The organism is Pseudomonas sp. IPO3774 (assembly GCF_013386835.1).
Lineage (GTDB): Bacteria > Pseudomonadota > Gammaproteobacteria > Pseudomonadales > Pseudomonadaceae > Aquipseudomonas.
Window position 1 is genome coordinate 1 of sequence record NZ_JACAQY010000038.1, and the last position, 57671, is coordinate 57671.

The 57671-nt window shown below is 61.5% G+C and carries 53 protein-coding genes (1 of these 53 running past the window's edge); 23 read left to right on the top strand and 30 right to left on the bottom strand.

The window, feature by feature from the left end; all coding sequences use genetic code 11:
• The first annotated feature begins 267 nt into the window (after positions 1-267).
• From HYE77_RS20930 to HYE77_RS20960, 7 genes are all read left to right on the top strand, one after another.
• Positions 268-849: an alpha/beta hydrolase gene (locus tag HYE77_RS20930; RefSeq protein WP_003211820.1), complete on the top strand. Its 582-nt coding sequence runs from the start codon at positions 268-270 to the stop codon at positions 847-849.
• Between the two features lie 48 nt (positions 850-897).
• Positions 898-1818, top strand: a complete 921-nt coding sequence (locus tag HYE77_RS20935; protein WP_003211821.1) for a sigma 54-interacting transcriptional regulator — start codon at positions 898-900, stop codon at positions 1816-1818.
• A 232-nt stretch (positions 1819-2050) separates the two neighbouring features.
• Entirely contained in the window at positions 2051-2833 is a 783-nt protein-coding gene (locus HYE77_RS20940; protein ID WP_003211822.1) for a MetQ/NlpA family ABC transporter substrate-binding protein, read from the top strand.
• A 559-nt stretch (positions 2834-3392) separates the two neighbouring features.
• The gene (locus HYE77_RS20945; protein WP_003211825.1) at positions 3393-4058 is read left to right on the top strand and encodes an amino acid ABC transporter permease; all 666 of its coding nucleotides are present in this window, start codon (positions 3393-3395) and stop codon (positions 4056-4058) included.
• Entirely contained in the window at positions 4039-4698 is a 660-nt protein-coding gene (locus HYE77_RS20950; protein WP_008435829.1) for an amino acid ABC transporter permease, read from the top strand. The genes HYE77_RS20945 and HYE77_RS20950 overlap by 20 nt, the downstream gene beginning before the upstream one ends.
• Complete coding sequence (locus tag HYE77_RS20955; RefSeq protein WP_003211829.1) at positions 4695-5471, top strand: amino acid ABC transporter ATP-binding protein; 777 nt, start codon at positions 4695-4697, stop codon at positions 5469-5471. Before HYE77_RS20950 ends, HYE77_RS20955 begins: the two co-directional genes overlap by 4 nt.
• A complete protein-coding gene (locus tag HYE77_RS20960) occupies positions 5468-6343 on the top strand; it encodes a transporter substrate-binding domain-containing protein (protein WP_008435828.1) in 876 nt (291 codons plus the stop codon). The genes HYE77_RS20955 and HYE77_RS20960 overlap by 4 nt, the downstream gene beginning before the upstream one ends.
• 117 nt (positions 6344-6460) lie before the next feature.
• Here HYE77_RS20960 and HYE77_RS20965 read toward each other — a convergent pair whose 3' ends face one another.
• Positions 6461-7621: an AAA family ATPase gene (locus tag HYE77_RS20965; protein ID WP_177069268.1), complete on the bottom strand. Its 1161-nt coding sequence runs from the start codon at positions 7619-7621 to the stop codon at positions 6461-6463.
• Positions 7622-7786: 165 nt separating this feature from the next.
• On the opposite strand from HYE77_RS20965, the gene HYE77_RS20970 reads away from it, so the two are divergent.
• The 4 genes from HYE77_RS20970 to HYE77_RS20985 all read left to right on the top strand — a co-directional run bounded on the left by HYE77_RS20970 (position 7787) and on the right by HYE77_RS20985 (position 15311).
• On the top strand, positions 7787-8890 hold the full coding sequence (locus tag HYE77_RS20970; RefSeq protein WP_003211832.1) for an efflux RND transporter periplasmic adaptor subunit: 1104 nt from the start codon (positions 7787-7789) through the stop codon (positions 8888-8890).
• Entirely contained in the window at positions 8887-9957 is a 1071-nt protein-coding gene (locus tag HYE77_RS20975; protein ID WP_177069269.1) for an efflux RND transporter periplasmic adaptor subunit, read from the top strand. The genes HYE77_RS20970 and HYE77_RS20975 overlap by 4 nt, the downstream gene beginning before the upstream one ends.
• Positions 9954-13007 (top strand): efflux RND transporter permease subunit, encoded by a 3054-nt coding sequence (locus tag HYE77_RS20980; protein WP_087692737.1) that lies wholly within the window; start codon positions 9954-9956, stop codon positions 13005-13007. Before HYE77_RS20975 ends, HYE77_RS20980 begins: the two co-directional genes overlap by 4 nt.
• 120 nt (positions 13008-13127) lie before the next feature.
• Positions 13128-15311, top strand: coding sequence for a glycoside hydrolase (locus HYE77_RS20985; RefSeq protein ID WP_087692736.1), 2184 nt, complete (start codon positions 13128-13130; stop codon positions 15309-15311).
• Between the two features lie 94 nt (positions 15312-15405).
• Here HYE77_RS20985 and HYE77_RS20990 read toward each other — a convergent pair whose 3' ends face one another.
• The 12 genes from HYE77_RS20990 to HYE77_RS21045 all read right to left on the bottom strand — a co-directional run bounded on the left by HYE77_RS20990 (position 15406) and on the right by HYE77_RS21045 (position 27333).
• Entirely contained in the window at positions 15406-16032 is a 627-nt protein-coding gene (locus tag HYE77_RS20990) for a bifunctional 2-polyprenyl-6-hydroxyphenol methylase/3-demethylubiquinol 3-O-methyltransferase UbiG (protein ID WP_177021017.1), read from the bottom strand.
• 39 nt (positions 16033-16071) lie between these two features.
• Positions 16072-16716: a methionine ABC transporter permease gene (locus tag HYE77_RS20995; protein ID WP_177069270.1), complete on the bottom strand. Its 645-nt coding sequence runs from the start codon at positions 16714-16716 to the stop codon at positions 16072-16074.
• Positions 16706-17824 (bottom strand): methionine ABC transporter ATP-binding protein, encoded by a 1119-nt coding sequence (locus HYE77_RS21000; protein WP_102367883.1) that lies wholly within the window; start codon positions 17822-17824, stop codon positions 16706-16708. The genes HYE77_RS20995 and HYE77_RS21000 overlap by 11 nt, the downstream gene beginning before the upstream one ends.
• Positions 17821-18636, bottom strand: coding sequence for a MetQ/NlpA family ABC transporter substrate-binding protein (locus HYE77_RS21005; protein ID WP_003211844.1), 816 nt, complete (start codon positions 18634-18636; stop codon positions 17821-17823). Before HYE77_RS21005 ends, HYE77_RS21000 begins: the two co-directional genes overlap by 4 nt.
• A gap of 143 nt (positions 18637-18779) precedes the next feature.
• Positions 18780-20132 (bottom strand): LLM class flavin-dependent oxidoreductase, encoded by a 1353-nt coding sequence (locus HYE77_RS21010; protein ID WP_003211846.1) that lies wholly within the window; start codon positions 20130-20132, stop codon positions 18780-18782.
• A complete protein-coding gene (locus HYE77_RS21015; protein ID WP_177069271.1) occupies positions 20132-21325 on the bottom strand; it encodes an SfnB family sulfur acquisition oxidoreductase in 1194 nt (397 codons plus the stop codon). Before HYE77_RS21015 ends, HYE77_RS21010 begins: the two co-directional genes overlap by 1 nt.
• A gap of 25 nt (positions 21326-21350) precedes the next feature.
• Positions 21351-22592: an SfnB family sulfur acquisition oxidoreductase gene (locus tag HYE77_RS21020; RefSeq protein WP_008435817.1), complete on the bottom strand. Its 1242-nt coding sequence runs from the start codon at positions 22590-22592 to the stop codon at positions 21351-21353.
• A gap of 184 nt (positions 22593-22776) precedes the next feature.
• Positions 22777-23562, bottom strand: coding sequence for a hypothetical protein (locus HYE77_RS21025; protein ID WP_003211852.1), 786 nt, complete (start codon positions 23560-23562; stop codon positions 22777-22779).
• A gap of 337 nt (positions 23563-23899) precedes the next feature.
• Complete coding sequence (tcyN, locus tag HYE77_RS21030; RefSeq protein ID WP_134325540.1) at positions 23900-24646, bottom strand: L-cystine ABC transporter ATP-binding protein TcyN; 747 nt, start codon at positions 24644-24646, stop codon at positions 23900-23902.
• 3 nt (positions 24647-24649) lie between these two features.
• On the bottom strand, positions 24650-25315 hold the full coding sequence (tcyL, locus tag HYE77_RS21035) for a cystine ABC transporter permease (protein ID WP_003211857.1): 666 nt from the start codon (positions 25313-25315) through the stop codon (positions 24650-24652).
• Entirely contained in the window at positions 25315-26109 is a 795-nt protein-coding gene (gene tcyJ / locus HYE77_RS21040; protein WP_003211859.1) for a cystine ABC transporter substrate-binding protein, read from the bottom strand. Before tcyJ ends, tcyL begins: the two co-directional genes overlap by 1 nt.
• A 231-nt stretch (positions 26110-26340) precedes the next feature.
• Positions 26341-27333: a D-cysteine desulfhydrase gene (locus HYE77_RS21045; protein ID WP_177069272.1), complete on the bottom strand. Its 993-nt coding sequence runs from the start codon at positions 27331-27333 to the stop codon at positions 26341-26343.
• 166 nt (positions 27334-27499) lie between these two features.
• On the opposite strand from HYE77_RS21045, the gene epsC reads away from it, so the two are divergent.
• Both epsC and betT read left to right on the top strand, forming a co-directional pair.
• Entirely contained in the window at positions 27500-28426 is a 927-nt protein-coding gene (epsC, locus tag HYE77_RS21050; RefSeq protein ID WP_008435810.1) for a serine O-acetyltransferase EpsC, read from the top strand.
• A gap of 448 nt (positions 28427-28874) precedes the next feature.
• The gene (gene betT / locus HYE77_RS21055) at positions 28875-30836 is read left to right on the top strand and encodes a choline transporter BetT (RefSeq protein WP_177069307.1); all 1962 of its coding nucleotides are present in this window, start codon (positions 28875-28877) and stop codon (positions 30834-30836) included.
• A gap of 3 nt (positions 30837-30839) precedes the next feature.
• Here betT and HYE77_RS21060 read toward each other — a convergent pair whose 3' ends face one another.
• On the bottom strand, positions 30840-31088 hold the full coding sequence (locus HYE77_RS21060) for a hypothetical protein (RefSeq protein WP_003211868.1): 249 nt from the start codon (positions 31086-31088) through the stop codon (positions 30840-30842).
• A gap of 177 nt (positions 31089-31265) precedes the next feature.
• Complete coding sequence (locus HYE77_RS21065) at positions 31266-31997, bottom strand: SDR family oxidoreductase (RefSeq protein ID WP_177021019.1); 732 nt, start codon at positions 31995-31997, stop codon at positions 31266-31268.
• Between the two features lie 119 nt (positions 31998-32116).
• On the opposite strand from HYE77_RS21065, the gene HYE77_RS21070 reads away from it, so the two are divergent.
• The 3 genes from HYE77_RS21070 (at position 32117) to mgrA (ending at position 35644) form a co-directional block, all read left to right on the top strand.
• Positions 32117-33007, top strand: coding sequence for a LysR family transcriptional regulator (locus tag HYE77_RS21070; protein ID WP_087692729.1), 891 nt, complete (start codon positions 32117-32119; stop codon positions 33005-33007).
• A gap of 161 nt (positions 33008-33168) precedes the next feature.
• Entirely contained in the window at positions 33169-34497 is a 1329-nt protein-coding gene (locus HYE77_RS21075; RefSeq protein WP_080673292.1) for an OprD family outer membrane porin, read from the top strand.
• A 109-nt stretch (positions 34498-34606) separates the two neighbouring features.
• Positions 34607-35644: an L-glyceraldehyde 3-phosphate reductase gene (gene mgrA, locus HYE77_RS21080; protein WP_177069273.1), complete on the top strand. Its 1038-nt coding sequence runs from the start codon at positions 34607-34609 to the stop codon at positions 35642-35644.
• Positions 35645-35791: 147 nt separating this feature from the next.
• Here the strand turns inward: mgrA and tauD are convergent, their stop codons facing one another.
• The 7 genes from tauD to HYE77_RS21115 form a co-directional block, all read right to left on the bottom strand.
• Positions 35792-36628 (bottom strand): taurine dioxygenase, encoded by an 837-nt coding sequence (gene tauD, locus HYE77_RS21085; protein WP_003213162.1) that lies wholly within the window; start codon positions 36626-36628, stop codon positions 35792-35794.
• 21 nt (positions 36629-36649) lie between these two features.
• Positions 36650-37486: a taurine ABC transporter permease TauC gene (gene tauC / locus HYE77_RS21090; protein ID WP_003213163.1), complete on the bottom strand. Its 837-nt coding sequence runs from the start codon at positions 37484-37486 to the stop codon at positions 36650-36652.
• Positions 37483-38262: a taurine ABC transporter ATP-binding subunit gene (gene tauB, locus HYE77_RS21095; RefSeq protein WP_177069274.1), complete on the bottom strand. Its 780-nt coding sequence runs from the start codon at positions 38260-38262 to the stop codon at positions 37483-37485. Before tauB ends, tauC begins: the two co-directional genes overlap by 4 nt.
• Before the next feature lie 18 nt (positions 38263-38280).
• Positions 38281-39258, bottom strand: coding sequence for a taurine ABC transporter substrate-binding protein (tauA, locus tag HYE77_RS21100; RefSeq protein ID WP_177021890.1), 978 nt, complete (start codon positions 39256-39258; stop codon positions 38281-38283).
• Positions 39259-39504: 246 nt separating this feature from the next.
• The gene (gshA, locus tag HYE77_RS21105; protein WP_008435798.1) at positions 39505-41088 is read right to left on the bottom strand and encodes a glutamate--cysteine ligase; all 1584 of its coding nucleotides are present in this window, start codon (positions 41086-41088) and stop codon (positions 39505-39507) included.
• A gap of 214 nt (positions 41089-41302) precedes the next feature.
• A complete protein-coding gene (locus tag HYE77_RS21110; protein ID WP_003213170.1) occupies positions 41303-41686 on the bottom strand; it encodes a PaaI family thioesterase in 384 nt (127 codons plus the stop codon).
• The gene (locus HYE77_RS21115; RefSeq protein ID WP_102367889.1) at positions 41686-44010 is read right to left on the bottom strand and encodes a Tex family protein; all 2325 of its coding nucleotides are present in this window, start codon (positions 44008-44010) and stop codon (positions 41686-41688) included. Before HYE77_RS21115 ends, HYE77_RS21110 begins: the two co-directional genes overlap by 1 nt.
• A 357-nt stretch (positions 44011-44367) precedes the next feature.
• On the opposite strand from HYE77_RS21115, the gene ompR reads away from it, so the two are divergent.
• Together ompR and HYE77_RS21125 are read left to right on the top strand one after the other, a co-directional pair.
• Positions 44368-45108 (top strand): two-component system response regulator OmpR, encoded by a 741-nt coding sequence (gene ompR, locus HYE77_RS21120; RefSeq protein WP_003213175.1) that lies wholly within the window; start codon positions 44368-44370, stop codon positions 45106-45108.
• Positions 45109-45224: 116 nt separating this feature from the next.
• Entirely contained in the window at positions 45225-46538 is a 1314-nt protein-coding gene (locus HYE77_RS21125) for an ATP-binding protein (RefSeq protein WP_003213176.1), read from the top strand.
• Positions 46539-46662: 124 nt separating this feature from the next.
• Here the strand turns inward: HYE77_RS21125 and rimK are convergent, their stop codons facing one another.
• Genes rimK through HYE77_RS21140 form a run of 3 tightly spaced genes read right to left on the bottom strand, consistent with a single transcriptional unit; the run spans position 46663 to position 48843 of the window.
• Entirely contained in the window at positions 46663-47568 is a 906-nt protein-coding gene (rimK, locus tag HYE77_RS21130) for a 30S ribosomal protein S6--L-glutamate ligase (RefSeq protein WP_003213178.1), read from the bottom strand.
• A complete protein-coding gene (locus HYE77_RS21135) occupies positions 47565-48029 on the bottom strand; it encodes an ATP-dependent zinc protease (RefSeq protein WP_371132397.1) in 465 nt (154 codons plus the stop codon). Before HYE77_RS21135 ends, rimK begins: the two co-directional genes overlap by 4 nt.
• Before the next feature lie 34 nt (positions 48030-48063).
• Positions 48064-48843 carry an EAL domain-containing protein gene (locus HYE77_RS21140; protein WP_134325546.1) on the bottom strand — a complete coding sequence of 260 codons (780 nt, stop codon included), beginning with the start codon at positions 48841-48843 and terminating at the stop codon, positions 48064-48066.
• Between the two features lie 116 nt (positions 48844-48959).
• On the opposite strand from HYE77_RS21140, the gene HYE77_RS21145 reads away from it, so the two are divergent.
• Positions 48960-49367, top strand: coding sequence for an RNA-binding S4 domain-containing protein (locus HYE77_RS21145; RefSeq protein WP_003213184.1), 408 nt, complete (start codon positions 48960-48962; stop codon positions 49365-49367).
• Positions 49368-49409: 42 nt separating this feature from the next.
• Here HYE77_RS21145 and HYE77_RS21150 read toward each other — a convergent pair whose 3' ends face one another.
• A complete protein-coding gene (locus HYE77_RS21150) occupies positions 49410-50210 on the bottom strand; it encodes a phosphatase PAP2 family protein (RefSeq protein ID WP_177069275.1) in 801 nt (266 codons plus the stop codon).
• Positions 50211-50335: 125 nt separating this feature from the next.
• Between HYE77_RS21150 and hslO the strand changes: the two genes are divergently transcribed.
• Together hslO and HYE77_RS21160 are read left to right on the top strand one after the other, a co-directional pair.
• A complete protein-coding gene (gene hslO, locus HYE77_RS21155; protein ID WP_102367891.1) occupies positions 50336-51238 on the top strand; it encodes an Hsp33 family molecular chaperone HslO in 903 nt (300 codons plus the stop codon).
• 179 nt (positions 51239-51417) lie between these two features.
• Positions 51418-52959: a phosphoenolpyruvate carboxykinase gene (locus HYE77_RS21160; RefSeq protein WP_003213191.1), complete on the top strand. Its 1542-nt coding sequence runs from the start codon at positions 51418-51420 to the stop codon at positions 52957-52959.
• 57 nt (positions 52960-53016) lie between these two features.
• Here the strand turns inward: HYE77_RS21160 and HYE77_RS21165 are convergent, their stop codons facing one another.
• The 4 genes from HYE77_RS21165 to HYE77_RS21180 form a co-directional block, all read right to left on the bottom strand.
• On the bottom strand, positions 53017-53868 hold the full coding sequence (locus HYE77_RS21165; RefSeq protein WP_087692724.1) for a DMT family transporter: 852 nt from the start codon (positions 53866-53868) through the stop codon (positions 53017-53019).
• Positions 53869-53921: 53 nt separating this feature from the next.
• Complete coding sequence (locus HYE77_RS21170) at positions 53922-54290, bottom strand: DUF1493 family protein (protein WP_177069276.1); 369 nt, start codon at positions 54288-54290, stop codon at positions 53922-53924.
• Between the two features lie 309 nt (positions 54291-54599).
• Positions 54600-55193, bottom strand: a complete 594-nt coding sequence (locus tag HYE77_RS21175; RefSeq protein WP_003213199.1) for a putative adenosine monophosphate-protein transferase Fic — start codon at positions 55191-55193, stop codon at positions 54600-54602.
• Positions 55193-55363: a YhfG family protein gene (locus HYE77_RS21180; protein ID WP_003213201.1), complete on the bottom strand. Its 171-nt coding sequence runs from the start codon at positions 55361-55363 to the stop codon at positions 55193-55195. Before HYE77_RS21180 ends, HYE77_RS21175 begins: the two co-directional genes overlap by 1 nt.
• A gap of 209 nt (positions 55364-55572) precedes the next feature.
• Between HYE77_RS21180 and HYE77_RS21185 the strand changes: the two genes are divergently transcribed.
• On the top strand, positions 55573-57510 hold the full coding sequence (locus tag HYE77_RS21185; RefSeq protein ID WP_177069277.1) for an ATP-dependent DNA helicase RecQ: 1938 nt from the start codon (positions 55573-55575) through the stop codon (positions 57508-57510).
• A 114-nt stretch (positions 57511-57624) separates the two neighbouring features.
• Positions 57625-57671, top strand: partial view of a M15 family metallopeptidase gene (locus tag HYE77_RS21190; RefSeq protein ID WP_134325551.1) — the start only. It continues 811 nt past the right edge of the window; only the first 47 of its 858 coding nucleotides appear in the window; its start codon is at positions 57625-57627; its stop codon lies off the right edge, out of view.

Sequence of the window (57671 nt, forward strand, 5' to 3'; positions counted from 1 at the left end):
GGGGCACTCCGAGCCTAGGCGAGGTGCCGAGTGGTGGGGCAAGAGCGTTTTGCTTACTTTTGCGCTCTTCAAAAGTGAGCCGCTGTAAGAGCGGAACCAATAGCGGCCATAACCGAAGAAACGGATATGTACCCCCATCCCCCTAAACCCCCCATCACTCTCAAACAAACATTTTGGTTATTAATAAATAGCTTCTTATTCCTTAACGAATATATACCCCGTGCCTATACTGACCCACAACGTTAAACGCTGCAGGAGGGCACACCCATGCACAGCGAGTCGATTCGTTATCTGATCGTGCCGGGCTGGCAAGGATCGCCAGAAGATCATTGGCAAAGTCATTGGCAGAACAGCCTGCCCAACAGCGCGCGCGTGGAGCAGGCCGACTGGCTCACCCCACGCCGCGAAGACTGGGTGGCCGCCCTGGCCGAAGCCATCGCCGCCGACAGCACCCCGGTGATTCTGATCGCCCACAGCCTGGGCTGCATCACCGTCGCCCATTGGGCGGCCACCGCACCGGTGCAGTTCCTGCGTCAGGTACGCGGCGCCCTGCTGGTGGCCCCGGCCGATGTCGAACGCCCTGCCTGCGCACCCGCCCTGCGTAACTTTGCGCCAATCCCCAGCCACCTGTTGCCCTTCCCAAGCCAGGTCGTCAGCTCCGACAACGACAGCGCCGTCAGCGCCACCCGCGCCCTGGAACTGGCACGTAACTGGGGCGCCGAAGCGGGAATTCTCGCGGGCGCCGGGCACATCAACGTGAAGTCCGGCCATCAACGCTGGGAACAGGGTTTCGCCTACCTCTATCGCCTGCAAAATCGCCTGGAACATCACTCCCGGCGCCGTGCATAAAATTTTTTAAACGCCCCTTCCCCTTCGTGGATGGGGCGGGAGCCTGCCATGAGCCTGCATGAAACCTTCGGTCAGCCCCTGCTGACCTTCCCCGACGCCGAAAAAAGCCCCCTGAGCATTCGTGCCAAGGCGCTGGTGTTTGTCGACCCGCGTTCGCGGCAACTGCGCGAAGACCTCGAAAACCTTGCCCCCCGCGCCTTGCCCGTGTTGATACGCGGCGAAACCGGCAGCGGCAAGGAGTTGCTCGCCCGGCATATCCACCGTGGCAGCGACCGCACCGGCCTGTTTGTCTCGGTGAATTGCGGCGCCATCAGCCCGACATACGCCGACGCCGAACTGTTCGGCTACGCCGCAGGCAGCCACAGCGGCGCAGCCAGCAGCCGCGCCGGCTGGTTTGGCTCGGCCAACGGCGGCACGTTGTACCTGGATGAAATCGGCGACTTGCCGCTGCCAATCCAGGTCAAGCTGCTGGCGGCGCTGGAAAACCACGAAGTCACTCGCGTCGGCGCCCATCAGCCAAGCCCGGTGGATGTGCGGCTGGTGGCGGCCACCAGCATCGATCTCGCCCAGGCCGTGGCGGCCGGCAAGTTTCATGAGCGCCTGTTCCATTACCTCAGCGAAGGCCAACTGGAGCTGCCCGCACTGCGCGAGCGGGTGGGCGACATCCTGTCACTGGCCGAATATTTCCTCGGCATCTACAGCCAGCGCCTCGACCTGCCGGTGCCGCTGATCAGCGACGAAGCCCAGCGCGTGCTGGAGCATCACAGCTGGCCGGGCAACACCCGGGAGTTGGAGAACGTGATTCACTTTGCCTTGCTGGTCAGCAGTGGCGACGAGATTCTGCCTGAGCATTTGAACCTGCCCGTGGCGGGTTCGCCTGTGGAGCAGGTGCGGCGAATTCTTGGCCACGCCAGCGCCGCCGAGGTTGAAGCCCTGAAAAGCTATCTGAAAGAACACGCTGTTTTGTAGGGGCCCTGCTTGCCGGCGATGGCGTCCTCAGGAGCATCGCAAGGCTCAAGACCGCCATCGCCGGCAAGACGGGCTCCTGCATGAACAAAATGGAATATCAAAGTGAATAAAAAGTATTGTTCTGGAATAAAAAACCTCGGTATTGTCCGCTCCACGCCGCGATAGCACTTCGCTGGCATCCACTAAAAAAGCGGCCGTCCCAGACGACCCGGATTTTCGATAAGGACACTGCATGAAAAAGGTTCTGTTGTTTACCGCACTGGCGGCTGCCCTGACCGCAAGCTTCGCCCAGGCCAACGAGAAACTGGTGGTAGCCGCTACCCCGATCCCGCACGCCGAGATCCTTGAGCTGGTCAAGCCGACCCTGGCCAAAGAAGGCGTGGACCTGGAAATCAAAGTCTTCACCGACTACGTACAACCGAACGTACAGGTGGCCGAGAAGCGTCTGGACGCCAACTACTTCCAGACCCTGCCGTACCTGGAAAACTTCAACAAGGGTAAAGGCACCAACCTGGTCACCGTGGTCGGTGTGCACGTTGAACCCTTCGGCGGCTACTCGAAAAAAATCAAAAACATCTCTGAGCTCAAAGATGGCGCCACCGTGGCCATCCCGAACGAAGGCAGCAACTCCGGCCGTGCCCTGCTGCTGCTGCAAAAGGCTGGCGTGATCACTCTGAAAGACCCGACCAACGCCCTGGCCACGCCGAAAGACATCGCCAGCAACCCGAAACACCTGAAATTCAAAGAGCTGGAATCGGCGCTGCTGCCACGCGTCCTGGACCAGGTTGACCTGGACCTGATCAACACCAACTACGCCCTGGAAGCCGGCCTGAACCCGGCCAAGGACGCGTTGATCATCGAAGACGCCAAGTCGCCGTACGTGAACTTCCTGGTTGCCCGCCCGGACAACAAGGACAGCGACGCGATCCAGAAGCTGGCCAAAGCCCTGACCAGCCCTGAAGTGAAAGCTTTCATCGAGAAGAAATACAACGGCGCGGTCGTGCCGGCGTTCTGATCGAACCCAAAAACCTCCTTCAAGGTTTAAACGCCGACGGCTTCTACAGCGTCGGCGTTTTTTATGGCTGGAACACAATCGAAATGTGGGAGCGGGCTTGCTCGCGAATGCGGTGGGTCAGCCAACACATCTGCTGACTGATACACCGCATTCGCGAGCAAGCCCGCTCCCACATTTGGGACTGTGTCAGCTCAGATATTTCGACTGTTAATGGCCCTGCGTAGCGCCACCAGCCACTTCACCAGTTCCTGCGGATCAATCGGTTTTGCCTCGTTCATCGCTCACTCCCTCGCTGTTGGTTGGCCGTCAGTCTGGCCACGCGCTGCCTATCCCTGAAGTGAAGCTCCGATAAAAAGACCCTTCCTACTTCCCCGGGAACAGTAGCTGTCATCCATCTGCACCGCGAATCCGCAGGTTATCTATTTGGGTGATATCAATATGCTATTTCGGTATTTAAATTTTGCTTTTTATACCTTTAAAGTCGGCGCTACCCGGCGTTACCCACGCTGGACCGGACCGCACCAACGCCGCTTTACCCCTGCGGCGTCAGGGATTTCAGATGACCTTCGATTACGCATTTATCCTCAGCACGCTGCCAGCGTTTCTCAAGGCCGTGGGCGTTACCCTGCAAGTCGGCCTGATCGCCATTGGCACCTCCATGCTGGTGGCCTTGATCAACGCCGCGCTGCTGGTGTTTCGCACGCCCTACGTGTGGCGCCTGGTGGCGCTGTACGTGGAGTTGGCGCGCAACACACCGCTGCTGATCCAACTGTTTTTCGTCTACTTCGCGTTGCCGGCCCTGGGGCTGAATATCTCCGGGTTCTGGGCGGCAATCATCACCATGACCTTTCTCGGCGGCGCCTACCTCACGGAAGTGTTGCGCGCCGGTGTCGAGGCGGTACCGCTGGCACAGATCGAATCGGGCAAGTCCATCGGGCTGTCCCACTGGCAACTGCTGCGCCATGTGATCCTGCCCCAGGCCGGGATCCTCAGCCTGCCGGCGCTGTTTGCGAACTTTATTTTCCTGCTCAAGGAAACCACGATCGTGTCGGCGGTGGCGGTGCCGGAGATTCTCTACACCACCAAAAGCTATATCGCCCTCTACTACAAAACCTACGAAATGCTCGCGGTGCTCACGTTGATCTGCGTGCTGTTATTCCTGCCGCTGTCGCTGCTGCTCAGCCGCCTTGAAAGGAGGCTCCAGCATGGCCAGTTCGGGTCTTGAATTACTCTGGGTGTCCTTGCCGCAACTGGGCAAGGGCGCGGCGCAAACCCTGTCGATCTCGTTCTTGAGCATCGCCTTCAGCACCGTCGGCGGCGTGGTGTATGGCGTACTGCGCACGTTGAATTCGAAAGCGATCAACCTGGTGCTGCGGATTTACCTGGAGCTGTTCCGCGCCATTCCGGTGTTGGTGTGGTTGTACTTGCTGTTCTTCGGCCTGCCGATTTTCTTTGGCCTGAGCATTCCGAGCTTCTGGTGCGCCGTGCTGGTGTTGTCGCTGTGGGGTGCCAGTGAAGTCGGCGAAGTGGTGCGCGGTGCGTTGCATTCGTTGCCCCGAGGCCAGCGTGAAGCCGGCCTGTCGATTGGCCTGTCGGACCCGCAACTGTACGGCTACGTGCTGTTGCCCCAGGCCCTGAAACGCATGACGCCGCCGACCATCAACGTCTACACCCGCATCATCAAGACCAGCTCCCTGGCGGTGCTGATCGGTGTGGTGGACGTGATCAAGGTCGGCCAGCAAATCATCGAGCGCACCTACGAGTCCGTATTGATCTACGGCGCGCTGTTCCTGTTTTTCTTCTTTATCTGCTACCCGTTGTCGGCCGCCTCCAAGGTGCTGGAACGGCGCTGGGCCCAAGCATGAGCGCATTGATCGAGTTCCAGGGTTTCAACAAGTTTTTCGGCGACCAGCAGGTGCTCGACGGCATCGACCTGAGTGTGCAAAGCGGCGAAGTGGTGGTGATCCTCGGCCCCAGCGGTTGCGGCAAAAGCACCTTGCTGCGGTGCCTCAATGGCCTGGAAGTGGCCCACAGCGGTAGCCTGCGTTTTGCGGGCAAGGAGCTGCTGGACAAGGCCACCGACTGGCGCCAGGTGCGCCAGGACGTGGGCATGGTGTTCCAGAGTTATCACCTGTTCCCGCACATGAGCGTGCTCGACAACCTCCTGCTCGGCCCGCTGAAAGTGCAAAAACGCGAACCCCGCGAAGCCCGGGCCCAGGCTGAAAAACTGCTGGAACGGGTGGGCCTCTCCGACAAACGCGACGCCTACCCGCGCCAGCTGTCGGGCGGCCAGCAGCAACGCATCGCCATCGTCCGCTCGTTGTGCATGAACCCGCAGGTCATGCTGTTTGACGAAGTCACCGCCGCCCTCGACCCGGAGATGGTCAAGGAAGTACTGGAAGTGATCCAGGGCCTGGCCCGGGACGGCATGACCCTGCTGATCGTCACCCATGAAATGGCCTTCGCCCGCGCCGTCGCCGACCGCGTGGTGTTCATGGAGGCCGGCCGCATCCTCGAACAAAACACCCCCGAGGCATTCTTTACGAACCCGCAAACCGCACGCGCGCAGCAGTTCCTGGAGAAGTTCTCCTTCGTTTCAACACTGCCCAAAAGAACCAAGGAACTGGAGCTGTCATGAAAACTGCCAAGTTGTTATTCCCCCTGTTCGGCCTCGCTTTGCTGGCCGGCTGCAATAAGTCCGAAGAGCCCGCCAAGACGGCTGCCGCTGCCACCCCGGCACCCGCTGCGGTGAGCTACATCGACAAGATCAAGGCGCGGGACAAGCTGATCGTCGGCGTATTCACCGACAAGCCGCCGTTTGGTTTCGTGGATGAGTCCGGCCGTTATGTCGGCTTCGATACCGACATCGGCCGCCGTTTCGCCAAGGACCTGCTGGGCGACGAGAACAAGGTTGAATTCGTCGCCGTAGAACCGGCGAGCCGCATTCCGTTCCTGCAAAGTGACAAGGTCGACCTGATCCTCGCCAACATGACGGTGACGCCGGAGCGCAAGGAAGCGGTGGACTTCACCAACCCGAACCTGAAAGTCGCGGTGCAGGCCCTGGTGCCGCAGGACAGCTCGGTGAAGAGCCTGGACGACCTGGCGACCCGCACCACCATCGTCACCACCGGCACCACCGCGGATATCTGGCTGACCAAGAACCACCCGGACTGGAAACTGCTGAAGTTCGAGAAAAATTCCGAGTCGCTGCAAGCGTTGTCGGCGGGCCGTGGTGATGCCTATGCCCAGGACAACCTGGTGCTGTTCAGCTGGGCCAAGCAGAACCCGGGCTACCGTGTGCTGGAGCAGAAACTGGGGGATGAAGCGCCGATTGCGCCGGCGGTGAAGAAGGGCAACATCGAATTGCGGGATTGGGTGAATGCCGAGCTGGCGAAGTTGGGCGAAGAGAAGTATCTGCTCAAGCTGTATGACCAGTATGTTCGCAAGGAACTGAGCGATGACACCAAGCCTGAGAGTGTGATTGTTGAAGGCGGGAAGTGGCAGGGTTGACCCGTCAATGATCGTTCCCACGCTCCGCGTGGGAATGCCGCCTTGGACGCTCCGCGTCTGCTGCTGGGACGCGGAGCGTCCCGTGATGCGTTCCCACGCAGAGCGTGGGAACGATCATCAGCTGGGCCAATGCCACGCCGGCTCATCCAGCACCCGCTGCCCCACCACCTGCGTCTGCCCCATCACCTTCTCCAGCACGATCGAATTACACCCTTCATCCTGCTGCAACGCCGCAATCAAGCGGCTGGCATGGGACACCACCCACACCTGACACTGCTGCGACACCTGGATGATCAGCCGCGCCAATGCTGGCAACAGATCCGGGTGCAAGCTGGTTTCCGGTTCGTTCAATACCATCATCGTCGGTGGTCTCGGCGTCAGCAGCGCCGCCACCAGCAGCAAGTAGCGCAAGGTCCCGTCCGATAGCTCCGCCGCCGATAACGGCCGCAGCAACCCTTCCTGATAAAACTCGATGGCAAAACGGCCGCCCTGCAATGGCTCGATATTCAACCGCGCGCCGGGAAACGCATCGCTGATCGCCCGCTGCAAGGCGTCCGGGTCGCCAATCTCGCGAATGGTCTGCAACGCCGCCGCCAAATCCCGACCGTCGTGATGCAGCACCGGCGTACGCGTGCCCAGTTGCGGCTGGCGCACCGGGGCGTCGACGTCGCTGCGAAAGTGGTCATAAAAGCGCCAGCCGCGAATGCTTTCGCGCAGCAGCAACACCTCCGGCGAACCCCGCAGGCTGCCGACCTGATCGAACAGGCTGTGGTAGTTCGGCGTGTGCTGGGCCAGTACATCCCAGGCTCGGCCATCGCGGGCACGTACCATCGGGCCGGAGCGCTGCACCAGCAGGCTCGCCGGACGGTACACGTGGCCGGCCCAGATGCATTCTTTCTTGATCTCCGGGTCCAGGGAAAAATAGGACAAGGTTTTCTCGGGCAACCCCAGGGAAATCGCATAGCTGAAATCCTCTGCGGCAAACCCCAGGCGCAGCCGCTTGGCGCCCTGGCGCACGATGGGCTCCACCACCACTTCACCACTGAGCATGCGCCGGCTGATGCTTTCCGGCCCGGCCCAGAAGGTTGAATCCAGCCCACCCTCGCGGGCCAGTGCGTTGATCACGCCGCCCTGGGCCGTCTCCGCCAGCAGCCGCAGGGCGCGGTACAGGTTGGACTTGCCGCTGCCATTGGGGCCGGTAATCAGGTTCAACCGATCCAGCGGCACCACCAATTTGTTGATCGAGCGGTAATTGGCCACCGCGAGGGTTTTGAGCATGAGAGGATGTTCGCGATTATGTGGATCCGCATGTTACCTGCGTCGGCTGGCGGAGATGTGTCGCGGGCGTCCTGATTTCCTGTAAGTCAATGCCTACGACGCGGAACCCTGAACTACGCTAACAGTCGCATAATCACCGACGCGTCAATCAAGCAAGGAGCCTGCATGGGCGGTCCCAAACTCACATTTATCCTCGGCCTTGGCCTGCTGGCGCTGCTGAGCGGTTGCGGCCAGGAAAAAGCCGAACCCAAGGAACATTCCCGGGTGTTTGTGCAGACGGTGAAGTCCACCGACTTTGCCGCCGCCGTGACCTTGACCGGCGATATCCAGGCCCGGGTGCAGACCGATCTGTCGTTCCGCGTCGGCGGCAAGATCATCCAGCGCATGGTGGATGTCGGCGACCGCGTCAGCGCCAAGCAGGTGCTGGCCAAGCTCGATCCGAAAGATTTGCAGACCAACGTCGACTCCGCCCAGGCCCAGGTGGTCGCCGAGCAGGCGCGGGTCAAGCAGACCGCCGCCGCGTTTGTGCGCCAGGAAAAACTCTTGCCCAAGGGCTACACCAGCCGCAGCGAATACGACTCCGCCCAGGCCGCGTTGCGCAGCAGCCAGAGCGCGCTGACCGCGGCCCAGGCGCAGTTGGCCAATGCGCGCGAGCAGTTGGGCTACACCTCGCTGGTCGCCGACGCGCCGGGCATCATCACCGCCCGCCAGGCCGAGGTGGGCCAGGTGGTGCAGGCCACCGTGCCGATTTTCAGCCTGGCCCGGGATGGCGAGCGCGACGCGGTGTTCAACGTCTATGAATCGCTGCTGGTGGAGCCGCCGCCGGACAAGCCGATTACCGTCAGCCTGCTGGAAAACCCGCAGATCACCGCCGTGGGCAAGGTGCGCGAAGTCACCCCGGCCGTTGCCGCCAATACCGGCACGGTGCAAGTCAAAATCGCCCTCGACGCGCTGCCCAAGGGCATGCAACTGGGCTCGGTGGTCAGCGCCACCGCCAACGGGCCGGCCAAGGCCAGCATCGAATTGCCGTGGGCTGCCTTGACCAAAGACATCAGTGCGCCGGCTGTCTGGCTGGTGGACGACGACGGCAAGGCGCAACTGCACAAGGTCACGGTCGCGCGTTATCTCACCGGCAAGGTGATCATCAGCGACGGCCTCAAGGGTGGCGAAAAAGTCGTGGTGGCCGGCGGGCAATTGCTGCACCCCGGCATGATCGTGGAAATCGCCCAGCCGCCGGATCAGGCCCAGGCCCAGGGAGTGCAGCCATGAAGCAGTTGACGTGTGTGCTCGCCGCCAGCCTGCTGTTGATGGCATGTTCCAAGGAAGAACCGGCGCCGGAACCGGTGCGCCCGGTGCTGTCGATTGAAGTGAAAGCCGAAGACCAGGAAAACCTCGGCCGCTTCGCCGGCACGATCCAGGCCCGTTATGAAAGCAACCTGGGTTTCCGTGTGCCCGGGCGCATTGCCCGGCGCGCGGTCGACGTGGGCGCCGAAGTGGAGCAGGGCGCGTTGCTGGCCGTGCTCGACCCCACCGATCAACAGAACCAATTGCGTGCTGCCCAAGGTGACCTGGCTCGCGTGCAGGCGCAGTGGATCAACGCCCAGGCCAATGCCCGCCGCCAACAGGAACTGTTCAGCCGTGGCGTCGGCGCCCAGGCCCAACTGGACATCGCCCAGACTGACTTGAAAACCACCCAGGCTTCCCTGGATCAGGCCAGGGCCTCGGTCAACCAGGCCAAGGACCAGCTCAACTACGCCGAACTGCGCACCGACCATGCAGGCATCGTCACCGCCTGGAATGCCGAGGCCGGCCAGGTGGTCAGCGCCGGGCAGCAAGTGGTGACCCTGGCACGACCGGACATCAAGGAAGCCGTCATCGACTTGCCTGCCGGCCTCGCCGAACGCCTGCCGCCGGATGTGGTGTTCCTGGTCGCCGGGCAAATGGACCCGAACATCAGCACGACTGCCACCGTGCGCGAGATCGAACCCCAGGCCCAAAGCGCCACCCGCACCCGTCGCGCCCGCCTGACCCTGGCCGAAACGCCGCCCGCGTTTCGCCTCGGCACCGCTATCAGCGTGACCTTGAGCTCAGCCATCGCTCCGCGTATCGAACTGCCCCTCAGCGCTTTGCAGGAAGCCGACGGCAAGACCCGCATCTGGGTGATCGACACCCAAAGCCAGACCGTACAGCCCCGTGACGTCAGCATCGTCAGCCGTGACGCCGACAGCGCCTTGCTCAACGCCGGCGTCAAACCCGGCGAGCGGGTGGTGAGTGCCGGCGTGAACAGCCTGAAGCCCGGGCAAAAAGTCAAAATCGACGAGGACAGCCCGCGATGAAAGGGAGCTTCAACTTATCCGACTGGGCCCTCAAGCATCAGTCCTTCGTCTGGTACCTGATGTTCGTCGCGCTGCTGATGGGCGTGTTCTCGTACATGAACCTCGGTCGCGAGGAAGACCCGTCGTTCACCATCAAGACCATGGTGATCCAGACCCGCTGGCCGGGTGCGACCCAGGAAGAGACCCTGAAGCAGGTCACCGACCGCATCGAGAAAAAACTCGAAGAGCTGGACTCCCTCGACTACGTGAAGAGCTACACCCGGCCCGGCGAGTCCACGGTGTTCGTGTTCCTGCGGGACACCACCAGCGCCAAGGACATCCCGCAGATCTGGTACCAGGTCCGCAAGAAGATCGACGATATTCGCGGCAGCTTCCCCCAAGGCTTGCAGGGGCCGGCGTTCAACGACGAGTTCGGGGATGTGTTCGGCTCGGTGTACGCGTTTACCGCCGACGGCCTGTCGATGCGCCAGCTGCGCGATTACGTGGAGCAAGTGCGCGCCGAAATTCGTTCGGTACCGGGGCTGGGCAAGGTCGAGATGATCGGCCAGCAGGACGAAGTGATTTACCTGAATTTCTCCACCCGCAAACTCGCGGCCCTGGGGATTGATCAGCGCCAGGTGGTGCAGAGCCTGCAATCGCAGAACGCGGTGACGCCGGCTGGGGTGATCGAGGCCGGGCCGGAGCGGATTTCGGTGCGCACCTCCGGGCAGTTCGCCTCGGAGAAGGACCTGGCCAACGTCAACCTGCGGCTCAATGACCGTTTCTATCGGCTGGCCGACGTGGCGGAAATCACCCGTGGCTATGTCGACCCGTCGACGCCGATGTTCCGCTTCAACGGCAAGCCCGCCATCGGCTTGGCCATCGCCATGCAGAAGGGCGGCAACATCCAGGACTTCGGCAAGGCCCTGCACAAACGCATGGACGACCTGACCGCCGACCTGCCAGTGGGTGTGGGCGTGCACAAGGTTTCCGACCAGGCCGAAGTGGTGGAGGAGGCCGTTGGCGGCTTTACCAGCGCGTTGTTTGAGGCGGTGATCATCGTGCTGGTGGTGAGCTTTATCAGCCTCGGCGTGCGTGCCGGGTTGGTGGTGGCGTGCTCGATCCCGCTGGTGCTGGCGCTGGTGTTCGTGTTCATGGAATACAGCGGCATCACCATGCAGCGGGTGTCGCTGGGCGCGTTGATCATTGCCCTCGGCCTGTTGGTGGACGACGCGATGATCACCGTGGAGATGATGATCACGCGCCTGGAAAAAGGCGAGACCAAGGAGCAGGCGGCGACGTTCGCCTACACCTCCACCGCATTCCCGATGTTGACCGGCACGCTGGTGACCGTCGCCGGGTTTGTGCCGATTGGCCTCAACGCCAGTTCGGCGGGTGAGTACACCTTCACGCTGTTCGCGGTGATTGCCGTGGCAATGCTGGTGTCGTGGGTGGTCGCGGTATTGTTCGCGCCGGTGCTCGGCGTGCATATCCTCAGCAGCAAGGTAAAACCCCACAATGCCGAGCCCGGCCGGGTGGGCCGGGCGTTCAATGGCGGCATGCTCTGGGCCATGCGCAATCGCTGGTGGGCCATCGGCATCACGGTGCTGTTGTTTGTGGCGTCGGTGTTTTCCATGCAGTTTGTGCAGAACCAGTTTTTCCCGTCCTCGGACCGTCCGGAAATCCTCGTCGACCTCAACCTGCCGCAAAACGCCTCGATCAACGAGACCCGCAAGGCCGTCGACCGTCTTGAGGCGATCATCAAGGACGACCCGGACATCGCCCGCTGGAGCACCTATATCGGCCAGGGCGCGATCCGTTTCTACCTGCCGCTCGACCAGCAACTGGAGAACCCGTACTACGCGCAACTGGTGATCGTCAGCAAGGGCCTGGAAGAGCGCGGCGCCTTGATTGCGCGCCTGCAAAAACGCCTGCGGGAAGATTTTGTCGGCGTGGGCAGCTTCGTGCAGCCACTGGAAATGGGCCCGCCGGTGGGGCGTCCGATCCAGTACCGGGTGTCTGGCAAGGACATCGACCAGGTGCGCAAACACGCGATCGAACTGGCGACCATGCTCGATAAAAATACCCACATGGGCGAGATCATCTACGACTGGAACGAGCCGGGCAAAGTCCTGCGGGTGGACATCGCCCAGGACAAGGCGCGGCAACTGGGGCTGTCGTCGGAAGACGTGGCGCAGTTGATGAACAGCGTGGTCAGCGGTGCGTCGGTGACCCAGGTGCATGACGATATCTACCTGATCAACGTGGTCGGCCGCGCCGAAGATGCCGAACGCGGTACGCCGGAAACCTTGCAGAACCTGCAGATCGTCACGCCCAACGGCACCTCTATTCCGCTGCTGGCGTTCGCCACCGTGCGTTATGAGCTGGAACAGCCGTTGGTATGGCGTCGCGACCGCAAGCCGACCATCACCATCAAGGCGGCGGTGCGCGACGACATGCAGCCGACCGACCTGGTGAAACAGCTCAAGCCGGACATCGACAAGTTCAGTGCTGGGTTGCCGGTGGGCTACAAGGTCGCCACCGGCGGCACCGTGGAAGAAAGCGGCAAGGCCCAGGGCCCGATTGCCAAGGTAGTGCCGTTGATGCTGTTCCTGATGGCGACCTTCCTGATGATCCAGCTGCACAGCGTGCAGAAGATGTTCCTGGTGGCCAGCGTGGCGCCGCTGGGGCTGATTGGCGTGGTGTTGGCGCTGATTCCCACGGGCACGCCCATGGGCTTTGTGGCGATTCTGGGGATCCTTGCGCTGATCGGCATCATCATCCGTAACTCGGTGATCCTGGTGACGCAGATCGACGCCTACGAGCGCGACGGCTACACGCCGTGGGACGCGGTGGTGGAAGCTACCGAACACCGGCGCCGGCCGATCCTGCTGACCGCAGCAGCGGCCAGCCTGGGCATGATCCCTATCGCCCGTGAAGTGTTCTGGGGCCCGATGGCCTACGCGATGATCGGCGGGATCATCATCGCCACCTTGCTCACGCTGCTGTTCCTGCCGGCGCTGTACGTGGCCTGGTACAAGATTCGCGAGCCGAAGAAAGAACAAGCCTGACGGCCACAGCGGTGACATTCCTACACGGACGTGGGAATGTTCCCTGAAACATTTTTTTGCCCTTCGCACCCGATCAATTGTTTTACCCTCCGGGCCTGATCCTTTGCCAAGGCCTGCCCCATGCGTTGTTTCCTGCTGGTTTGTAGCTTGTTACTGTCGCCCGTGGCCCTTGCCGGCACGGTGCTGGAGAACGCCCTGTGGCGGGTTGAGATCGACCCGGCGACCCTTGCGATCCACGTTTTCCCCAGCGACAAGACCGCCGTGCAGGCTTCAAGCGGAGGCCCAGCGCACAGGGTCAACCAGCTCTCCCAAAGCACCCGTCAGGCCAGTTGGCAATGGGACGATGGCGCCTATCGCCTGAGCGCCACCCTCGAGCAACGGGATCTTGCCCTGACGATTACCGCCCGTGATGCCGGTGAGTTGGCGATCCTGCGCCAACCCGCCAGCGCCATGGGCAAGGGCCTGATCTGGCCACTGGCCGAAGGGCATTACGTGCCGGCGGGCAATGGTGTGTGGCAGGACTTCCTGCTGGAACAGGGCGACGTCAACACCACCCAGGACCTCAGCTTGCCGCTGTGGGGCGTGGATCACGGCGCGTTCACCCTAAACTGGCTGATGACCAATCCTTACAACAACCGTTTGAGCTGGCAGGCCGACGGCAAAGGACTGGCGTTGTCCGCCTTCCATGAATTCACCACGCTGGACCCCGCGGCACCGATGACCGTTCTGTTGCACCTGGGCGAAAGCGACCCGCTGGCCGGCGCCAAGCGTTATCACCAGTGGCTGGTGGAGCAGGGGCTGTTTGAACCGTTGGCGGACAAGTTGCGGCAAACCCCGGAAGCGGAAAAGCTGCTGGGCGCCAGCCATATCTACCTGTGGGGCAATGATCTGCTGGCTCCGGGGGATGTGCGCGACTGGCCGCAACTGCTCAAGCTGCTACGCAGCGGCAAAGGCTTGGCGGCTGAATTGAATGGCTTGCTGGACAAAGAGGCTGCGCAGGTTCGGCAGGTCAAGCAACCGTATGAGCAGGCTGTCCTGCTGCGCGGCCTGAACGCGGCGATCAACACAAAGGCCCGGCAAAGCTGGCAGCCCTCCACCGAGCCGAATATGACCCAACTCGCTGATGGCTATGGTGCGCTGCGTCGTGAGTTGGCCGTGGCCTTTGCCGGTGCCTTGAGCGCCACGCCTGAGACTTGGGGCAACACCTTGTCCGTCACCAACGCGCTGAAAGGCGCCGGTCTCAAGCGCCTGCTGGTGACCCAGGGCGAAGGCTGGGAAGGCGGGCTCTGGCATCCTGAGGCGGTGAAGACCGGGGTCGACGCCGGTTACTTGATGGCGCCCTACGACTCTTATGAAACGGCACTGTCTGCCACCGAAAATCCCGACTGGACCACCGCGCACCTGGGCAGCAAGGCCTATGGCGAGTGCGCGATCGTGTTGAAGGGCGGCCAGCTCAAGACAGGCTTCCAGAAGTCCGGCCACTACACCGACCCGCGCTGCGTGCGGCCGTTGCTGGAGGCGCGGATCAAGGCGGTGCAGGCCAAGTCCGGGTTCAACGCCTGGTTCCTCGACGCCTATGCCACCAGTATGTTGTTCGACAGCTATCGCACGGGTGCGAGCATGACCCAGGCACAAAACGCCGAAGGCAATATCGATGCGGCCCGCTGGATCAATACGGCGCTGAAGTTGCCGGCAGGTTCCGAGGACGGCAACGCGATCACCGCCCGAGGCATCCTGTTTGCCCACGGCATGCAAACGCCGGTGCTGGGCTGGGGTGATCGTGAGATGACCAAGGACAGGCAGTCGCCGTATTACGTCGGGGCTTGGTACCCGCCGGAACAGCCGGCGGTGTTCTTCAAGTCGGTGCCGTTGAAAGAGCCGTTTCGCACGGTCTACTTTGACCCGACGATGCGCCTGCCGCTGTATCAGGCGGTGTTCCATGGCTCGGTGATCACCACCCACCATTGGCTGTTCGACAGCCTGAAACTGAGCAACGTGCGGGCCGAAAACGAGCTGACGCAACTGCTCTACAACGTGCCGCCGCTGTATCACCTGAGTGCGGCGACGGTGAAGCAGCGCTTGCCGGTGATTCAGCGCCAGGACGCGTTCTTCCGGCCGCTGCATGAGCGGTTGGCGACTCAGGCGATGACCGATTTTCGCTGGCTGACGGAAGATAAACAGGTGCAGCAGACCACGTTTGCCGATGGGACGCGGTTGGTGGCGAATTTTGCTGAGGGGCGTATTACGGCTTTTGTACCTGGCGCCCAGGCTGTGGTGTATCAGGTGGATGAGTGGCGGCTGTGAGTCCTTCGCGAGCAAGCCCGCTCCCACAGGGAAATGCATTCCAAAATGTGGGAGCGGGCTTGCTCGCGAAGGCGTAAGCCCAAACAACAAAGACCTACAGCTTGCGCCACACACTCGCCAGCCACGGCTGTTGTTCCCGAGGCAATCCCGCTGGCCGGTAGTAATGCTCCAGCTCCACAAACCCCGCAGCCGTCAGCAATTCCTGCCACGCCTGCAAGTCGTGATACGAGCCATACCGTGGCCCATTCCAGCCCTCCTGGTTTTCACCCCGAGGGTTTGAGCTGAACAACACCCCACCGACCTTCAACGCCCCATGCAACTGCCCAAGAATGCGCGGCAGTTCCTGCTTGGGAATATGAAACAGCACCGCATTGGCGAAGATCCCGTCGAAACGGCCGGCTGGCAAATCCAGCTTCAGGAAGTCCTGTTGCAGCACTTCACAGCCGCTGTCTTCCCGGGCCATCTGTGCAAAGCGCTCCGAACCATCGAGCCCCACAGCGATGTGGCCCATGCGGGTAAACGTCTGCAAATCCCGCCCCGGCCCGCAGCCGAAATCCAGCACGGTAAACGGTGCGTCGCCCTGGATATGCCGCAGCAACGCATCAATGTTCTGGCTCACATCGTGATCGCGGGTGCCTTCACGAAAATCCTCGGCCACTTTGTTGTAGTGGCCAAGGGTGGTGGAGGTGATCTGGTCGAGGTCGTCGGGGGCAAGTTTCATGGCAGGTTATACCGGGCGCTGAGATGGCCCGACTATACCTCACCTCTTGTTCAGAACCCTGGCCAACCGATCGCCGCCCAACTGAATCACGGCTACCAGGATCACCAGCAGCACAATCACGGTGAGCATGATCTGCGTGTCAAAACGCTGATAGCCATAGCGATAGGCAATATCCCCCAGCCCACCGGCGCCAATGACGCCGGCCATGGCCGAGGAGTTGATCATCGTCACCAGGGTAATCGTGAACCCGCCGACAATCCCCGGCAGCGCCTCCGGCAGCAGCACATGCCAGACGATATGCCAGCGCCGGCAACCCATGGCCTGCGCCGCCTCGATCAAGCCGTGGTCGACTTCGCGCAAGCTGACTTCGGCGATCCGCGCGAAGAACGGCGTGGCCGCGATGGTCAACGGCACCACCGCCGCCCACACGCCATAGGTGGTGCCGACGATCAACCGGGTGAACGGAATCAGCGCCACCATCAAAATCAAAAACGGGATCGAGCGGAACAGGTTAACGAACGCCCCCAGCACCCGATTCAAGGCAGGCGCCTGATAGATGCCGCCCTTGTCGCTGGTCACCAGAAACACCGCCAGCGGAATCCCCACCAGCAATGCAATCAACGACGACACTCCGACCATCAACAGTGTGTCGATGGCGCCCTGCAATAAACGATCAAACCACATAGCCCAGCACCTCCACCTGTTGTGCCCAGCGCCCGGCGCGGCTGCGCAGTTCTTCGGCGGTCAGGGACGAGCCGCTCACCGCCAGCAGCAATTGCCCCAAGGCGTGGCCCTGGATGCGTTCCACACCGCCTTGCAGCAAGCGCACGCGCCCGCCGAGGGCGCTGAACAACGCAGCAAGATCGGGTTCGTCTTCGGCACTGCCAGTCAGTTGCAAGCGCAGCACCACGGCGGCGTCCTTTGAGGTCGGATTGGCCTGCAGGCGGCTTTGCAACTCTTCAGGCAGGCCATGTTGCAGCGGCGCCAGCAGGGTTTTACTGACCTCATGCTGCGGGTTGCCGAACACTTCCCACACCGGACCTTGCTCGACCACATGGCCGTGTTCCAGCACCACCACGCGGTCGCAGATTTCGCGAATCACGGCCATTTCGTGGGTGATCAGCACGATGGTCAGGCCCAGGCGTTTGTTGATCTCCCGCAGCAGGCCGAGGATGGATTGCGTGGTCTCAGGGTCGAGCGCCGAAGTGGCTTCGTCGCACAACAGAATCTGTGGGTCATGCACCAGTGAGCGGGCGATGCCCACCCGCTGTTTCTGCCCGCCGGACAGCTGGGCCGGGTAAGCCTGGTGCTTATCCTGCAAACCGACCAATTCCAGCAGTTCACGCACCTTCTTCTCGCGCTGCTCCTTGGGCACGCCTGCGACTTTCAACGGCAGTTCGACGTTCTGCCACACGGTCTTGGCCGACATCAGGTTGAAGTGCTGGAAGATCATGCCGATGCGTCGGCGCAGGGCGACCAGGCGGTCTTCGTCGAAGTCGCCGATGTCCACCTGGTCAATCAATACCCGGCCGCTGCTCGGTTGTTCCAGGCGGTTGATGGTGCGGATCAGCGACGACTTGCCGGCGCCGCTGCGGCCGATGATGCCGAAGACTTCGCCGCGCTGGATCGCCAGGTCGATGCCTTGCAGGGCGGGCACGGATTGGCCGTCATAGGTCTTGCCCAGGTTGATAAAGCGCACGTGCGCGCGATTCAGGTCCGGGTGCAGTTCTGTCTGCTCGGCGTCCCTGGGCGGCAGGCCCAGGTCGCGCAGTTGAGAGTGGGCGGCGGTCATTTTTTATCTTCCCAGCCGACTTGGTAGAGCTTGCCAAGGGATTTATCCAACGCGGCGCGCACCACCGGCGAGTGCTGGTAGATGTCGACGAACTTGATCACCCGCGGGTCGGTTTTGCTCTTGGGCTGGACCACGAACTGGATCACGTATTCCGGATGGTCGAGGCCGTCGAACAGCAGCGCCGACTCGGCATCGAAGGTCTTGGACAGGCGGATATACGCCGGGTAGCCCTGCACCAGGTCGGCGTCGTCATAAGCGCGCACCAGTTGCACGGCTTCGACTTGCAGGATCTTGATCTTCTTCGGGTTGGTGACGATGTCTTCTTCAGTGGCCTTGTAGCCCACGCCCGGCTTGAGCGTGATCAAGCCGGCCTTGGCCAGCAGTTGCAGGCCGCGACCACTGTTGATCGGGTCGTTGGCAATCGCCACGCTGGCGCCCTGGGGCAGGTCGTTGATGCTCTTGTACTTCTTCGAATACAGCCCGACGTTGTTGATGATGCCCGGCGCGTACGGCACCAGGTCAAAGCCAGCGGCGGCCTTGGCGTTTTCCAAAAACGGGATATGCTGGAAGTAGTTCACGTCGATATCGCCGGCTGCCAGGCTGACGTTGGGTGCGATCCAGTCGGTGAATTCCACCAGTTCGACTTTCAAACCCTGTTTGCCGGCCTCTTCGACGGCGGCTTCCAGGGGAATGGCGAAGGCGGCGGTGGTGCCGACTTTCAAGGGAGCGTCAGCGGCGAATACCGCCGAGCTGAACAATCCGAGGGCGAGAGCCAGTGCTTTGACTGGGTGGCTGAGCAATGTTTTTTTCATAGTGGATTTCCAGTCATAAGGTGTGAGTGCAAACAACTCGGTCAACTGTGGGAGCGGGCTTGCTCGCGAAAGCGGTGTGTCAGTGAATGCATCCGGCGACTGATACAGCGCTTTCGCGAGCAAGCCCGCTCCCACATTTTGGTTCAGTGGCGGTAGGTGGAGCCGGTGTGTTGTTCAGGCAGGTGCGCCGAGTGGTGGAAGACTTTCTCCCGCAACGTCCCGGTCTCATACGCGGTTTTGTACGAGCCCCGGCGCTGCAGCTCCGGCACCACCAGTTCGATGAAGTCGACGTAGCTTTCCGGGGTGACGATGCGCGTCAGGTTGAAGCCATCCAGGCCGGTTTCGCTGATCCATGATTCAAGTTCATCCGCCACCTGTGCCGGCGAACCCACCAGGGTGATGTAGCGCCCGCCCAGGGCGTGCTGCTCAAGCAACTTGCGCCGGGTCCAGTCATTGTTCTGCAGGTTCTTGGTCGCGGACTGGATGGCGTTGCTCTTCACGTACTGGATCGGTTCGTCGATTTCGTACTGTGAAAAATCAATCGCCGTGGATGCCGAGAAATGCGCCACGCCGGCTTCCGCACTGGCGTAGCTCAGGTACTCGGCGTGCTTGGCCCACGCAGCTTCTTCGGTGGCGCCGACAATCACGTTCAGGCCCATGAACACCTTGATATCGTCCGGGTTGCGCCCGGCTTCCACGGCGCTGGCGCGCACCTTGTCCACCTGGATCTTGGTCGAGGCCTTGTTCTGCCCGCTGATGAATACGCACTCGGCGTGGCGCCCGGCAAACAGCAGCCCACGGTCGGAGCTGCCCGCCTGGAACAGCACCGGCGTGCGCTGCGGCGACGGCTCGCACAGGTGATAACCCTCCACCTGATAGAACTCGCCCTTGTGCTCGACCTTGTGCACCTTCTCCGGCTGGGCATACACCCGCGCCTGCGGATCGTTGATCACCGCGTCGTTTTCCCAGCTGCCTTCCCAGAGTTTGTAGAGCACCTCCAGGTATTCGTCGGCCTGGTCGTAGCGCCGGTCGTGCTCGACCTGCTCGGTCAGGCCCATGGCCTTGGCGGCGCTGTCGAGGTAGCCGGTGACGATGTTCCAGCCCACCCGGCCACGGCTCAGGTGGTCGAGGGTCGACATGCGCCGGGCGAACAGATACGGCGGTTCGTAGGTGAGGTTGGCGGTCAGGCCGAAGCCAAGGTTTTTAGTGACCGCCGCCATGGCCGAGACCAGCAGCAACGGGTCGTTGACCGGCAGCTGGATCGCTTCCTTGAGCGGCACGTCCACCGAGTTCTGGTAGACGTCATACACGCCGACGATGTCGGCGATGAACAGCCCGTCGAACAGTCCGCGTTCCAGCAACTGCGCCAGTTCGGTCCAGTACTCGATGGTTTTGTACTGGGTCGAGTTGTCCCGTGGATGGGTCCACAGGCCATGGTTGATGTGCCCGATGCAGTTCATGTTGAAGGCATTGAGCAGGATCTTTTTCTTCGCCATCAGATAGTCCCCCGCAGTGGCGGGTTTTCATCGTTGAGGTAGTAATTGCCCACGGCGTGGTACTTCCAGCGCACCGGGTCGTGCAGGGTGTGTACCCGGGCGTTGCGCCAGTGGCGGTCCAGGCCGTGTTCGGCGAGGGTCGCCTGGCTTCCGGCGAGTTCGAACAGGGTGCTGCCGGCCGCCAGGGAAATCTCGGTGCTGAGGGCGCGCACTTCGGCGACCGCGATGGATGCGGCCGCGACGGTGCCGGCATTGCAGTCGGCCTGGGCGCGGTCGAGGAATTCGCCTGAGCGTTCCAGCAGGGCTTCGGTGGCGTGCAGGCGGATGCTCAAGTGGCCGAAGCTTTTCAGGGTCAGCGGATCTTCGGTGGCCTTGTCGCTGGTGGCATCGATCCACGGCCGGGTCTTGGTGCGCACGAAGTGCAGCGCATCCTCATAGGCAGCGCGGGCGATACCGGTGTCGATGGCGGCGTGAAGGATCTGCGCCAGCGGGCCGACAGTGGTCGGGCGTTCGAAGGCACTCTGGAACGGGATCACGTCCTGGGCCGCGACCCACACGTTATCGAACACCACCGAACCGCTGCCGGTGGTGCGCTGGCCGAAGCCGCTCCAGTCGTCGATCACGCTCAGGCCCTCGCTGTCACGGGTGACAAAGGCCAGTTGCTGCACACCGTTTTCGTCCACCACGGACGTGGGAATACGTTGGGCGTAGATCGCGCCGGTCGAGTAGAACTTGCGGCCGGTGATACGGAAACCGTCACCGTCGCGGGTGATCTTGGTGATGCGGTCGTGGGCGGTCTTGGTGCCCAGTTCTGCCAGCGCATTGCCGAAGCGCTGGCCGGCGAGCACTTCGGCGTACAGGCGTTTTTGCTGCGCCGGGCTGCCGTTCACCCGCAGCACTTCGAGGGCATAAAAATGGTTTTGCGGGATCTGCCCCAGGGACGCATCCGCCTGGGCAATCAGTGCCGTGACTTTGGCCAGGGTGACGTTGGAAACGCCGGCACCACCGAACTCCTTGGGTACGCTGATGCCCCACAGGCCGGAGCGGGAAAACACGTCCAGCTCAGGCAAGGGCAGGCGGCGTTCACGGTCACGCAAGGCGCTGTCGCGGCGGAAGTCTTCGGCCAGGTCGCTGGCGACAATGAGGGCTTGTTCATCGCTGGTAATAACCGCGACGTGATGAGAAAGGGTCATGCGTATTCTCCAGAGGTCTGGTCGGTTAAATCCAGGAATGTCGGGCAGGTAAAGTGCCGTTCAGGTGATAGGCGCCCACCGCGTGGTACTTCCAGCGGACCGGGTCGTGCAGGGTGTGCACCCGGGCGTTGCGCCAGTGGCGGTCGAGGTTGAATTCGGCGAGGGTCGCGCGGCTGCCGGCCAGTTCGAACAGCTTTTCGCTGGCGAGCAGGGAAATCTCGGTGGTCAGCACCTTGGCTTCGGCCACGGCAATCGAGGCGCGTGCGGCGGACTGCGCGGTGATCGGCGCGGCGCTGACTTGGTCCAGTACCTGGCCGGCCTTGCGCAGCAGGGCTTCAGCGGCGTGCAGTTCGATCTTCAGCTTGCCGATATCGGCGATCACATACAGGTCATCGCTGGCCCGTTCGACCTTGGCGTCGATCCATGGCCGCGAGCGTTCGCGTACAAAGCTGATGGTGTCGTCGATCGCGCCACGGGCGATGCCGGCGTCGATGGCCGCCTGGATCAATTGCGAGACTGCGCCCTGGATGCCCGGTGTTTCGCCGAGTCGCCAGGTTTCCACCACCAGTTCGGCGTCCACCGCCACTTGATCCAGCAGCACTGTGCCGCTGGCGGTGGTGCGTTGGCCAAAGCCGGACCAGTCATCGACGATGCGCAGGCCTTCGGTGCCACGGCGCACGAACGCCATGACGACTTTGCCGTCATCGTTCAAGGCCTTGACCGCCACCCAATGGGCGAACAGCGCGCCAGTGGAGTAGAACTTCTGGCCACTGACGACGTAGCCGTCACCTTCGGCGGTGATGCGTGACTTGAGGTCCAGGGTGTTTTTGGTACCGCGTTCCGGGCCGCCGTTGCCGATGCGCCAGCCGTCCAGCACGCTCTGGAACAGCTGCTTTTTCTGGCGCTCGCTGGCCGCACCTTGCAGCACGTGCAGGATGCCGAAATGGTTCTGCGGGATTTGCCCCAGCGCCGGGTCGGCCGCGCTGATGATCGCGAACACCTCGGCCAGGGTCACGAAGGACACCTGCGGGCCGCCGTACTCACGGGGAATGGAAATACTGCCCAGGCCGCTGCGGGTGAAGTGTTCGATTTCAGCCCAGGGCAGTTTGCGTTGCTGATCGCGCCTGGCCGCTTGCAGGCGCGCGGCCTGTGCCAGCTCGTGGGCGGCGCTCAGGGCCTCGGCGTCGTTGCGCAGCACTTTGGCGGGCAACAACAGCGGGGCAACGTCCAGATCACTCTGGGGGGGTGTTTGTGCCAAGTTAGACATCAGCGCCGCTCCTTGGCTGCACGCAATGCCCTGGCGTTACGCACCGGGGTAATTTTGACCATACCTACCTCACATCCGTTGAAAAGATAAAAAAATCAGGAATGTCCGGTGGTCCGGTGCATATACCCTAAGCGTGTTAAATTTTTTAATAAACTAACTTTTAGGAATATGCATAGAAGGTCTGTCACCCCGGTTCACAGGGCGAGCCGGGGCGACGGGGTTGGTAGGCCAGCGGGGCCCTGGCGGGGCTGGTCGGGGCCTGGGGAGCGAGCGCGGCGATGCGCAGGATGCGGGCTGGCGCCCAGCTTGAATTGTTGCCGACCCGGTCGAGAATGCAGTAGGTCACTTCGAGACGATGGTCATCCCCGGCTTCGACAATGATGGCCGACGGCACCCACACCTGCACCGCCTTGCCCACATCGCCAGCCTGGATGCTCGGCAGGTCCAGGCGCACGTCACCCCAGCGCAGGGTGATCTCGTCATCGGTCGCCATGTTCAGGTACGGCTCGATGGTCAGGGGCACGCCACGGCGGATCTGGCTGCTGTTGACGCCATGGCGACGGATGGTCTCGGGCAGGCTGACGGCGGCCAGGTTCTGGTTTTCATCAAGGCTCAGTGCCGAGGGCATGCCGCCGGGGTAGTCGGTCTTGACCTGCACCCGGGTGATGGCCGAGCGCGCCGGGCCGTGGCCGACCTGCATGACCCGGTAATGAATCCGTGCCGGGCCATTTTGCACAAAGCTCTCCGGCACTCGCAGGCTGGTGGGCATGCCGATCTTGCCGGCGGTGATACGCCGGGAGGCGGCAAAGCAGTTGTTCCAGAACAACTCGATCAGGTCGCCCTCGTCCATGCCGCAGTAAGGCGCGATGTCGACCTGCAGGTTTGTCGCAGCGAGGGCATTGATGCCTTCTCGATGGGCCTGGGGCAAGGTCGGGGCAGTGAGCAGCGCCTGGGTGGAAATACGCTTCATAAATAATCTCCTTGGTGCAGCCAGCAGCAATCGTTCCGGACATCAGGCGCGGGCAGGCGACGTAGTCCGAAAGAAACGATTTAATAAAAAACCAGAATGGATCCAATCCTCTGGGCGTTAGATAAGAGGCTTGGTTAGTTGGCGTCAAGAGGCTGGGCGGGGCAAACAGGGGGTTATGGAATATTCAGAAGGGTCTTACTGGGAGAGCGCTGCAAGTGCGTGCTTCAGGGTGACTTTTACCCAATGAATAAAGGGTGTTTCCCCAAAAACACTAAAGAGGCGAGTTGCCTTTCGGCAACTCTATAAAGCGAAGCTTCTTACAATGAATCGGCGCAAGTTAGTTGTTGATGAACTTGCTGAGAAACTGCCGGGTACGTTCTTCTTTCGGGTTGGCAAACAGCGCCTTGGCTTCGCCTTGTTCAACAATGACGCCCTTGTCGAAGAAGATCACCCGGTTGGCCACATCCCGGGCGAAACTCATTTCGTGGGTCACGATGACCATGGTGCGGTTTTCTTCCGCGAGGCTGCGAATGGTCGCCAGCACTTCGCCTACCAGCTCCGGGTCCAGGGCCGAAGTCGGCTCATCGAACAGGATCACCTCCGGCTCCATCGCCAGGGCCCGGGCAATGGCCACCCGTTGCTGCTGCCCACCGGAGAGGCGGCGTGGATAGGCGTCTTCCTTGCCTGCCAGGCCAACCCTGGCCAATAGCTTGCGGCCCAGGGCATCTGCGGCGGCCCGGGGCATCTTCTTGACCACGATCGGGCCTTCGATGACGTTCTCCAGGGCCGTGCGGTGCGGGAACAGGTTGAAGTTCTGGAACACAAAACCCACGTGCTGGCGCAGGCGCCGCACCAAGCTTTGCTGTTGGTTGAGCGGGCGGCTGCTGTCGATCTCGATGTCACCGACCTTGATTCGGCCACTGGTGGGTTCTTCGAGGAAATTCAGGCAGCGCAGCAAGGTGGTCTTGCCGGAACCGCTGGGGCCGATGATGGCGACGACTTCGCCTTCCTTGACCTCAAGGTCGATCCCGTTAAGCACCACCTGACCCTTGAATTGTTTGGTCAGTTTTTCAACCACGATCATGCTTCAAGACTCCAGGTCATGCCGGTTGACTCGTGCTTCCAGGCGGTTTTGCACGTGCGCCAGGACGCTGGCAAGAATCCAGTAGATCAAGGCGGCGGACAGATACATGGTGAAAATTTCGAAGGTACGGGCCGAGACCAATTGCGCCTGGCGGAACAGCTCCGGCACCTGGATGGTGGCGGCCAGGGCAGTGTCCTTGACCAGGGAAATAAAGCTGTTGCCCAGCGGCGGCAAGGCCGTGCGCATGGCCTGCGGCAGGATGGCCCGGCGCAGGGTCTGCGCACGGGTCATGCCGATACTGGCCGCAGCTTCCCACTGGCCGCGCTCGATGGAACCGATGGCGGCACGCAGGATTTCACAGGCATAAGCAGCCATGTTCAGCGAGAAGCCGATCATGGCCGCCGGGATCGGATCCAGCTCGATGCCCACTTGCGGCAAGCCGTAGTAGATCAGGAACAGCTGTACCAGCAAGGGCGTGCCGCGAAAGAACGACACGTAGACGCGGGCGGTCCAGCTCAACAGCTTGAAGCGCGACAGGCGCATCAAGGCCAGGCCGAAGCCCAGCAGCAAGCCGAAAAACATCCCGCCGAGGCTAAGGATGACCGTGAAGTACGCGCCCTTGAGCAGAAAGGGCGCGGAGTCCAGCGCGAGTTGGAAACCTGCTTCCATTATTGAGTAACGTCAGCGTTGAAGTACTTCTCGGACAGCTTCTTCAAGGTACCGTCGGCGCGCAGTTCGTCCAGAGCCTTGTTCACCGCGGCCAGCAGTTCAGGCTCGCCTTTGCGCAGGGCAATACCGGCTTCCTGACGGGAGAACGCAGCACCGGCAGCGGCGGTGTCCTTGGCTTTCTTGGCGTATTCCAGCGCGGCGAGGCGGTCGATCAGGATGGCGTCGACACGGCCGATGCGCAGGTCCTGGAACTTGGTTGGGTCATCGTTGTAGGTTTTGACGATGGCTTTCGGTTGGTTTTCCTTGAGCCATTGTTCGTAGTTGGTGCCCAGGCCCACACCGATTTTCTTGCCGGCCAGGTCGTCGGCGGTCTTGATGGTGTCGACGTTCTTCGCCAGGGTCAGCGCCTGGATCCCGGAGACGGTGTAAGGCTTGGAGAAGTCATACTTTTCCTTGCGCGCATCGGAGATGGTCACCTGGTTGACGACCGCATCCAGACGCTTGGATTCCAGGGCGGCGAGGATGCCATCCCACGGCGTGGCTTGCAGCTTGACCTTGACGCCCAGCTTCTTGGCCAGCGCTTCGGACAACTCGACCTCGAAACCGCTGAGCTTGCCGCTTTCATCGACGAAGCTGAACGGCGGGTAGGTGCCTTCCAGGCCAATCTTGATTTCGCCGGCTTTCTTGATGTTGTCCAACTGCTCGCCGGCAACTGCCTGACCGAGCCACCCGGCGCCAAGCGCCAGCCCCAATGTGCCAACCAGTAAAGTGCGACGGAATACGGAAATAGTCATGAAGAGCCCCTGTGTTTTTTATGTTGAGCGATGCAGGTGACGCGGTAGTCGTATCCTGCCTTAAAAGCGCGGTGTGTGGGAGCCGGGCTTGCCCGCGATTGCATCAACTCGGTGTTTTGGATCTGCCCAGTCATGCGTATCGCCATCAAGCTCGCCTACGGCGCGACTATAAAGCCGGTTTTTAAGACTTGAAAATAATATAAAATCAGATTGATATTTCTTTATGGAATATCAAAAGTTCGAATCATAGGCAAACAACGCCGGTGCGCCACCCGTGTGCAGGAAGATGATCGGCCCCTCTTCAAAGCGCTGGCGTCCAATGCCATCCAGCAACCCGGCCATGGCCTTGCCCGTGTAGACCGGGTCCAGCAGCAGGCCTTCCTGGCTCGCTACCAGCTTGATCGCCGCCAGCGTGCCGGCACTCGGCTCGCCATAACGGGGGGCGAAGTACTCGTCCCACAGGATCACCTTGAACGCGTCCGGCAGCGGCACGCCGAGCAATTCGGCCGTACGTTCGGCCAGGCCCTGCACCTTGGGGCGCTGGGCTTCGTCGGTACGGGACACCGTGATGCCAATCACTTGCAGGTCGGGCAGCACTTCGGCCAGGGCCAGGGCCAGGCCGCTGTGGGTGCCGGCGCTGCCGGAGGCCAGGACCACGGTGGAGAACGGGATGCCGCTGTCTTCAATCTGCCCGGCTAGTTCCAGCCCGGCGCGCACGTAACCCAGGGCGCCGAGGGCATTCGAGCCGCCGATGGGCACCAGGTACGGCTTCTTGCCGTTGCTGCGCAGGCGGTCGGCGAGGGCGTTGAGCTGGTCGTCGACGTTGTCCAGGTTCTCCACCAACTCGACCTTGGCGTCGAACAGCTCCAGCAACAGGCGGTTGCCGTTGGCCAGGTAGTTGGGGTCTTCGGTGCCCGTCGGGTTTTCCAGCAGGGCAACGCAGCCCAGGCCCAGCTTGGCGGCCAGCGCAGCGGTCTGGCGTACATGGTTGGACTGGATCGCGCCGGCGGTCACCAGGGTGTCGGCACCCTGGGCCAGCGCATCGGCGGCGAGGTATTCGAGTTTGCGCAGTTTGTTGCCGCCCATCGCCAGCGGCGTGGTGTCGTCGCGTTTGACGTAGACGTCACGCCCCAGCCAGGCCGACAGCCGCTCGAGTTTTTCCAGGGCGGTGGCGCCGCCCAGCAGTTCCAGACGGTTAAAGCGGTCGAGCTGTTGTTTGATCATGGCTACGCACGGGTGGTCAGAGATGCTGGGACTATAGGCAGGCACTTTTGCGTCGGCAACCGCCAATCGCTTATGTCGACGGGTTATTAGCATTGCACTATTGGTTCTTAAGGACGCTCAGGTTCCTTGCCGTAAAGTGATGGGCATTTCGTCAGGAGTGAAGACCGTGAGTGAGCGTTCCAGTCATTGGCAATTACAGACCATCGTCAGCCAGCTGCGCAGCGCCCGGGACCAGTGGCGCACCCGCAACGGCCGGGTCAGCGGCGAGCAGGGCGGGCGCGAGCTGCCTTCACGGGAAGCCGTGGCGCAGATTCTCGAGGCGTTGTGTGGTGCTCTGTTCCCCATGCGTCTGGGGCCGGTGGACCTGCGTGAAGAAAGTGAAGACTTCTACGTCGGCCACACCCTGGATGTGGCGCTGAATGCATTGCTCGCCCAGGCGCGCCTGGAGCTGCGATATGCCGCGCGGCAAGGTGGCGAGGATGACAGTGAAGTCGACGCCCATGCCATCCACCTGATCCAGGATTTCGCCCTGGCGTTGCCAGGCTTGCGCAGCCTGTTGGACACCGACGTGCTCGCCGCCTACCACGGCGACCCGGCGGCGCGCAGCGTGGATGAAGTGCTGTTGTGCTACCCGGGGATTTTGGCGGTGATTCACCATCGCCTGGCGCACCACTTGTATCGGGCGGGGTTGCCGTTGCTGGCGCGCATCAGCGCGGAAATCGCGCACTCGGCGACCGGGATTGATATCCACCCGGGCGCGCAGATCGGCCCGAGCTTCTTTATCGACCACGGGACGGGTGTGGTGATTGGCGAGACGGCGATCATCGGCGAGCGGGTACGGATCTACCAGGCCGTGACATTGGGCGCCAAGCGTTTCCCGGCGGATGAGGATGGGCAATTGCAGAAAGGCCATCCGCGGCATCCGATTGTCGAGGATGATGTGGTGATCTATGCCGGGGCGACGATCCTGGGGCGGATTACCATCGGCAAGGGCTCGACCATTGGCGGCAATGTGTGGCTGACGCGAAGTGTGCCGGCGGGGGCGAACCTGACCCAGGCGAATCTGCAGCATGATGATGGGACGCAGAAATAGAGCAGCGCCCTCTCTAACGATCACACAGATCCAATGTGGGAGCGGGCTTGCTCGCGAATGCGGTGTACAGTCGCCAGAAGTGTTGGCTGACACGCCGCATTCGCGAGCAAGCCCGCTCCCACATTTTGTCTGCATTCCAAATTTGAACCGCACTACCCAAATTCGAGCCGTATTTCACTCAGCAATCGCTGAACGTTTCGTCATCCTCAGACGTCATACCTTTCCTTGAGCTAGTGTAGGAAACACCTACCACTCGGCCCTGCGATTAGTCCTCAAACCCCTATCCATGTTTAACTTGACTGTTCGTTCAAGTTAAATCGGTGGTTCGCTGCCCGCTCACAACAGGAGGCTTACCTTTGCTGAGTCCGTTTTTTACAGCCACATCCCATACCCTTGAGGTGCGCCCTACATGAGTGCATCGTCCACACCTTCCAGCGGTCTGGTCCGCATGAACCCGCCGGTGTTTTACTTCGCCGCGAGCTTCATCCTGCTGTTCGGCCTGACCGTCATCGCGATTCCCGAACAAGCCGGCGCCTGGCTGCTGGCCGCACAAAACTGGGCGGCCAACACGGTCGGCTGGTACTACATGCTGGCGATGACCCTGTATCTGGTCTTCGTGGTGGTCACCGCGTTATCGGGCTACGGCAAGATCAAACTCGGTGCCGACCACGACGAGCCCGAATTCAGTTACCTGTCCTGGGCCGGCATGCTGTTCGCCGCCGGGATCAGCATCACGCTGTTTTTCTTCTGCGTGTCCGAACCCCTGACTCACCTGGTGCAACCGCCCCAGGGCGAGGCCCTGAACGGTGACGCGGCGCGCCAGGCCATGCAGATCCTGTTTCTGCACTGGGGCCTGCATGGCTGGGGCGTGTTCGCCTTCGTCGGCATGGCCCTGGCGTACTTCGCCTACCGGCATAACCTGCCGCTGGCGTTGCGCTCGGCGCTGTACCCGCTGATCGGCAAGCGTATCAACGGCCCCATCGGTTATGCGGTGGACGGCTTCGGCATCATCGCCACGGTGTTCGGCCTCGGCGCCGACATGGGCTTTGGCGTGTTGCACCTCAACTCAGGGCTCGATTACCTGTTCGGCGTGGCCCACACCCAGTGGATCCAGGTCGGCCTCATCACCTTGATGATGGGCGCGGCGATCCTGGTGGCGGTCTCCGGCGTCGACAAGGGCGTGCGGGTGATGTCCGACATCAACATGCTGCTGGCCTGCGCGCTGCTGCTGTTCGTGTTGTTCGCCGGCCCTACCCAGCACTTGCTCAACACCCTGATCCAGAACATCGGCGACTACCTCGGCGCCTTGCCGACCAAGAGTTTCGACCTCTACGCCTACGACAAACCGAGCGACTGGCTGGGCGGCTGGACCGTGTTTTATTGGGCCTGGTGGATCGCATGGTCGCCGTTCGTAGGCCTGTTTATCGCGCGCATTTCCCGCGGTCGTACCATCCGTGAATTCGTGTTCGGCGTGCTGTTGATCCCGCTGGGCTTCACCCTGGCGTGGATGTCGATCTTCGGCAACAGCGCCATCGACCAGGTGCTCAACCACGGCCTTGCGGCGCTGGGACAGTCGGCCATTGATGACCCGTCGATGAGCCTCTACCTGCTGCTGGAAACCTACCCGTGGAGCAAGACGGTGATCGCGGTCACGGTGTTTATCAGCTTCGTGTTCTTCGTCACCTCGGCTGACTCCGGCACGGTGGTGCTCTCTACCTTGTCGGCCAAAGGCGGCAACGCCGATGAAGACGGGCCGAAGTGGCTGCGGGTGTTCTGGGGCGCGATGACCGCGTTGGTGACCAGCGCGCTGTTGTTTGCCGGTAGCATCGACTCGCTCAAGTCGGCCGTGGTGCTGACCTCGCTACCGTTCTCGATGATTTTGCTGCTGATGATGTGGGGGCTGCACAAGGCGTTCTACCTCGAATCCCAGAAGCAGATTGCGCAGATGCATTCCCTCGCACCCGTGTCGGGCTCACGCAAAGGCACGGGCGGTTGGCGCCAGCGTTTGAGCCAGGCGGTGCATTTCCCGTCACGGGATGAGGTGTACCGTTTCCTCGAGACCACGGTGCGTCCGGCCATCGAAGAAGTGACGGCGGTGTTTGTCGAAAAAGGCCTCAACGTCGTCACCCAGCCTGACCCGGCCAACGACAGCGTCAGCCTGGAAATCGGCCACGGCGAACAGCATCCGTTCGTGTACCAAGTGCAGATGCGCGGCTATTTCACCCCGTCATTCGCACGGGGCGGCATGGGTTCCAAGCAGCTCAACAACCGCCGCTACTACCGGGCGGAAGTGCACTTGAGCGAGGGCAGTCAGGACTACGACTTGGTGGGCTACACCAAGGAGCAGATCATCAACGACATCCTCGACCAGTACGAACGGCACATGCAGTTCCTGCACCTGGTTCGTTAAGGCTCAGGCCCTGATAAACAGGGCCAGTGCCACCAACGGCGCACCGAATACCCCGCTGCCGATCACCAGCTCCGAGACCAGGGGCTGGCCGGCAGTGACCACACCTACCGCGCCGTTCACCACCGACACCACCAGCCAGATCCCGACAAAGCTGTAGGCCAGAATGTGCCGGCTGACGCCCAGCTTTTGGCCGATGAACAGCATCAGCGCGAGGAGGATCAGGCCGGCGGTGATGACGAGGGCGGTGTGCATATCTGAAGTCTCCTGATACCCGCTGATTTTCCGTGAACAGCAAACCTGTGGCGAGGGAGCTTGCTCCCGCTGGGCTGCACAGCGGCCCCAAAAAAGATGGGAGCGCTGCGCACTCCAGCGGGAGCAAGCTCCCTCGCCACAATATTAGTGCGTCGTAGAGTGAGTGCTGCGTGGCCTTCAGACCAAACCACCATTGGCCCGCAGGATTTGCCCGTTCACCCAACCACCGGCCGGGCTCACCAGGAACGCCACCACGCTGGCGATATCTTCCGGTTGGCCCAGGCGTTCCAGCGGTGCCATCTTGGCCAGGCCCTGGATCTGCTCTTCGCTTTTGCCATGCAGGAACAGTTCGGTCGCCACCGGCCCCGGGGCAACGGCGTTGACGGTGATGCGCCGGCCGCGCATTTCCTTGGCGAACACCTGGGTCAGGGATTCCACCGCCGCCTTGCTGGCGATGTACACCGCATAACCGGGGAAGTTGAGGCCGACGGTGCTGCTGGAGAAATTGACGATGCGCCCGCCGTCGTTCAGGCGGGTGGCGGCTTCACGCAGGGCGTTGAAGGTGCCGCGGGTATGGATGTCGAAGTTCTGGTTGTAGAGCTCATCGCTGTGTTGGGCCAGCGGCAGCACCTTGAGGATCCCGGCGTTGTTGATCAGCACATCAACCTTGCCCAGTTGGGCTTCGGTCTCGTCGAACAGGCGCTTGACGTCGGCGGCGCTGGCCACGTCGCCCTGGATCGCTATGGCTTGGTGGCCGGCCTGGCGCAACTCCACTACCAGCCTTGACGCTTCGATGGCGCTGTTGGCGTAGTTGATGGCGACGGCATAACCGTCGGCAGCCAATTGTCTGGCAACCACGGCGCCGATGCCGCGTGAGGCGCCGGTAACGATAGCAACTTGGGTAGTCATGATCTGGTTTCCTTGGGGGAGTGGTTGGGTGTGGAAGCAGATTCACATGTTTACCCAGGCCGATAAATGCGCCAGAGTTGCCTTGACTGTTCAAGAATCGCCAACAATGGAGACGCGCCGTGGACCAGGTCAAAGCGATGAAAGTGTTCGTGAGGATTTACGAACGCAGCAGCTTCACGCTGGCGGCCGATGACCTGAACCTGCCGCGCGCCACCCTGACCCACACCCTCAACCAGTTCGAGGCCTGGCTCGGCACGCGCCTGCTGGAACGCAGCACCCGCCGCGTCCGCCCGACCCTCGATGGCGAGGCCTATTACCTGCGCTGTGTCCAACTGCTGGCGGAGCTGGAAGAGGCGGAACTGGCCTTCCGCTCGGTGGCCCCCAAGGGCCGCCTGCGGGTGGATTTGCACGGCACCCTGGCCAAGTACTTCGTGATCCCGGCGCTGCCGCAATTCATGGCGCGCTACCCGGAAATCGAGCTGTCCATCAGCGAGGCGGACCGCTTCGTCGACCTGATCGCCGAAGGCGTGGATTGTGTGCTGCGGGCGGGCACCCTGGGGGATTCGGCGTTGATCGGTCGCCGGGTTGCGACGCTGCGCCAGGTGACCTGCGCGAGCCCGGCCTACCTGCGCAAATACGGCGAGCCGAAGCGCCTCGCCGACCTGGGCGAGCACCGTGCGGTGAACTATGTTTCACGCACCACCGCGAAGCTGTTCCCCTTCGAATTCATGGTCGACGGCCAGGTGCAGGAAGTGACGATCGAGGGGGCACTGTCGGTGTTCGGCGCAGAGATTTATTCCGCCAGCGCAGTCGCCGGACTGGGCATTATCCAGTGCCCGCACTACCGCATCGCCGAGCTGATCAACCAGGGCGTGATGCAGGAAATCCTCATTGATACACCACCGCCGCCCATGCCGGTTTCGGTGCTCTACCCGCAAAACCGACACATGTCGCCGAGGGTGCGGGTGTTCGTCGATTGGCTCGCCGAAATCTTCGCCACTGCCCGCTAACCCGCGTCTTTACTGGGTTTCTTAAATTTAATTTCATCCGGGTAAAGGGTGTTTTGACTCCGAACTGTCACATGGCCATCGCCTAATTGTGTGAAGCGTTTGACGCTTTCATTTCAGAACAGTGACGGAGACCGGTACCAATGAAGACGTTATTAAGCCCCATGGTGGGTGCCGCCATGGCGAGCTTTATGCTGTCCGCCCACGCCGATTTTATCGATGACAGCCACGCCGACGTGACCCTGCTCAACCGCTACCTCAACCAGCAGGGGCGGGATGTGGTGAACAGCAATAACAAGGCCCACAGCATCCGTGACTGGGGCCAGGGTTTTGAGTTCAACTTCAAGTCCGGCTACACCGATGGGCCGGTCGGCTTTGGCCTGGACCTGCAGGCGTTCTACGGTTTGAAACTGGACTCCGGCGGCGACCTCAATGACAAGGATCACCAGGGCCGCTACCCCGGCAGCATGTTCCCGCTGGATAACGGCAAGTCGGCCGACCAGTTCGGCGTGCTCAGCCCGACCTTCAAGATGCGCTTCGCCCAGGATGAATTGCGCGTCGGTACGCTGTACGGCAACAACCCGGTGCTGGCCAACACCGACGGCCGCCTGTACCAGCAGACCAACACCGGCGTGCAGTTGGTTTCCAAGGACTTGACCGACTTCACCTTTACCGCCGGTGACATCCTCAAGACCAAGATCCGCAACGAAACCGGCGACCAGGGCATGATCACCGCCGGCGGCACCAAAGAGAGCGATCGCTTCCTCTACGGCGGCGCGGACTACAAAGGTTTGCCGGACACCACCGTCAGCCTGTGGTACTCCAACCTTGAGGATTACTACCAGCAGTTCTTCCTCGGTGCCAAGCGTCATGACGCCTTGCCTGTCGGCGCGATCGACACCGACGTGCGCCTGTACCGCAGCCTGGGTGTGGGTGAAAACGCCGCGGGCGACAAAGACTATTCGGCTGCGGGTCTCTACGGCGATGGCACCTCCAAGGGCCGCATCAACCAGTCCACCGTCAGCCTGTTGGAAAGCTACAGCCTGGACGGCCATACCGTCGGCCTGGGCATCCAGAAAAACAGCGGCGACAGCGACTTCCCGTACCTGGATTCCGGCCTGAACAGCGGTGCCAGCAACCAGGGCCCGGGCTCGGGCGCCGACACCCCGGCACTCACCAACATGCAACTGAACAAGTTCCAGCATGCCGGCGAGCGCACCTGGCTGGCGCAGTACAAATATGACTTCGGCAAACTCGGTCTTAACGGCCTGACCTTCGCCACGTCCTACGCACACGGCGATGACATCCGCACCACCCAAGGCACTACCAGTGAATGGGAACGTAACGTCACCGTGGCTTACCAGGTGCCCACCGGCACCCTCAAAGGCCTCGGCGTAACCTGGCGAAATGCCCACGCCAGCCCGGATATCACCGGTGCCACGGTGCAAGATGAAAACCGCTTCTATGTAAGCTACGTCGTTCCACTCTGGTAGGACTTTGCTGTAAAAGGGATAGGCAGACTTAAGCGATTCAGCTGCTTAAAAGGCCCGGGAATATGCTTATTCCCGGGCCTTATTTGCCCCAAGTCCAAGAGAGGATTCGATGACTTACATTGCTGCCGAAAACCGCTATGAATCTATTCCTTACCGCCGTGTATGTCGCAGCGGACTGGTGCTGCCGGCACTGTCCCTGGGGCTGTGGCACAACTTTGGCGACAGCACCCCGATCGATACCCAGCGCGCCTTGCTGCGCACCGCGTTCGACCTGGGTATCAACCACTTCGACCTGGCCAACAACTACGGCCCTCCATACGGCAGCGCCGAGATCAACTTCGGTCGTTTGCTGCGGGAAGACTTCAAGCATTACCGCGATGAACTGATCATCTCCAGCAAGGCGGGCTGGGACATGTGGCCGGGCCCTTATGGCCAGGGTGGCGGTTCGCGCAAGTACGTGCTGGCGAGCCTCGACCAGAGCCTGCAACGCCTGGGCGTCGACTACGTGGACATCTTCTACTCCCACCGTTTTGATGCCGACACCCCGCTGGAAGAAACCGCCAGCGCACTGGCCACCGCCGTGCAACAGGGCAAGGCGTTGTACATCGGGATCTCGTCCTACTCCGGCGTGAAAACCCGGGAAATTGCGGCGCTGCTCCAGGAGTGGAAAGTCCCGCTGCTGATCCACCAGCCGGCCTACAACCTGCTCAACCGCTGGGTGGAAAAAGACCTGCTGGACGTCACCGAAGAACTCGGTGCCGGGGTGATCGCGTTCACGCCATTGGCCCAGGGCCTGCTGACCGACAAATACCTCAACGGCGTACCGGCGGATGCGCGGGTCAATCGTCCGGGGGGTGGTTCGTTGCAGGCCAAGCACTTGTCCGAGGCCAACATCGCCCACGCCCGCGCGCTGAATGAAATTGCCAAGCGCCGTGGCCAGAGCCTGGCGCAGATGGCGTTGGCGTGGACGTTGCGTGATCCACGGGTCACCAGCGCCCTGATCGGCGCGAGCCGGCCGGAGCAGATCATTGAAAACGTCGGTGCGTTGCAGAACCTGAGCTTCAGCGCGCAGGAACTGGCGGAGATTGATCGGTTTGCCCAGGAAGGCGGGATTAACCTGTGGGAGAAGCCGTCTACGGCTGAATAAGCGGTAGAGCCCGATTCCGGCATCAACCTCTACCCAATGTGGGAGCGGGCTTGCTCGCGAAAGCGGAGTGTCAGTCACTGGATATGTCGACTGATTCACCGCTTTCGCGAGCAAGCCCGCTCCCACATTTGATTTGTGGTGTGCCTGCTAGAACGGCACATCTCCAAGAATCGTCGCCCGATGCATCACCCGCCGCTGCGGCCGGTAATCATCCACCGCGTAATGCTGGGTCACGCGGTTATCCCAGAACGCCACGTCATTTTCCTGCCAACGCCAGCGAATGGTGAATTCCGGCCGTGTTGCATGGGCAAACAGCAGCTTCAACACCACGTCGCTTTCCGCCGGCTCCAGTTCGTTGATCTTGCTGGTGAACCCCTCGCTGACGAACAGCGACTTACGCCCGCTCACCGGGTGCGTACGAATCACCGGGTGAGACAGCGGCGGGTTCTTGCGCCGGGCTTCTTCCCAGCGCGCCAAATCTTCCGGCGTGTTGCCGTAACGCTCCAGCGGGAAGGAGCGGGTGAAGTCATGGGTTGCCGTCAAACCGTCCAACAGCTTCTTGAACGGCTCGGACAACGCCTCATACGCCGCAATCCCGCTGGCCCACAACGTATCGCCACCAAACTCCGGCAGCAGCTTGGCGCTCAGTACCGCACCGAGGGCCGGGGTGGGCAGGAAGGTCACGTCGGTGTGCCAGATGGCGTTGTCGCGCACGTCGGTCACGGCGGTGTCGAGGATCAGCACTTCTGGCTGCTCCGGCACGTTGGGGTAGATCGGGTGAATGTGCAGGTCGCCGAAATTCGCCGCGAACCGCGCCTGTTGCTGCGGGTTGATCGGCTGGTTGCGGAAGAACAGTACCGAATGCTTGAGCAGCGCCTGTTCGATGGCGTCGCGGTCTTCAATGTTCAGCGGTTGGGTGATGTCGACGCCACTGATCTGGGCGCCAAGGGCGGTGCTGAGAGGTGTTACGGTCAGGCTGCTCATGGGATTCTCGTCGAAAATTTTTCAGTGTGCCTGGCCATGCCACGGCACCAGTTTGCGCTGCAGGGCACGCAAGCCCATTTCCATGGCGAAGGCGATCAGCGCGATCACCAGAATCCCCAGCACCACCACGTCGGTGACCAGGAATTGCGCGGCGGACTGCACCATGAAGCCCAGACCGCTGGTGGCCGCGATCAATTCTGCGGCTACCAGGGTCGACCAACCCACGCCCAGGCCAATCCGCACGCCGGTGAGGATGTCGGGCAGGGCGCTCGGCAGGATCACATGGCGAATCAGTTGTGCCCGGGTAGCGCCCAACGACTGCGCAGCGCGCAGTTTGGCCGGGTCGACGGTACGTACGCCGGTGGCGGTCGCGATGGCAATCGGCGCAAAAATCGCCAGGTAGATCAGCAGTACTTTGGACAGCTCGCCGATGCCGCACCAGATCACGATCAGCGGCAGGTAGGCCAGTGGTGGAATCGGCCGGTAGAACTCGATCAGCGGGTCGAGAATGCCCCGGGCGATGCGGTTGGAGCCGATGGCAATCCCCACCGGCACGGCGGTCAGCACGGCAAAGCCGAGGCCCAGGCCGATGCGCTTGAGGCTCGCGCCCAGGTGCTGCCACAGGGTGGAATCCATGTAGCCGGTGGTCGCCAGCAGCCAGCCTTTTTGCAGCACGGCCGAAGGCGGTGGCAGGAACAGCGGCTCGATCAGCCCGCTGGCGGTCACGGCCCACCAGATGGCAACCAGGGTCACCAGGGTCAGCACGCTGATCCAGCGGGTGCTCAGGCTGCGGCGCACGGGCACGACGGGTTTGCTCGCCGGCTTGGTGGCCGTGGCCGGTAATTCGTAACTGCTCATGCGGACACCTGCCTTTGCGAGAACACCTTGCCCAGCACGTGTTCGCGGGTTTCGATAAAGCGCGGGTCGGACTTGATCGCGCGTGCCGACTCGCCGGCGGCGTAGCGCTGGCCGAAGTCCAGGCTCAGGCGCTCGACGATCTGGCCGGGGTTGGGCGCCAGCAGAATCAAATCCGTGGCGAGGAACACCGCTTCTTCGATGTCGTGGGTAATCAGGAATACCGGTTTGGCCGTGCGCCGCCAGACTTGCAGCAACAGCTCCTGCATCTGTTCGCGGGTGAAGGCATCGAGGGCGCCGAAGGGTTCGTCCATCAGCAGTACGCGGGGGGCGGCAGCCAATGCACGGGCCAGGCCGACACGTTGCTTCTGGCCACCGGAGAGTTGCCAGATACGACGGCTGTCGAAACCGGCGAGGTCCACCAGGGCGAGCATTTCCCGGGCGCGGATTTCCCGCTGGTCCTTGGGCACGCCTGCCAACTCCAGGCCGAAGCCGACGTTGGCCAGCACGTCCTGCCAGGGCAGCAGGGCGTCGTCCTGGAACACCACGCCGCGTTCGGCGCTCGGTCCTTTTACCGGCACACCGTCAAGGGTGATGCGCCCGGCGCTGGGTTCGACAAAGCCGGCAATCAGGTTCAACAGCGAAGTCTTGCCACTGCCGGAAGGGCCGAGGGCCACCAGCAATTGCTGGGGCCCAAGGCTCAGGGAAATATCTGCCAGTACTGGCTCCGGGCTGCCTGGGTACTGTGCGCTGATGCGCTCCAGTTGTAGCAAGGCCATCGCGGTTAACTCCTGGTATCAGTTAGTGATGAACTTCGGGCTGACGTACGGGGCGTAGTCCGGCAGTACGGCGTCGACCTTGCCTTGTTCCTTGAGGAACGCGGCGGTATCGGTGACAGCCTTGGTGGTCGGTGCGCCGAGCAGGGTGACCTGGTCAGCCGCCAGCGGGTAGACGTTGCCTTGCAGCAGCAGCGGAATGTCGCTGGCCTTGGCCCCGGAGAGCTTCACCAGTTTGTCGACGTTGCCTTTGTCAGCCAGCCAGGCTTGTGGGTCTTTGCGGTAAGCGGCATAGGCATCCAGGGTGACCTTGGCAAAAGCCGTGACGATTTCCGGGTGCTTCTCGGCGAAATCCTTACGCACGATCCAGGCATCGAAGGTCGGCGCGCCGAACTTGGCCAGTTCGCCGGAGGTGATCAGCACCTTGCCGTTTTCCTTGGCTACGCCAAGCGCTGGGTCCCACACGTAGGTGGCGTCGATATCACCACGTTTCCAGGCGGCGATGATGGCCGGCGGGGCGAGGTTGAGGATGGTCACTTTGGACGGGTCGATGTTCCAGTGCTTCAACGCGGCCAGCAGGCTGTAGTGGCCGGTGGAAACGAATGGCACGGCGACTTTCTTGCCGATCAGGTCCTGCGGGCCATTGATCCCGGAACCGTTGCGGGCCACCAGGGCCTCGGCCCCGCCGATCTGGGTGGCGATCAGGAAGGTTTCCACCGGAACCTTGCGGGTCACGGCAGCGGTCAGCGGGCTGGAACCGAGGTAGCCGATCTGCACGTCGCCGGAGGCGATGGCGGCGATGATGTCGGCACCGTTGTCGAATTTGCGCCAGTCGATCTTGGCGTTGGTGGCTTTTTCGTAAGCGCCGTCGGCCTGGGCGACTTTCGCCGGGTCAACGGTGGTCTGGTAAGCGATGGTCACGTCGGCGGCCTGGGCAAACAGGCTGGCACCGGCCAGGGACAACGCCGCCAAGAGGCGAAGGGGGAAGTGCAGTTTCAAGGGGGAAGTCCTCATCAGGCGGCCGGAGGTCGGCGTGTGAGAAGACTAAATGATCTAAGAATCCAAAAATAAATAACATTTTCGAATTAGCTTATGAGGAGAAACTCGCGCGCCAGGCTAGAAGGCGCATAGGTCAAATGTGGGAGCGGGCTTGCTCGCGAAAGCGGTGAATCAGTCACCGAATACATCGACTGATACAACGCTTTCGCGAGCAAGCCCGCTCCCACAGGGGTCTGTGTCAGGCTTTTAGTTGCTGATAGCGAGGATGCTCGCCTGGTACGACCCGACAAACACGTCAAAATCACCCACTTCGTTCTGCTCAAGCTCCGCCTGCTGCGCCAGCGAACTGCGCGCCAGCTCCTCAAAACGTGCCTGTTCCTCTGCCTTCAACGGCTCGCTGCGGAAGTACTCCGCATGCACCTGGCTCTGATGCAGCGAGAACTGCGCAAAGCTCTCTTTACGCTCGCTCATCGCCGCCAGCACCTGGGCCGACGGGGTCAGGGACGAATCCTTGACCTTCGCCAGCTGCGCGTCCAGCGCCTGGCTGTGTTCATTGATGCCCTGGCTCTGGTCCAGCATCGCCGCCAGCGGAGCAATCTGCTCCAGCAGCTCTGCCGCCCATTCCTTCATGTCCACCGATTCGCCACGGCGCTGCAATTGCAAGCCCGGACGGCGGCCTTCCTTGACCACGCTGAGGAAGTTGGAGGTGGCGTTGCCGCACTCATTGTCGGCGAACAGCGGGCTGTCATTCAGCGCGCAATACAGCAGGAACGCATCGAGGAAGCGCGACTCTTGCAAGTCGATGCCCATCGGCAGGAACGGGTTGATGTCCAGGCAGCGCACTTCAATGTACTGGATGCCACGGGCCATCAGCGCCTGGATCGGCCGTTCGCCGGTGTAGGTCACGCGCTTGGGCCGGATGTTGGAGTAGTACTCGTTTTCGATCTGCAGGATGTTGGTGTTGAGCTGAACCCACTCACCGTCCTTATGGGTACCGACTTCGACGTACGGTGCGTAGGGCGTTGCCACAGCTTCGCGCAGGCTGTCGGTGTAGCTCGCCAGGTCGTTGTAGCACGGCGTCAGGCCGGCCTGGGCGTTGCTCTGGTAACCCAGATCGCTCATGCGCAGGCTGGTGGCGTACGGCAGGTACAGGGTGTCGGCGTCCAGCACTTCGAGCTGGTGCGAACGACCGCGCAGGAAACCCGCGTCCAGGGCCGGCGAGGCGCCGAACAGGTACATCAGCAGCCAGCTGTAGCGGCGGAAGTTACGGATCAGCGCGATATAGGCCGTGGACTGGTAATCCCGGTCGGTGCCCACAAAGCCTTCGGCTTCCTTGAGCAACGGCCAGAGGTCTTCCGGCAGGGAAAAGTTGTAGTGGATCCCGGCGATGCACTGCATGGTCTTGCCGTACCGCAGGGCCAGGCCCTTGCGATACACGTACTTGAGCTGTCCGATGTTGGAGGTGCCGTAGTAGGCAATCGGAATATCTTCCTCGGCCGGCAACGGGCACGGCATCGATGGACTCCACAGGTACTCGCTGCCGAGCTTGCTGTAGGCAAAACGGTGGATCTTGTCGAGGCTGCTCAGGGTATCGGCCGGGTTGGGTAACGCCGGCGTGATGAACTCAAGCAGCGACTCGGAATAGTCGGTGGTGATCTGTTCGTGGGTCAGTGCAGCGCCCAGGGCCTCGGGATGCGGCGTTTGTGCCAGTCGGCCTTCACCGGTGACGCGCAGGCATTCGCGCTCGATGCCGTGCAGGCATTGCTCGAGCAAAGAGAGGTGTTCGTGCTTGCCGAGCAGGGCCAGGCGGCGGTTGAGAAGTTCGCTCAAGTTGGATTCCTTCACGCGTCAGTCGCCCCAATATGGGGGTGGTCAGGACGGTCTACAAGGGTGAAGTGGAAACTGGCGTTATCGCCTGGTTTTTGAGCCGGATTGACCCACTCTGAAAGAGCCGCCCTCGTCCCTGAATCTGGCTATCGCGCACGAGGAAAAGTTCGGCGCAACTTTCGAAGCGCCGAAATTAACTCAAATCGATGACAGGGAGCTATAGGACAGCGAAGGTGCCTTGTGCTTTTGCGACCAGTTTTTCGTCCTGGTACACGTCCGCCTCGACCACCAGCGTGCGCCGACCCGGGTGAATCACTCGAGCGGTGCACAGCACATCGCCGTCGGAAACGGCGCGGATGTAGTTGATCTTGCATTCGATGGTCGCGCTCTGCTGGTCGAAACCATGGGAGCTGGAACACGCCAGCCCCATGGCAATGTCCACCAGGCTGAAGATCGCCCCGCCATGGAGCTTGCCAGCGCGGTTGCGCAACTGCGGTTCCAGGGTCAAGGCCACCTCGGCAACACCGGTTTCCAGGCGCTGCAGGCGGCAGCCAATGAGTTCGCTGAACGCGCTGTGGGTCAAGCCGGCTGGCAGTTCCATTAACGTTTCTTCAGTTGTTTGGCGTTGGCGAACAGCGAAGCCATGGCGTTGTTGGCCGGGGCTGGCGCAGCGGTTTCCTTGCGGGGGGCGGCGCCTTGGGACTGGCGTGGCGCCGAGCCCGGGCGTGCGCCGCGGGCACCGTCGATTTTCTCGCCCGGGGTGTCGCTCATGCGCATCGACAGGCCGACGCGTTTGCGCGGGATGTCGACTTCCATGACCTTGACCTTGACCACATCACCGGCTTTCACCGCTTCACGCGGGTCCTTGATGAACTTCTCCGAAAGCGCAGAGATGTGCACCAAACCGTCCTGATGCACGCCGATATCCACAAACGCGCCGAAGTTGGTCACGTTGGTCACCACGCCTTCGAGGATCATCCCCAGTTGCAGGTCCTTGAGGTCTTCGACGCCTTCCTGGAATTCGGCGGTCTTGAACTCGGGACGCGGGTCGCGGCCAGGTTTTTCCAGCTCTTGCAGGATGTCGGTGATGGTCGGCACGCCGAAGGTTTCGTCGGTGTACTTCTTCGGGTCCAGGCGCTTGAGGAACGCGGCGTCGCCGATCAGCGAGCGGATGTCGCGGTCGGTTTCAGCGGCGATGCGTTGTACCAGCGGGTAGGCTTCCGGGTGGACAGCCGAGGAATCCAGCGGGTTGTCACCGTTCATGACGCGCAGGAAGCCGGCGGCTTGCTCGAAGGTTTTTTCGCCAAGGCGTGCGACTTTTTTCAGCGCTGCACGGGTCTTGAACGCACCGTTTTCGTCGCGGTGGGTCACGATGTTCTGCGCCAGGGTGGCGTTGAGGCCGGAGATGCGGGCCAGCAGCGCAACCGAAGCGGTGTTTACGTCCACGCCCACGGCGTTCACGCAGTCTTCAACCACGGCGTCCAGGCCGCGAGCCAGTTTCAGCTGCGACACGTCGTGCTGGTACTGGCCGACGCCGATGGATTTTGGATCGATCTTCACCAGCTCGGCCAGTGGGTCCTGCAGGCGGCGAGCGATGGACACGGCGCCACGGATCGACACGTCGAGGTCCGGGAATTCCTTGGAAGCCAGTTCAGACGCGGAGTACACCGAAGCGCCGGCCTCGGAGACCATCACCTTGGTCATCTGCATGCCTGGGTATTTTTTGATCAGCTCGGCGGCCAGCTTGTCGGTTTCACGGCTGGCGGTGCCGTTGCCGATGGCAATCAGGTCCACCGAGTGCTTGGCGCACAGGGCGGCCAGGATGGCGATGGTCTGGTCCCACTTGTTGTGCGGCACGTGGGGGTAAACCGTGGCGTGATCCAGCAGCTTGCCGGTGGCGTCGACCACGGCAACCTTGCAGCCGGTGCGCAGGCCCGGGTCGAGGCCCAGGGTTGCGCGTGGGCCGGCGGGTGCGGCCAGCAGCAGGTCGTGCAGGTTGTGGGCGAATACGCTGATGGCTTCGGTTTCGGCGCCGTCGCGCAACTCGCCCAGCAGGTCGGTTTCGAGGTGGGTGTAGAGCTTGACCTTCCAGGTCCAGCGCACGACTTCACTGAGCCACTTGTCCGCAGGACGATTCTGATTCTGGATGCCGAATTGTTGACCGATCATGCCTTCGCACGGGTGCATGGTGCCTGGCAGCTCGTCGCCGACTTTCAGCGCGGAGCTCAGGATGCCTTCGTTGCGGCCGCGGAAAATCGCCAGTGCACGGTGGGACGGCATGCTTTTCAGCGGCTCGTCGTGTTCGAAGTAATCGCGGAACTTGGCGCCTTCCTCCTCCTTGCCGGCGATTACGCGGGCACTGAGGGTGGCTTCCTGCTTCAGGTAGTTGCGCAGTTTTTCCAGCAGGTTGGCGTCTTCGGCGAAGCGCTCCATGAGGATGTACTTGGCGCCTTCGAGGGCGGCCTTGACGTCGGCCACGCCTTTTTCGGCATCGACAAAGCGTGCAGCTTCGGTTTCCGGGGCCAGGGACGGGTCATTGAACAGACCGTCGGCCAGCTCGCCGAGGCCGGCTTCCAGGGCGATCTGGCCCTTGGTGCGGCGCTTCTGCTTGTACGGCAGGTACAAGTCTTCGAGGCGGGTCTTGGTGTCGGCGAGCTTGATGTCGCGTTCCAGCTGCGGGGTCAGCTTGCCTTGCTCTTCGATGCTGGCGAGGATGCTGATACGCCGTTCGTCGAGTTCTCGCAGGTAGCGCAGGCGCTCTTCCAGATGCCGCAACTGGATATCATCGAGGCTGCCGGTGACTTCTTTACGGTAACGGGCGATGAAGGGCACTGTGGAGCCTTCATCCAGTAGAGCGACGGCCGCTTCGACCTGTTGTGGGCGTACGCCGAGTTCCTCGGCGATGCGGCTGTTGATGCTGTCCATAAAACCACCTGAAATTCTGAAAGCAGGCTCGCAGGCCCGGAAAACAAGGCTCGCGAGGCTGGTTGAGCGGCCCGTCTGGCGCCGCTGCCTGGGTCAAGAGGCAGCCTATTGACCCTCGAAATCGAAAAAATCACTACAAGCGGGTGAAAAAAATCCCCTGGCAGTAAACGGTAACGAACTGACGTTGCCCTGCACAAAGGCGCCGCATTATAACCAGCGTTCTGCCCTTGGGGGGATTGCCGCCAAGGTTGTAGGGCGCGGGTTCGCTGGCGGTAGAGGAAAAATCTGCTAACAATGCACACGGTGCGTATAACGGCAGCTACGCCATAATGCGCGCCGAGATAAGAGGAGCATCTAATGAGCAGCACTGCACAAACTGCTGAAGGCGAAAAAATTCTCATCGTTGATGACGATCCGGGGCTGAGCAGCCTGCTGGAGCGTTTCTTCAACTCCAAGGGCTACCGTGCCCGCGCGGTGCCAAACACCGAACAGATGGACCGCCTGTTGGGACGTGAAGTCTTCAACCTGGTGGTGCTGGACCTGATGCTGCCCGGCGAAGACGGCCTGACCGCCTGCAAACGCCTGCGCGGCGCCAACAATCAGATCCCGATCATCATGCTGACCGCCAAGGGCGATGAGCTGAGCCGCATCAAGGGCCTGGAACTGGGCGCCGACGATTACCTGGCCAAGCCGTTCAACCCGGACGAGCTGATGGCACGGGTCAAGGCCGTACTGCGTCGCCAGGCCGCCCCGGTACCGGGCGCTCCAGGCAGCGAAGACGAAAGCGTGACCTTCGGCGACTACGAGTTGTCGCTGGCCACCCGTGAGCTCAAGCGTGGCGATGAAGTGCACATGCTGACCACCGGCGAATTCGCCGTGCTCAAGGCACTGGTGATGAACGCTCGCCAGCCGCTGACCCGCGACAAGCTGATGAACCTGGCCCGTGGCCGTGAGTGGGACGCCCTCGAGCGCTCCATCGACGTACAGATCTCCCGTCTGCGCCGGATGATCGAGCCCGATCCATCCAAGCCGCGTTATATCCAGACGGTGTGGGGTGTGGGTTACGTGTTTGTGCCGGATGGCACTGCAACCAAGTGACCGATGATTTGCAGAGGCGGGCGTGCCGGTGATGACTCGATAAGAGTCAGCCGGTTGCCCGGCGTTTGCAATTCTGCGAGCTTGGCTCGCTCCTGCAAGGTGTCCAGCTGTCTTTTATGAAAACCCCGTTGTGGTTCCCGCAGAGTTTCTTCTCACGCACCCTTTGGCTGGTGCTCATCGTCGTACTGTTTTCCAAGGCCCTGACACTGGTTTATCTGTTGATGAACGAAGACGTGCTGGTGGACCGGCAGTACAGCCACGGTGTCGCGCTGACCTTGCGCGCCTACTGGGCCGCAGACCCCGAGAACCGCGAGAAGATCGCCAAGGCCGCTACCCTGGTCCGGGTCGCGGGCGCGGGCGTGCCCGAGGGCGAGCAACATTGGCCCTACAGCGAAATCTACCAGCGCCAGATGCAGGCCGAACTGGGTGAAGACACCGAGGTGCGGTTGCGCATGCATGTGTCGCCGGCGCTGTGGGTGCGAGCGCCGAGCCTGGGGGAGGACTGGCTGAAAGTGCCGCTGTATCCGCATCCACTGCGGGGGCAGAAGATCTGGAACGTGCTGGGCTGGTTCCTGGCGATTGGCTTGCTTTCCACCGCGTCTGCCTGGATTTTCGTGCGCCAGCTCAACCAGCCGCTCAAGCGCCTGGTGTTTGCGGCACGCCAGCTGGGCCAGGGCCGCAGTGTGCGCCTGCCCATCAGCGATACGCCGAGTGAAATGACCGAGGTGTACAGCGCGTTCAACCAGATGGCCGAGGATGTCGAACAGGCGGGGCGCGAGCGCGAGCTGATGCTGGCGGGGGTGTCCCATGACCTGCGCACGCCGCTGACGCGTCTGCGGCTTTCCCTGGAACTGATGGGTAACCACACCGACCTTACCGACGACATGGTTCGAGACATCGAGGACATGGACGCGATTCTCGACCAGTTCCTGGCGTTTATCCGCGATGGCCGGGACGAGGTGGTGGAAGAGGTCGACCTGACGGACCTGGTTCGCGAGGTGGTTGCGCCCTACAACCAGAACGGCGAGCAGGTGCGCATGCGCCTGGAACCGATCCAGCCGTTCGCGTTGCGTCGGGTTTCGATGAAGCGCCTGCTGAATAACCTGATTGGTAACGCGCTGCATCACGCTGGTTCCGATGTGGAAGTAGCAGCCTACGTTTCCGGGGATACCAGTGCGCCTTACGTGGTGCTGAGTGTCATGGACCGTGGGGCCGGCATCGATCCGGCGGAACTGGAAGGTATCTTCAACCCGTTCACCCGCGGCGACCGTGCCCGGGGTGGCAAAGGCACGGGCCTGGGGCTGGCGATCGTGCGGCGGATTGCTTCGATGCATGGCGGCAATGTCGAATTGCGCAACCGGCCGGATGGCGGCCTGGAAGCGCGAGTGCGCTTGCCGTTGGGGCTGATGTTGCCCAGGGACGCGGTCTAAATGTGGGAGCGGGCTTGCTCGCGAAGGCGGTGGGACAGTCCATAGAAATGTCGACTGATCCACCGCCTTCGCGAGCAAGCCCGCTCCCACACTGGTTTTGCGGTGCTTTATAGGTCGGGTGTATTCAGCCCTTGCCTTTGGTGCGCGTCATATTCGGCCCACCACTCTTCTCCAGATGCTGAATGATGATCCCCGCCACATCCTTGCCGGTGGTGGTCTCAATTCCTTCCAGGCCCGGTGACGAGTTCACCTCCATCACCAGCGGCCCGTGGTTGGAGCGCAATATATCCACACCCGCCACGCTCAACCCCATGACCTTGGCTGCCCGCAGTGCGGTCATGCGTTCTTCCGGGGTGATCTTGATCAGGCTGGCACTGCCGCCACGGTGCAGGTTGGACCGAAACTCACCCGGCTTGGCCTGGCGCTTCATCGCGGCAATCACCTTGTCGCCCACCACGAAGCAGCGGATATCCGCACCGCCGGCTTCCTTGATGTACTCCTGCACCATGATGTTCTGCTTGAGGCCCATGAACGCCTCGATCACCGACTCGGCCGCAGTCGCGGTTTCACACAGCACCACGCCGATGCCCTGGGTACCTTCCAGCACCTTGATCACCAGCGGCGCGCCGTTGACCATCTCGATCAGGTCGGGAATGTCATCCGGGGAGTGCGCAAAGCCGGTGACCGGCAAGCCAATGCCACGGCGCGACAGCAACTGCAGCGAGCGCAGCTTGTCCCGCGAACGGGCGATAGCCACCGACTCATTGAGGGGAGACACCCCCATCATTTCAAACTGGCGCAGTACCGCGCAGCCATAGAACGTCACGGAAGCACCGATACGCGGGATCACCGCATCGAAGCCTTCCAGCGGTTTGCCCCGGTAGTGGATCTGCGGCTTATGACTGGCAATGTTCATATAGGCGCGCAACGTATCGATCACCACCATCTCATGGCCACGTTCGGTGCCGGCCTCGACCAGGCGACGGGTGGAATACAGACGCGGGTTACGCGACAGCACAGCGATCTTCATGCAGCACCTGTGGCAGAGGTAGTAGAGACCGGGAACACCGGCTTGTCTTGAACGTATTTGACGCCGGGACTGACCACCAGTTGGCCGTCAATCAGGGCCTTGGAGCCCAGCAACAGGCGGTAACGCATGGCCTTGCGGCAGGCGAGGGTGAATTCCACCCGCCATACCCGATCGCCCAGGGCCAGGGTGGTGCTGATCACATACCGCACCTGGGCCTGGCCGTTGGAGCTTTTAATGGTTTTCATCGCCACCAGCGGTGCTTCGCAGCGCCGGTGACGCAGTTGCACCACGCTGCCCAGGTGCGCGGTGAAGCGCACCCACTTTGCACCGTCGCGCTCAAATGGCTCGATCTCGGTGGCATGCAGGCTTGAGGTACTGGCGCCGGTGTCGATCTTGGCGCGCAGGCCTGCCACTCCCAAGTCGGGAAGTGCCACCCACTCACGCAGACCCACAACGGTCAAATGGTCAAATGTCTTCAATATGAATAACCGGCAATTAATTCGCCCAGGCGGCGGGTGATACCTCGGCCAGGGCTTTGAATGCAGGCTTGGCGAACCAGTAGCCCTGCATCAGAAATATTCCACAGTCGGCGAGAAAGTCCCGCTCGCCGGCGCTTTCGATGCCCTCGGCGATGACAGTAACGCCCAACTGCTCACAGATTGTGACAATCCCCCGGACGATCACCTGACGGACACGATCACGGTCGACATCGCGGATCAGCGCCATGTCGAGTTTGATCAGGTCAGGTTGGAAATCGGCCAGCAGATTCAGCCCCGAATAGCCCGCCCCGAAATCGTCGATGGCGGTCTTGAAGCCGAATTCGCGGTATTCACGCAGAATATTCGTCAAATGGCGATAGTTATCTACATGCTCGCTTTCCAGGGTCTCGAAAATCAGCCGATCCAACGGAAAATTATGCGCCCGGGCCGCCTCCAGGGTGCTGCGGATGCACAGTTCTGGTCGATAGACCGCATTGGGCATGAAGTTGATTGAAAGGTGCGTCTGCATGTTGAGTGTCGAAGCGGTGGCGATCGCGCGGGTGCGGCATTGCTGGTCGAAACGGTAGCGATTGCTGTCGTTGACCTGATCCAGCACCGACATCGCGCCCTCACCATTCACGCCGCGCACCAAGGCTTCATGGGCAAAGATCGACTGGTTACGCAGGTCCACGATAGGCTGATACGCAAAGGCGAACTCAAAGCCCAGCGGCTCACTTTGCTGGCAGCCCGCACAGGCTTGTTTGGGCGAGGTCAGTGAAATGGGAAAGTCGGTCACACGTTAACCTCGCGAAAACAGGATGCTACCTGGCGTATCTTAGGTGAGCTCAAGGGTTTATGCGTTGAAGGGTTTCAACGGTAAAGTTGCGACATTTTTCAGAGCGAGGAATTCAAGTGGCTCAGAAGCAGGAAGAGGAAGAAAAAGTCCGTTTGGACAAGTGGTTGTGGGCGGCGCGTTTCTTCAAGACCCGTGCCTTGGCCAAGGCGGCGATCGAGAGTGGCAAGGTGCATTGGCGCGGCGAGCGTTGCAAGCCCGGCAAGGAGCCACGCATCGGCGATGAGTTTCAGATCCGTGCCGGGTTTGATGAGCGAACCGTCGTAGTCCAGGCCCTTTCAATTGTGCGAAGGGGCGCTCCCGAGGCGCAGGCGTTGTATACCGAGACCGAAGCCAGCATCGCCAAGCGCGAAAACGCGGCGGCCATGCGCAAGGCAGGGTCCCTGGGCATGACCACCGACGGCAAGCCAAGCAAGAAACAGCGGCGCGACCTGTTCAAGTTTCGCGGCAGTGGCAATGATGATTAATCGGCAGACCGCAGGAGCCAGGTCGGCTCCTGCTATTTCAACTCAAACGCTGCGAATCACGCTCAAGCGATTAACCAGCGGTACTCGCCGAAACAATTCAAACACCGGGCCCGTCACTCGCACCAGCCCCCGCGAAACCTTCGCTGCAAAGGGCGTGTAGTAACCCCAGCCCAACGCCAACAGCGCCAGCAACACCCTACCGATATAATCGTCCTGCCCCCAATGCGCACCGGCCACCAGCCGCGGCATCATGAACAGCAGCGCCAAGCCCCAGATCACCAGCACCTGCCCGATCCGCTTGGCAAACACGGTCATGAACATGCCCCAGATCAGCAATACCGATGCATGATCCCCCGGGAAGCTCTGGCTGGAGCGGTCCTTCAACTCCCATGTCTTCTCCAGGCCCGGGAAATAGTCGCTCATCTGAATCGCGCCGCTGATCACCATCGACGGGCTATGGTGTTGCCAGCCCATCTGCGCCGCCAGCTTGGAAAACAGCATGCGGATAAACAGCAACAGCAGCAGAATGCCCAGGAAGCCGAAAAACGCCTGGCGCACTTCAATCGCCTTGAACACCCAGTCGCCACGGATCAACAGCGTCAGCAGAATCACCCCGACCACCGCGTCAAACGGCCGCAAACTGGCCACCGCCCACACATGCAGCCACGCGGAGCTGCTTGCCAGCGGGTCATTGAGCAGATGAAACAGCCACTCGTCGAAAACCGTGCAGAGCGCCTGGCCCGCCGGCCAGAGCCAAAAACACAGCAGCCCCACAGCGAGTAAATTACACAGGGCCAATCGCCCGAGGTCCCACCTGGCTTGGAACAAACCCGGATTGTTCATAAACTGTTTCCTCTTTGCTTTGAAGCGCTTCGTTTTCCCACAGAAGGCCGCACCAAAACGGTGCTAAAGCGTGTAATTCTATAAACCTTGTCATCTTTTTGTCATCAATTCAGATACCCAGACCTATGACTGATCTACCGGATACCGACTTCACCCAACGCTTCATCTTCGACGACAGCGACGCCCGCGGCGAACTGGTCGCCCTGGAGCGCAGCTATGCCGAAGTCCTCGCCAAGCACCCCTATCCGGAGCCGGTCGCGCAATTGCTCGGCGAGCTGATGGCGGCTGCCTCGCTGCTGGTGGGCACCCTGAAGTTCGATGGCTTGCTGATCCTGCAGGCCCGTTCCGAAGGCCCGATCCCGCTGCTGATGATCGAATGCTCCAGCGAGCGCGAAATCCGTGGGCTGGCCCGCTACGACGCGGACCGCATCGCCGCCGATGCGACCCTGGCTGACCTGATGCCTGACGGCGTGCTGGCCCTGACCGTCGACCCGACGGTAGGCCAGCGTTACCAGGGCATCGTCGACCTCGACGGTGAAACCCTGTCCGACTGCTTCACCAATTATTTCGTGATGTCCCAGCAAGTGGGCACCCGCTTCTGGCTCAACGCCGACGGCAAGCGCGCTCGTGGCCTGCTGCTGCAACAACTGCCGGCCGACCGCATCAAGGACGAAGAAGACCGCGCCGACAGCTGGGCCCACATCACCGCCCTGGCCGGCACCCTGAAAGCCGAAGAGTTGCTGGGCCTGGATAACGAAACCATCCTGCACCGCCTCTACCACGAAGAGGCCGTGCGCCTGTTCGACGTGCAGTCCCTGCGCTTCCACTGCAGCTGCTCCCGCGAGCGCTCGGCCACGGCCCTGGTCAGCCTGGGCCTGGAAGATGCGCAGGACCTGGTGGTGGAACACGGTGGCAACATCGAGATCGACTGCCAGTTCTGCAACCAGCGCTACCTGTTCGACGCTGCCGATATTGCTCAATTATTCGCCGGCGCGGGCGTAGATACCCCTTCAGGCACCCGCCACTAAAACGTTTAAGCACAGGTAAATCACCTGACAAACGCCGGATTTCCGCCGTTCTGACCGGAGGGCCCTACTCTTTTTGGGCTTTTCTGGCATAATCCGGCCCACTTTTTTCGCGGTAGTAGTGCGCAACTTTCTACTACAAAACGTTTGGAGCACTCGGCCACTGGCCGACGGGGAACCTCATGACGCAAGCCAATAACGCCGTATACACCGATCTGAGTGTTGACGATCTGGTCAAAGAAGCCCTGCAGCGCGGTGAAGGCGTGCTTGCCGATACCGGTGCGCTGGTCGTAGAAACCGGTCACCGTACCGGCCGTTCGCCAGTCGACCGCTTCATCGTTGAAGAGCCTTCCACCCAGGCTGCCATTGCCTGGGGCCCGATCAACCGCAAGTTCCCGGCCGACAAGTTCGATGCCCTGTGGGCTCGCGTCGAGGCATTCAACAACGCGCAAGAGCATTTCGTTTCCCACGTTCACGTAGGGGCTGCAGAAGACCACTACCTGGCCGTGAAAATGACCACCCAGACTGCCTGGCAGAACCTGTTCGGTCGTTGCCTGTTCATCAACCCGGCCCAGTACAACCCGGCCGGTCGTGAAGAGTGGCAAGTGCTCAACGTGGCCAACTTCGAATGCGTGCCAGAGCGTGACGGCACCAACTCCGACGGTTGCGTGATCCTCAACTTCGCCCAGAAAAAAGTCCTGATCGCCGGCATGCGTTACGCCGGTGAGATGAAAAAAGCCATGTTCTCGGTGCAGAACTTCCTGCTGCCGGCCTCCGACGTGCTGCCGATGCACTGCGCAGCCAACATCGGCGAAGCCGGCGACGTGACCCTGTTCTTCGGTCTGTCGGGCACCGGTAAAACCACCCTGTCCGCCGACGAAAGCCGCTACCTGATCGGCGACGACGAACACGGCTGGGGCGAAGGTGTGGTGTTCAACATCGAAGGCGGTTGCTATGCCAAGTGCATCGACCTGTCCGAGAAGAACGAGCCGGTGATCTGGAAAGCCATCAAGCACGGTACCGTGCTCGAAAACGTGGTGATCGACGATGCCAAGCACGCCGACTACACCAACGTCAGCCTGACCCAGAACAGCCGCGCCGCCTACCCGCTGGAGCACGTGGCCAAGCGTTCCGAGAAAAACCTCGGTGGCGAGCCAAACGCTGTGATCTTCCTGACCTGCGACCTGACCGGCGTACTGCCGCCCGTGTCGATCCTCAGCGAAGAACAAGCGGCCTACCACTTCCTGTCCGGCTACACCGCTCTGGTGGGCTCGACCGAAATGGGTTCGGGCGGCGGCATCAAGTCGACCTTCTCCACCTGCTTCGGCGCGCCATTCTTCCCACGCCCGGCTGGTGAATACGCAGAACTGCTGATCAAGCGCGTGCGCGGCTTCGGCTCCAAGGTCTACCTGGTCAACACCGGCTGGACCGGCGGCGGCTACGGCGTTGGCAAGCGCTTCAACATCCCGACCACCCGTGGCGTGATTGCAGCGATCCAGAGCGGTGCGTTGATTGGTGCCGAGACCGAGCACCTGGACACCATCAACCTGGACGTGCCATTGGCTGTACCGGGCGTCGAGACTGGCCTGTTGAACCCACGTAACACTTGGGCTGACAAGGCTGCCTACGATGAAGCGGCGAAAGCGCTGGCGGGTCTGTTCATCGAGAACTTCAAGAAGTTTGAAGTGAGCGATGCGATCAAGGCTGCGGGTCCGAAGTTGTAAGATTCGGCCGTTGTGAAAAAGCCGCCCCTAGTGGGCGGCTTTTTTGTGGGCGAAGGATCAGTCGACGAGGTGCAGAACCACGGCTCCCACTAACACCAGCACCACACCGGTCACTTGCACCGCTGACAGCCGCTCCTTGAAAAACACAAACCCCAGAATCGCGGCGATCCCACCGGACAGGGTGCTGATCACCGTCACCACGGAAACCGACCCCGCCATTGCGCCCCACGAGAACGCCGAGAACCCACCCAGGTTCATCAGGCTCGCGCTGGTCAGCGTTGCGCAGTTTTTCAGCGGTGGGATTTTCAGGCCGTCTTTGATCTTAAGCACCATCAACACCAGGACGCACAGGCCAACCAAATACCCAAGCCAAAGCATCGTGACCGGGCCAAGCGTCGGCAGGGTGTAGCGGCCCTGCACCCAAAAGCTTGTGCCGTAGAGCAACGCTGCGAGCATCGCGTAGGCGATTGAGCGGCTGGAACTGTTGTGAGGGACGCCATTGTCCTTGTGAATGCTGGACAGGATCACGCCAATTACGCAGAGAGCGATGCAGCCGAGTTGGATCAGGCTGATGTGTTCGCCGCTGGCCCATGACAGCAAAGTAGTCACGACACCGTAGGACGTCACCAGCGGCGCGACAATGGCCGCTTTGCCCAGCGAGAAGGCCTTGGACAGCGCAAGGGCGCCGGAGACGGTCAGCAGGGCTGCTGCGGCTCCCAGGAGCCACACACTCAAAGGCGCCGCGAGGGATTTGACGAGGAAGGCCGGGAATATGACCAGCAGCAGGGTCATGATCAGGAAGCCCAGCGCCTGGCCGAAGTACACCGCGCGTTTGACGCCGACAGCTCGGGCGTTGAGGCCCACGAGGAAGTCCGTGCCGCCCCAGAGCAGGGCGGCCAGCAGGCCCATTAATACGTCCATGTAAGGTCCTTGTTATTTTTTGAAGGCTGCGGTGTATCAAATTAAGGTTTTTTGTTCGCCCGGTTTTCCAGGGCTTGCGTGTCCCAGCGTTGGGTCTTGATAGCCAGGTAAAGCATGCCGATGGTCAGCGGGAGCTTGTCGCCGCGACCTTTGGCTCTGTGCTTCAGGAAGACATCGAAGACGGGAGGTTGGAAATAACGATAAGCGTCGTAGTCGTTCAAGTCGACAGCGAAGTCTTGCTCCAGAGCTTCCATCAATTGATTGGCTTCGGTGACGTCGCAGCCCAGTTCGAGGTTGATGGCGGTTTCAAGGCGCAACGTCTTATGTTCGGGCAGGCCAATTTCTTCATGCAGCAGTTGCAGGAGCTGCTGCATCGCGATGTCTTCGGGGAAGTTGGGGGCCAGGTTCATGGTGGTTACGCGAGAGTGGGTGGAGGCGACCGACTTTATCGATGGCACCGCGATCCTTCAAACGAAACTGGTCAAATGTGGGAGGCGGGCTTGCCCGCGATGGCGGTGTTTCAGTGGTAAAGGTGTTGTCTGACACTCCGCTATCGCAGGCAAGCCAGCTCCCACATTTGATCGTTCCCACGCTCCGCGTGGGAATGCATCCCGTGACGCTCCGCGTCACCAGTGTTCATGGCTTGGGTCGTGCGCGGATGACGGGACGCGGAGCGTCCCTGGCGGCATTCCCACGCGGAGCGTAGGGAACGATCGGGGCTAGCGCGGGGTGCTGATACACCGCTCGAAAATCGCCTCCAACCCCCGATAATCACACGCCACCGCATCAATGTTCGCCGGTATCCACGCTGCGTTCTTCACCAGCCACCAGTTCACTGAAAACCCGGCATTCACGATGATCTGCTCGAACAGAATCCGCTGCGCCCGGCCATTCCCTTCGCGAAACGGGTGGATCACGTTGAGGTCGCCATAGGCCTCGGCAATTTGCGTCACCAACTCTGCCTGCGTCACCCCGACAAACCAGTTCGCCTGCGCCATGTGCTGGATGATCTTGCTCGCCTCAGGCGGGATACGCTCCGGTGTGCAGAACAGCGTGTCGCCTTTCTGGATGTTGACCGTACGCAGTTCCCCGGCCCATTCGTAAATGTCTGCGAACAGGGTGCGGTGGATGTGTTGCAGGCGTTCCAGGTCGTAGGGCGGGGGATACAGCGGAAGGCTGCCGACAGCGATTTCAGACAGTTCCCGCTCGGCCTGGTGCAGGCGTTCTTCGTCGAACAAATCGAGGCGGTTGCGCAGGACGCTGCTACCGGGGTAGCAGTACGGGTCCTGGCCCACGCCATATTTGTCGAGCATCAGCGTGGGGTGTTGCGGTACTTGGCGAGGACGGCTTCGCGGGTCGGCAGGGGTTTGTCGACGTCGGCGGGCTGGGTGTCGAACCCTTCCAGGCGCAGGCTGGCGAGGTAGTTGGAACGACGGATCTTGTCGTAGTGATCCTGCTTTTGCTCAAACGTCAGTTCGGCCATGACAGCGTCCTCTCGGTGCGAAGGTTGATTGTAGCGCAATGAGTTTCGAGATGCGTCCCGCGTAAGGTTGGAACGATTCTTACGGGTGCCTACTCCACTTCCCAGGCTGTGTATCATCCAGACTCTTTTTTCCTTGCGACCTTTCTCGATTCGCTGAATGCGCTGGTCTATGTTTTGGGCTCGTTCAGCGGTCAATGGAGTGACAGCTTATGCACAACACCCTCCAACAGGTCTTTGGTTATCCACAGTTTCGTTTGGGCCAGGAGGCGGTGGTCAGTGCCGTGCTGGCCGGCCGTTCGGCGGCGGCGATTTTCCCCACCGGTTCCGGCAAGTCCCTGTGTTATCAACTTTCCGCCGTGTTGCTGCCGCACCTGACGCTGGTGGTGTCGCCGTTGCTGGCGCTGATGCAGGACCAGTTGGGTTTCCTGCAGCGCCACGGTATCTCGGCGGGCAGCATCGACTCGGCCCAGAGCCGCGATGATGCCAATGACGTCATGGCCCGGGCGCGTTCGGGCGAGCTGAAGATCCTGATGGTTTCCGTGGAGCGCTTGAAGAACGAGCGCTTTCGCAACTTCCTGCAAAGCGTGCCGATCTCGCTGCTGGTGGTGGATGAGGCTCACTGCATTTCCGAATGGGGCCATAACTTTCGCCCGGACTACCTGAAGCTGCCGGATTACCAACGCCAGTTCCGCATCCCCCAGGCGCTGCTGCTGACCGCCACGGCGACGCCCAAGGTGATCGCCGACATGCAGGCCAAGTTCGCCATTGCACCTGACGATGTGATCACCACCGGCTTCTACCGCTCCAACCTCAACCTGCTGGTTGAGCCCGTCAGTGGCCAGGACAAGCGACGACGGCTGGTGACGTGGATGCAGGAGCGAGCCAATCAGCCAAGCATCATCTACGTCACGCTGCAAAAAACCGCGGAGCAGATTGCCGAGCATTTGAATCGCAATGGAATCCAGGCCGAGGCTTATCACGCGGGCCTGGCTCACGATAAGCGGGAGGCCATTCAGAAGCGATTCATGGGCGGGCAGTCCAACTGCATCGTCGCCACCATTGCCTTCGGCATGGGCATCGACAAAAGCGATATCCGCAACGTGGTGCACTTCGACCTGCCCAAATCCATCGAGAACTACAGCCAGGAAATCGGCCGCGCCGGGCGTGACGGGCAGCCGTCTGAGTGTCTGGTTCTGGCCAACCGCGACAGCCTGAATATCCTGGAAAACTTTGTGTACGGCGATACGCCGGAACAGGAAGGTATTCGCCGAGTCCTGGAGGAAATACAGGCGGTCCGTGCCGATGGACAGTGGGAGTTTATGCTCCGCTCACTGTCGGACCACAGCAACATCCGTGAACTACCGCTGAAGACCTTGCTCGTGCAGCTTGAACTCAAGGGTGTGATCGCGCCACGCTACGCGTTTTATGCCGAATACCGCTTCAAGTATTTGATTGAACCAGAGGCATTGCTGGCGCGTTTTACCGGCGAGCGGCAGCAGTTTGTCGCAGCGATTATCCAGGTCTGCAAACGGGCGAAAACCTGGGCGACGGTGGACTTCGACGCGCTGTATCAACAGCACCAGGCCGAGCGCAACCGGGTGGTGAAGGCCCTGGATTACTTTCAGGAACAAGGCCTGATCGAGATGGAAAGCCGGCAGATGACCGAGGTTTACGCCCTGCTGTATACCGACTTCGATCCACAGGCGCTGAGCACGGAGTTATACACAGGCTTCAAGCAGCATGAGGTGACGGAGGTGGCGCGAATTCACGCCATGCTGGATCTGTTCGCGACACAGGAGTGCCTGGGTTACCGCCTGGCGCACTATTTCGGCGATGAAAACGCGCCCCGGCAGTGCGGGCACTGCTCGGTGTGCCACGGTAACGTCGCCCACTTGCCGGCGCCGCCGAGCTTGCCGCCGCTTGTGGATAAAAACTTTCTCGCGCTGTGCGGTGAATTTATCCACAGCCACCATGAATACAGCGGCGACTTGCCGAGCGCGGAGCGGCTGACACGGTTTTTATGCGGTCTCAGCGTGCCGTTGTTTACCAAGCTGAAGGCACGAGGGATTCCAGGTTTCGCGGTACTGGAGGAGTATCCCTATGCAGAGGTTCGTGAATGGGCGGAGGCAGGGTTGGAGGCACTCTGATTTCCGGTCTGGAAGGTCGCGCTTTCCCTTCCAGTGGCAGACGCCGCCGACAGCCGGACCGTGCCCGCAGGTGAGAAGGTTTGACGCTTCACTTCTTCTGCAAAGGAATTGCCCATGGCTTTTGGTTTTTCTCGTGGTGTTGTCCCCGGCGTCTTGCTGTT

Bases quoted from the DNA above. Each gene is read 5' to 3' on its own strand.
- HYE77_RS20930 (WP_003211820.1), top strand. From the start codon at position 268: ATGCACAGCGAGTCGATTCGTTATCTGATCGTGCCGGGCTGGCAAGGA.
- HYE77_RS20935 (WP_003211821.1), top strand. From the start codon at position 898: ATGAGCCTGCATGAAACCTTCGGTCAGCCCCTGCTGACCTTCCCCGAC.
- HYE77_RS20940 (WP_003211822.1), top strand. From the start codon at position 2,051: ATGAAAAAGGTTCTGTTGTTTACCGCACTGGCGGCTGCCCTGACCGCA.
- HYE77_RS20945 (WP_003211825.1), top strand. From the start codon at position 3,393: ATGACCTTCGATTACGCATTTATCCTCAGCACGCTGCCAGCGTTTCTC.
- HYE77_RS20950 (WP_008435829.1), top strand. From the start codon at position 4,039: ATGGCCAGTTCGGGTCTTGAATTACTCTGGGTGTCCTTGCCGCAACTG.
- HYE77_RS20955 (WP_003211829.1), top strand. From the start codon at position 4,695: ATGAGCGCATTGATCGAGTTCCAGGGTTTCAACAAGTTTTTCGGCGAC.
- HYE77_RS20960 (WP_008435828.1), top strand. From the start codon at position 5,468: ATGAAAACTGCCAAGTTGTTATTCCCCCTGTTCGGCCTCGCTTTGCTG.
- HYE77_RS20965 (WP_177069268.1), bottom strand. From the start codon at position 7,621: ATGCTCAAAACCCTCGCGGTGGCCAATTACCGCTCGATCAACAAATTG.
- HYE77_RS20970 (WP_003211832.1), top strand. From the start codon at position 7,787: ATGGGCGGTCCCAAACTCACATTTATCCTCGGCCTTGGCCTGCTGGCG.
- HYE77_RS20975 (WP_177069269.1), top strand. From the start codon at position 8,887: ATGAAGCAGTTGACGTGTGTGCTCGCCGCCAGCCTGCTGTTGATGGCA.
- HYE77_RS20980 (WP_087692737.1), top strand. From the start codon at position 9,954: ATGAAAGGGAGCTTCAACTTATCCGACTGGGCCCTCAAGCATCAGTCC.
- HYE77_RS20985 (WP_087692736.1), top strand. From the start codon at position 13,128: ATGCGTTGTTTCCTGCTGGTTTGTAGCTTGTTACTGTCGCCCGTGGCC.
- HYE77_RS20990 (WP_177021017.1), bottom strand. From the start codon at position 16,032: ATGAAACTTGCCCCCGACGACCTCGACCAGATCACCTCCACCACCCTT.
- HYE77_RS20995 (WP_177069270.1), bottom strand. From the start codon at position 16,716: ATGTGGTTTGATCGTTTATTGCAGGGCGCCATCGACACACTGTTGATG.
- HYE77_RS21000 (WP_102367883.1), bottom strand. From the start codon at position 17,824: ATGACCGCCGCCCACTCTCAACTGCGCGACCTGGGCCTGCCGCCCAGG.
- HYE77_RS21005 (WP_003211844.1), bottom strand. From the start codon at position 18,636: ATGAAAAAAACATTGCTCAGCCACCCAGTCAAAGCACTGGCTCTCGCC.
- HYE77_RS21010 (WP_003211846.1), bottom strand. From the start codon at position 20,132: ATGGCGAAGAAAAAGATCCTGCTCAATGCCTTCAACATGAACTGCATC.
- HYE77_RS21015 (WP_177069271.1), bottom strand. From the start codon at position 21,325: ATGACCCTTTCTCATCACGTCGCGGTTATTACCAGCGATGAACAAGCC.
- HYE77_RS21020 (WP_008435817.1), bottom strand. From the start codon at position 22,592: ATGTCTAACTTGGCACAAACACCCCCCCAGAGTGATCTGGACGTTGCC.
- HYE77_RS21025 (WP_003211852.1), bottom strand. From the start codon at position 23,562: ATGAAGCGTATTTCCACCCAGGCGCTGCTCACTGCCCCGACCTTGCCC.
- tcyN (WP_134325540.1), bottom strand. From the start codon at position 24,646: ATGATCGTGGTTGAAAAACTGACCAAACAATTCAAGGGTCAGGTGGTG.
- tcyL (WP_003211857.1), bottom strand. From the start codon at position 25,315: ATGGAAGCAGGTTTCCAACTCGCGCTGGACTCCGCGCCCTTTCTGCTC.
- tcyJ (WP_003211859.1), bottom strand. From the start codon at position 26,109: ATGACTATTTCCGTATTCCGTCGCACTTTACTGGTTGGCACATTGGGG.
- HYE77_RS21045 (WP_177069272.1), bottom strand. From the start codon at position 27,333: ATGATCAAACAACAGCTCGACCGCTTTAACCGTCTGGAACTGCTGGGC.
- betT (WP_177069307.1), top strand. From the start codon at position 28,875: ATGAACCCGCCGGTGTTTTACTTCGCCGCGAGCTTCATCCTGCTGTTC.
- HYE77_RS21060 (WP_003211868.1), bottom strand. From the start codon at position 31,088: ATGCACACCGCCCTCGTCATCACCGCCGGCCTGATCCTCCTCGCGCTG.
- HYE77_RS21065 (WP_177021019.1), bottom strand. From the start codon at position 31,997: ATGACTACCCAAGTTGCTATCGTTACCGGCGCCTCACGCGGCATCGGC.
- HYE77_RS21075 (WP_080673292.1), top strand. From the start codon at position 33,169: ATGGTGGGTGCCGCCATGGCGAGCTTTATGCTGTCCGCCCACGCCGAT.
- mgrA (WP_177069273.1), top strand. From the start codon at position 34,607: ATGACTTACATTGCTGCCGAAAACCGCTATGAATCTATTCCTTACCGC.
- tauD (WP_003213162.1), bottom strand. From the start codon at position 36,628: ATGAGCAGCCTGACCGTAACACCTCTCAGCACCGCCCTTGGCGCCCAG.
- tauC (WP_003213163.1), bottom strand. From the start codon at position 37,486: ATGAGCAGTTACGAATTACCGGCCACGGCCACCAAGCCGGCGAGCAAA.
- tauB (WP_177069274.1), bottom strand. From the start codon at position 38,262: ATGGCCTTGCTACAACTGGAGCGCATCAGCGCACAGTACCCAGGCAGC.
- HYE77_RS21110 (WP_003213170.1), bottom strand. From the start codon at position 41,686: ATGGAACTGCCAGCCGGCTTGACCCACAGCGCGTTCAGCGAACTCATT.
- HYE77_RS21115 (WP_102367889.1), bottom strand. From the start codon at position 44,010: ATGGACAGCATCAACAGCCGCATCGCCGAGGAACTCGGCGTACGCCCA.
- ompR (WP_003213175.1), top strand. From the start codon at position 44,368: ATGAGCAGCACTGCACAAACTGCTGAAGGCGAAAAAATTCTCATCGTT.
- HYE77_RS21125 (WP_003213176.1), top strand. From the start codon at position 45,225: ATGAAAACCCCGTTGTGGTTCCCGCAGAGTTTCTTCTCACGCACCCTT.
- rimK (WP_003213178.1), bottom strand. From the start codon at position 47,568: ATGAAGATCGCTGTGCTGTCGCGTAACCCGCGTCTGTATTCCACCCGT.
- HYE77_RS21150 (WP_177069275.1), bottom strand. From the start codon at position 50,210: ATGAACAATCCGGGTTTGTTCCAAGCCAGGTGGGACCTCGGGCGATTG.
- hslO (WP_102367891.1), top strand. From the start codon at position 50,336: ATGACTGATCTACCGGATACCGACTTCACCCAACGCTTCATCTTCGAC.
- HYE77_RS21160 (WP_003213191.1), top strand. From the start codon at position 51,418: ATGACGCAAGCCAATAACGCCGTATACACCGATCTGAGTGTTGACGAT.
- HYE77_RS21165 (WP_087692724.1), bottom strand. From the start codon at position 53,868: ATGGGCCTGCTGGCCGCCCTGCTCTGGGGCGGCACGGACTTCCTCGTG.
- HYE77_RS21170 (WP_177069276.1), bottom strand. From the start codon at position 54,290: ATGAACCTGGCCCCCAACTTCCCCGAAGACATCGCGATGCAGCAGCTC.
- HYE77_RS21175 (WP_003213199.1), bottom strand. From the start codon at position 55,193: ATGCTCGACAAATATGGCGTGGGCCAGGACCCGTACTGCTACCCCGGT.
- HYE77_RS21180 (WP_003213201.1), bottom strand. From the start codon at position 55,363: ATGGCCGAACTGACGTTTGAGCAAAAGCAGGATCACTACGACAAGATC.
- HYE77_RS21185 (WP_177069277.1), top strand. From the start codon at position 55,573: ATGCACAACACCCTCCAACAGGTCTTTGGTTATCCACAGTTTCGTTTG.